Below are 41298 nucleotides of genomic sequence, written 5' to 3' on the forward strand. Positions count from 1 at the left end.
CCCGCTCACGCCGATGATGGTCACCCCCCAGAACGGCGCCCAGTAGTCGAACTTCTCCCAGTAGGTCCAGCGGTCGAACACGGGGCGCTCGCCCTTGCCGAAGAACCACTTCAGCATCGCGAGGAAATCCTTGCCGTCCTGCAAGCCTGGCACGAGCGAGGTCGGGCCGAAGATGCGGAACTCCTTCCAGTCGCGCGCGAGCCGCACGGCGACGTAGGCGAGGTGCCAGAGGAACACGCCGGCGAAGATCACCGCATTGACGCGGTGGATGGTTCCCGCGACCTGCGGGCCACCCAGCGCCTTCATCAGCGGCACGGCCCAGGGCGCGTCCGGATAGAAGAGCGGGATGCCCGTGAGCGTCAGGATCATCAGGCTGAGCGCGAAGACGAGATGCGCAGCGCGCCAGGTCGTCGTGAAGCGGCGGAAGTGCTTGCCCGCGTGCCCGCCGCCGGCCAGGCCCGGCGCGTCGGCGCGCACGTGCGGCCGCGTCCTGCCCTGCTGGCGGTCGCGCAGTTCGCGCCAGAACCACAGCAGCGTGTGCAGCCAGAAGAAGCCGAAGGTGCCGACCAGCAGCTGGATCATCAGCTGGTTCGCGAGCCACATCTGCGGATAGCGCTCGAAATCGCCGGTGTGGCCGTGGGGCTGGAAGCTGGAGAATCCCGCAGGCGCCTCGGGCAGATCCTTCTTGCCGTTGTGGCACTCCTTGCAGGTCTTCATCCGGTTATCCGGATGCACCCTGGAGTCCGGATTCTTCACCGCCAGCACGTCATGGCTGCCGTGGCAGTCGAAACACTTGGCGGTGTAAGCGTAGCCCAGGGTATTGATCTGGCCGTGGTAGGTGGCCTTGTAGGACTTGAAGTTTTCCTCGTGGCAGCTGCCGCACTCGGCCGTCACGGCGAGCTTGAACGGCGCGAGCGAGGTATTGCCGACGGCGTGGGCGCTGTGGCAGTCGCTGCACACGGCGGCCTTGGCGTCCTTCTTCCGGAAGATCGCCTCGCCGTGAATCGATTCCGTGAAGGTTTCGAGCGATTCCTCGTGACAGCTCTTGCCGCAGGTCTCGGGCACCCTCAGGCGCCACTCGGCATACTGCGGCGAGTCCTTGGGCGGGACATTGAAACTATGACTGCTGTGACATTCGTCACAGCTCGCGTTCGGCCGATTCGGGTCGTCGGCGTTCTTGCGCGCGTGGAAGGACTCCTTGTACGCGGCGATGTTGTCGGCGACCACGCCGAGGCGCGGTTTGTCCCTGGCGCTGCCTTGCTGCTTCGCGCGCTCCCACAACGCTTCGTGACAGGACGCACAGTCCCTGGCCTTCAGCGCCGGATCCTTCTTGTGCGCGTTTCCCGATTCGGCGTTATCGGTGATTTCCGTATGGCACTCGACGCAGTCCATCTTTGCATGGACACCCTTCGCGAACGCATCGGGCGGCACGGCATGCAGCGCGCGCGATTCACCGTCGGCCCCCGGCACCGCGATCGCATTCTTGCTGCCGTCATGGCAACTCAGGCACTTCGCGTTCTCCAGTCCGGGAGGGGCTGCCGCGGCCGGCACGGCGGCGGCGACACACAGGGATGCCAAGAGGGCGGCGGCGGCCGTGCGCAAGTCTACGCTCTTCAGGCTCATGCTCTTCATCGGCAGGTGTCCATGAAAACGCCGCGGCGAGCGCGGCGCGATCCATTGCAATCGGCCGACGCGCCTGTACGACGGAGCATCGGCCCTCGGTGCCGCATTACGGCAACTTCACCGCCTTGATGTCGGCCTTGGCCCCGAATCCGATCGTCCTCACGAACGAGACCTGGTGGCCGCGCGTGGTGATGTTGTCATCATGCACAGCGAAACCGACATTGTATACGCCTCCGGCTTTCAGGCTCTTGTCGTCGTCGTTCGCAAGTCCGAGCGGACGGATCATGACCACCGTCCACACCCCGTCCTTCCAGCTCGCAATCGCCTTGTTGTCGGCGGCCGACCCCTTGGCGTCCTCGCGGCTGACGACGTAGTCGGGAATCATGTCGCCTTCCTTCCAGCCGGCGGCGGGATCGAAGGGCACCGCGTTCTTCTCGCGGATCAGGTAGTGCTCGCCTTGGCGCAACTGATCCACGGTGATCGACTTGTAGCCGACCTTGCTCGCGTCCCACATGAACTTGGGCTGGTGCGTCTTGGCGTCGGCGTTGCCGCTGAACATATCCTTGCCGGCATCGCCGTTGCGGAATTCGAGCACGTAGCCGTCGTCGGTCATCCCTACCGCATTGCTGCGATGTGCGCGCCACTGGATCAGGTCGACGAAACCGCCTGCCGCCTTGATCTTGGCGATGTCCTCGACGCTCTTGCCGGTTTTCCAATCGGACGGATCGGTCCGCGTGTCGGGCAGGTATTTGCGCACGTCGCTCTTCTTGAGCGCCTTCAGTAGTGCGTTGTTGGCAACCTCATCCTTGGTGAATTGTTTGGGCATGTCGCGCTCACCGTCGTGGCAGGTGAGCCAACAGCCCTGGTTCACGAAGCCCGGCACCTTGCCATCGTCGATCATGACCGACATGCGGTCCTCATAGATGCCCATCTCGGTGCCATCCTGAACGGGCTTGTCGAGTTTGGGATAGCCGAAGACCTTCCATTCCTTGCCGTCGAAGCGCAGGTACTGGTGCTCGCTGCCCGGATATGCGTTGTCGGTCTGCCACTGGAAGCGCAGGTAGGCGTTCTTGCTGTCATAGGCCGCCTGCACCTTGAGCGCCTTGAAGCCGGACTTGCCTTTGACCGGGCGCGGTTCGAGCCTGCCGCCCTTGACCAGCTTCTCGCCGATGTCCTTCTCGGCGTCCTCCTCGTCGTGACAGGAGGTGCAGGAGTCGCCGCGCTTGACCTCCTTCGCTGCCCCCTTGTGCTCGTTGCTGCGCAACCATTCGTAGGACGACTGCCCCGGGAAGAACAGCGGTACCGTCACCGCAGGGACCTTGCCCCAGTTGATCTTTGCCGGATCCGCGGCCTGCGCCGCACCGATGCCGAGAGCCGCCAGGCTGACAAGCAATGCCGTTTTTTTCATTTGAGTTTCCCTATTTTCCTTGATGTATCGCGAACACCCGACGAATCGGGCCCCATGCTGCCGCGGGTCGACGCCCGCTCCATGCGAAGGACGACTCCTGCACCAACCTTTCCTTCAGAATCCGACCGCCCACAGCGCCCCGGCGGCGAGCAGGGTGCCCAGCGCCGCCGATCCGTAGCACGCCAGACGCGTCGCGGCTCCGGCATGCACGCCGAGGTCGTGCAGGCTGTGGCAGATGCGGTGCGCGGCATGCCAGAGAAACAGGGCGATGATGGCGAAGAGGAAGCCCTTGCCCGCCCAGTGCTGCGCGAAGGCCTGCATGCGCGGCCAACTCATCGCATCCGCGGGAAGGATCAGCCCCAGCGGCACGGCGATGCCGGTAATGAACACGAGCACCGGACCGAAGAGTGCCGCGAGCATGCCGCCCGCGCCGAAAAGTCCCCAGAAGATGGGGGCATTGGAACGTTTCATCGCCGCTTTCATCGCGTCAGCCCCCCTGCCAGCACCAGGACCAGCGCCAGCACGGCCAGGCTGCACACGCCCGCCGCCGCCAGCCCGCAAGCGGTGATCGTCGCCGGCGCCACGCGCTTTCCTCCGACCACAAGCGGCGGCATGGTCTTGGGCATGATGCGGAACCAGGTCCAGGCGTGGTAGGCGATCGCCGTCAGCAGCACGACGTGGAAGACAACCGACAAGGGGCTGCGCAGCGCCTCCAGCCATCCGCTCCATGCCGCTTCGCCCTGCGCCAGCCGCAGCAGGCCGACCAACAGCACCAGCGCATAGGCGGCGACGAACAGCGCGGTCGCCTCATGCACCATGTATTCGACGAAGAAGGGATTGCGGCGCCACCAGCCCGCCATCGGACGCACGTAGGGGCGGCGCGGATCGGACATATTCACTTGGCACCTCCCTTCGGGCGGACGAGCCGCAGGAAGTAGTCGCCCGCCGCGCGCGTCTTGTTCTGGTTGACCGCGTTGGCTGGATCGACGTGCTTCGGGCACACCTCGGAGCAGTAGCCGACCGCGGTGCAGTTGAAGGCGCCCGCTTCCGATCCGGCGACCTCCATACGTTCCGCGGCGGCGCCGTCGCGCGAATCAGCGTTGTAACGGTGCAGCAGGGCCATGATGCCCGGCCCGACGAAGTCGGGATTGAGCCCGTACTGCGGGCACGCGGCGTAGCACAGCAGGCAGTTGATGCAGGAGCTGAACTGCTCATACACGTCAAGTTGTGCGGGCGTCTGCAGGTACTCACCCTGCGCGAGGGTCCGTTCTTCCTTCGGGACGATCCAGGGCTTGATGCTTTCGAGCTTGGCGAGAAAGTCGTCCATGCGGATCACGAGGTCGCGCTCGATCGGGAAATGCGCCAATGCTTCGACGCGCACGGCTCCGGCAGGGAAGTCGCGCAGGAAGGTCTTGCACGCGAGGCACGGCTCGCCGTCTATCATCATCCCGCAGCTGCCGCAGATCGCCATGCGGCACGACCAGCGGAAGCTCAGCGTGCCGTCGAGCCGGTCCTTGATGTACTGCAGGCCCTGCAGCACCGACATGTCGTCGGTGAAGGGGACGTCGTAGCTCTGCAGGAAAGGCTCCCGGTCCTGCTCGGGACGGTAGCGCAGGACCTCGATGCGGATCACCTTGCCGTTCTTGCCCGTTTCAGACACGGTTCGGCCCTCCCTGCTGTACGGCCCGCTCCTGTTCGGCTTTCTCGCCAGCGGCGCCGTAGGCGCGGGTACCCGGCTGCGAGCGGGTGATCTTCACGTCGCCGTAGTCGATGCGCGGCGCGTCGGCGCCCGCGTAATGCGCGAGCGAGTGCCTGAGGAAGTTCGCGTCGTCGCGCTCGCCGAAGCCGTCGAGACGCTGGTGCGCACCGCGCGATTCGCGCCGCTCGAGGGCCGACCACGCCATCGCCTGCGCAACCTCGAGCTGGTAGCCGAGCTCGATCGCGAGCAGCCAGTCGGTATTCCACACGCAGGAGCTGTCCTCGACCTTCACCCTGCGATAGCGCTCGCGCAGTTCGGCGAGCTTGTCGCAGGTCGCCTGCATGCTGTCGGCCTGACGGTAGATGCCGCAGCCGTCTTCCATGCTCTGCGCCATGTCCTTGCGCAGCGTGGCGATGCGCTCGGTGCCGGCGGCGTTCGTCACGAGCCCGAGCGCGCGCTGCTGCGACGCCTCCGCCTGCTTCAGCAACACCTCCGTCGATCCGGGCGCGACCGATTTCGCGAAGGCTGCGGCCTCGACGCCGGCGGTCTTGCCGAACACGCACAGCTCCGCGAGCGAATTCGAGCCGAGGCGGTTGGCGCCGTGGATGCCGACGCTGGAGCATTCGCCCGCCGCATACAGGCCCGGCAGCGGCGCGGCGCAGCGCCCATCGACGAGGATGCCGCCCATCGTGTAATGCACCGCCGGGCGCACGGGGATCGGGGTCTTGGCCGGATCGACGCCGAGGAATTCCTCGGCCAGCTCGTAGATCTGCGGCAGGCGCTCGCGCAGCCTGGCTTCGCCGAGATGGCGCAGGTCAAGGTGCACGACCGGGCCGTGCGGGCCGTCGATGGTGCGCCCCTTCTGCTGCTCGTACCAGAAGGCCTGGCTCAGGCGGTCGCGCGGGCCGAGCTCCATCGCCTTGTTGCGCGGCGTCGGCTCGGCGGGCCCGAGGCCGTAGTCCTGCAGGTAACGGTAGCCGTCCCGGTTCAGCAGGAAGCCCCCTTCGCCACGGCAGGCCTCGGTGAACAGCAGGCCGGTGCCGGGCATGCAGGTCGGGTGGTACTGGACGAATTCCATGTCGCGCAGCGGCACGCCGTGGCGGTAGGCGAGCGCCATGCCGTCGCCGGTGACGATGCCGCCGTTGGTGTTCTCGCGGAAGACGCGCCCGGCGCCGCCAGTGGCGATGATCACGGCGTTGGCCTGGATCAGCGTGAAGCGGCGCGACGCGATGTCGACGACGACCACGCCCTGCACGCGCCCGTCCTCGACGACCAGGTCGAGGCAGAAGTTCTCGTCGAAGCGCCGGATGGACGGGTACTTGAGCGAGGTCTGGAACAGCGTGTGCAGCATGTGGAAGCCGGTTTTGTCGGCAGCGAACCACGTGCGCTCGATCTTCATGCCGCCGAAGGCACGCACGTTGATGTGGCCGTCCGTCTTGCGGCTCCAGGGACAGCCCCAGTGCTCGAGCTGGACCATTTCCTCCGTGCAGCGCGCGACGAAGTCCTCGACCACATCCTGCTCGCACAGCCAGTCGCCGCCGGCGACGGTGTCGTGAAAGTGGTGTTCGAGGCTGTCGTGGGCCTGCACGACGCCGGCGGCCCCGCCCTCGGCCGCCACGGTGTGGCTGCGCATCGGGTAGACCTTGGAAACCAGCGCGATCCTCAGCGAGGGGTCGGACTCGGCGGCCGCGATCGCGGCACGCAGGCCCGCTCCGCCCGCACCGACTATTGCGACGTCTGCCTTCCAGGCATCCATGACGCTTTTCCCCTTTCGGCAGGCCCGGCAATGCCGCGCCCCTGGAAGATCTGCTCGTGCGACGGACAGGAATCGACCCGCCTTCCGGATACGGAAACGAGCACGCTCTCCTTATATACCAACGTCACGAACAGCACTATGACGTTGTTGCAATCCAGTGTAACTCCCGAGCCGAATACCCACAACGAGGACAGGATTATACAAGCCCGAACATGCGGGAAAATTCATCAGCCGCGAGCGCACTTATGACACACACGCATCAACGTGCATGTAAGATGAACTTCCTCCGCCCTGCCGGGCCCGCACGACACGTTCCCGACACGCCATGGCCACTCTCCATCCCCGTCTGACTGCCGTAGCCCCCCTCCTCTTCGTCCTGCTGTGGAGCACCGGCTTCATCGGCGCGAAATTCGGCCTGCCCTTTGCGGAACCGCTTACCTTCCTGAGCACCCGCTACGTGCTGGTCATCACGCTGATGGGCGCACTGGCGCTCGCGATGCGCGCGCCCTGGCCGCGCGACTGGCGCATGGTCGTCCACATCGGGGTGGCTGGCCTGCTGGTGCAGGCGACCTACCTCGGCGGGGTGTTCATGTCGATCCACCGCGGTCTGCCTGCGGGCGTCTCCTCCCTGGTGGTCGGCATGCAGCCGCTGCTGACCGCCCTCGGCGCCGGCTGGTTGCTGGGCGAACGGGTCACGCCGCGCCAATGGACGGGGCTCGTGCTGGGTTTTCTCGGCGTGACGCTGGTTGTCAGCAACAAGGTCGCGGTCGGCGTCTCGGCCGCGGAGCTGGGCTGGAAGCTCGCACCGGCCCTTGCGGCATTGGCCGGAATCACTGTCGGCACGCTGTACCAGAAGCGTTTCTGCCCGAGCTTCGACCTGCGCACCGGTTCGGTCCTGCAGTTCATCCCCAGCCTGATCGTCACCGGCTTCATCGCCAGCCGCACCGAAACCCTGCACGTCGACTGGAGCGGGCAGTTCACCTTCGCATTGCTGTGGCTCGTACTCGTGCTCTCGCTCGGCGCGATCAGCCTGCTCAACCTGCTGATCCGCAGCGGCAGCGCCGTGAACGTGGCCAGCCTGTTCTATCTGACGCCGCCGACGACGGCGCTGATGGCCTGGCTGCTGTTCGGCGAGACGCTCACCGGCCTCGCGCTCGCCGGCATGGCCGTCGCCGTGCTGGGCGTGTGGCTCGCGCGCAAGGCCTGACGCCTCCGTCCGGCGGGCCCGGCCCGCGCCGACTCACCCGGAATCCGCCTTCGGCGGCATACCCTTGCTCCGCATAGGTGATAACCACAATGCGGAAGTTCACACTGCCCATGATTCTCCCCGGTCGAAATAATCGCGGCCACGCAGTCAATAACCGAGGAGATGGATTTGGTAAAGAAACCGTTTTACACGTCGCTGTATTTCCAGGTCATCGTCGCGATCGTGATTGGCGTGCTGCTGGGGCATTTCTACCCGCAGACCGGCGCTGCGATGAAACCGCTGGGTGACGGCTTCATCAAGCTGATCAAGATGATCATCGCCCCGATCATCTTCTGTACCGTCGTCGTCGGCATCGCCGGCATGGAGGACATGAAGAAGGTCGGCAAGACGGGTGGCCTGGCGCTGCTGTATTTCGAGGTCGTCAGCACGATCGCGCTGATGGTGGGACTGGTCATCGTCAATACCGTCAAGCCGGGCGCCGGCATGAACATCGACGTGACGACGCTGGATACGAAAGCGATCGCCGCCTATACCGACCCGTCGAAGATGCAGAGCACGACGGAGTTCCTGCTGCACGTGATCCCGACAACCGTCGTCGACGCCTTCGCGAAGGGCGAGATCCTGCAGGTGCTGCTGTTCTCGGTGCTGTTCGGCTTCGCGCTGCACAAGTTCGGCGGCCGTGGCACGCCGGTGTTCGACTTCATCGAGAAGTTCTCGCACGTGCTGTTCGGCATCGTCGGCTACATCATGAAGGTCGCGCCGATCGGCGCGTTCGGCGCGATGGCCTTCACGATCGGCAAGCACGGCGTCGGCGCCCTCGCCCAGCTCGGCATGCTGATGGGCACCTTCTACGCGACCTGCCTCGTGTTCATCTTCGGCGTGCTGGGCCTGATCGCACGCATCCACGGCTTCTCGGTCGTGAAGCTGATCGCCTACATCAAGGAAGAGCTGCTGATCGTGCTGGGCACCTCGTCGTCCGAGTCGGCGCTACCGCGCATCATGGCCAAGATGGAGAACCTGGGCTGCAAGAAGTCGACCGTCGGCCTCGTGATCCCGACCGGCTACTCGTTCAACCTCGACGGCACCTCGATCTACCTGACGATGGCGGCCGTGTTCATCGCGCAGGCGACCAACACCCCGCTGGACCTGACGCAACAGCTGACCCTGCTTGCGGTGTTGCTCCTGACCTCGAAGGGCGCGGCGGGCGTCACCGGCAGCGGCTTCATCGTACTCGCCGCGACGCTGTCGGCCGTCGGCGGCGTGCCGGTGGCGGGCCTTGCGCTGATCCTTGGCATCGACCGCTTCATGTCGGAAGCTCGTGCGCTGACCAACCTGATCGGCAACAGCGTCGCGACCGTGGTCGTCGCGAAATGGTGCAAGGACGTCGACATGAAGGTGCTCAACAGCCACCTCAACAACGAGACGATCGAGGAAGCCAACGATCCCGAGGCCGTGCTCGACCAGCAGGACGCGCACATGGACGTGCGCCAGGCCGTGGCGAAGGTGACAGAAGCGGCCGAAATGCCGCAGCTCGCAGTGCCTGCCCGCGCGTAAGCGCGCCGCTTGCGGCAGCGAAAAGCACATCGGCCCGCCAGCATCCGCTGGCGGGCCGATTTCTTTGCTGCGCGAGGCCGGAACTCCCCGGCCCCGGGTCTGCGTCAGCCGGGCAGCAACACACCCGCGTTGCGGATCGCCTTCTGGTACTCCGCCGTCGATTCGTCGATCGTCTTCAGCGCGTTGTCGAGTTCGTTGCGCTTGGTCTGGGCGTCGGCATCTGCGCGGAGCTTGACCGCGCGGTCGAGCGTTCCCTTGAGCTGCGCCTCGCGAGCGCTGCCGTTGGGCACCAGCATCGGGATCAGCATGCGGTAGGTCTCGTTGCGGTCCTGCTCGTAGCGGTACTCGTCGCCCTTGCTGTCGAACTGCAGCGTGCGCACGAGCGTCTCGCCGCCGCGCAGGCGCTCGATCTGGACCTTGGTGCGCAGGTAAGCGTGATCGAGGATCGCGCGGCCGCGACGCGCATCGGCCGCGCGCTCGGCGTCGGCGTCGCCCATCAGCTTGTCCACGATCTTCACCTCGGCCCGACCCTTGTCGTCGCTCTTTTCCTCGGCGATGCGCGCCAGCGCGTCGCGCAGGGACTTGGTCGATTCCTTGCGCGCCGTGTACTCCTTCTGCTCGCGCGGGTCCGCGGCGGAGGCCGGCGCTGCCGCCTTGGCTCCGTTCGCCGCGGGCTTCACGAGCTCGGCAATCGAGAGCTTGGCGCCGAGGTAGGCATCTTCGAGCAACAGGCGTGCATCGAGGATTCTGCCGTCGGCCGCCGCAGCCTCGGCCTGCTTGATCTTCGCTTCGTTGTCCTGCACGACACGCGAATTGTCCACCTTGCGCTGCTCTCCGACACGCTTGAGCGCCTTGTTGAGCTCCCTGGTGCTGTCGAGCACGCGCGCAAAGTCGCTTTTCATCCGCGCTTCCTCGGCGGCCACCACGCGGGCCGACTGCACGTCGGCAAACACGTCGGCCGTTCCGAGAAAGCCCGCGCCCGCAACCAGCGCGGCCCCGAGGGCGAATTTCGATCCGTTCTTCATGCTATTCCCCTTGTTTTGCATGTTCCGGTGCATAGCCTTCCCCGCTTCCGGCCTCCCGTGGCTTCGATATGGACACGGGACGGGACGGCAGTGCCGTCCATGACCAAAGTCTAGCTCATTAGCCACGTCACGATCATGGGTTTGGTCAAATCGGCCACAGATTCGCAGGCCCCGTGCCGCGGCCGGATCGACGCCCGGGGGTATGCGAAAGACATTGCACCGGGACTTTTCGGGCGAATAGGGAATATTGCGCCGCCAGCCGGCGTTTACCCGTTGTCGGCGCCGGAAGGCGCGGCGACTGGAAAGACCCCGACAAGGAGATGAAGATGAATCGACTGATATGGACGGGCATCTGCGCATTGGCCGCAGGCTGCATCGCGAGTACCGCAACGGCCGCAGGACGGGACGACAAGATCCTCGAGTTCGACACGATGGTCGGAGTGCCCTTGCCCTATACGGGCCCGACCAACGCGATCCGGGGCGTGAACGGTGGCGGCCTGCCTTGGACCATCGCGGGAGCGGAAGGAGATCTCACGGCGTCCGGCAAGCTCGAGATCCGCGTCACGGGCCTGGTCTTTGCCGACGACTCCATCGTCCCGGAAAACATTCGCGGCAAGAACACCGTCCCGAATTTCCGAGCGATCGTGAGTTGCCTGAGCAGGAGCTCGCCGACGAGCGCATCGACCGTAAATGTGGTGACGGCCCCCTTCCCGGCCAGCGCAACGGGCGACGCCTATATCGAGGCCCAGCTGGAGCTGCCCCAGCCGTGCATCGCGCCGATCATCTTCGTGACGAGTCCGACCGGCGCGTGGTTTGCGGCGACGGGCATGTGAGCTTCGCCCGCCGCGCGACCGTCAGAAGCCGAGGCTGAGCCCGCCCTGCAGCGCGTAGGCACGCACGTCGTCCTGCGCGATGCGGGTCGACAGCGCGAGGTTGCCGCTCAGGGTCGGCGAGAACTTCGCGCCGACGCCGACGACCGCCGTGCCCCAGGTGCGCTCGGGCGCAAAGGCCGGCAGGGCGAAGCCGTTGGCGGGCAGGCTGGCGAGGCTCGCATGCACCTTGCGGTCGTCGTCCTCGAAATCGCGGTTGAGGGCGACGCGCGCGTACGGCAGGTAGCGGCCCAGATCCCAGCTCGCCTGGTAGCCGATGCTGCCGAGCAGGGAATTGCGGTCCTGGCTGCGGAAGGCCATCGTGGTCGAGGACTGCCCCTTCTCGGTGAAGCCGTCGACCTCGACCTGCTGCAAGTGCATGCCTAGCGTCGGCCCGTGGCGCAGCGCGCCCGCACTGAAGTCGTAGCCGGCCAGCACGCCCAGGGAGAGGTTGGTGCCCGAGGTCGAGCCCTTCATGGTGCGCTGCGCCGCGCCCAGCGTGACGTCGCGGCGGGTGTCGTAGTCGATGCTGCCGAATGCTCCGACCGCCGTCGCGTGCAGGGGACCGCTGCGGTAGCCGGCATACAGCGCGAGGGTCTGCTCGCGCTGTTCGTAGTCGCCGGCATCGGCGGAGAAATCGGCGTCGAACATGGCCAGGCCAACCGCTGCGCCGACGCTGAGCGAAGGCGAGATCCAGGTGTCGACGCCCACGGCGAGGTCATAGGGGTTGCCGCTGGCGCCGGGCACCGCTTCGCTCGACGAATATTTGAGGCGCCCGCCGCCGAGACTTGCCCACAGGTTGCGCCCGCTCTGCCCGCGCGCCCAGGCGCCGAGGGCGAGCTGGTCCTGCACGGTGGAGAACAGCGCCTCGCGGGTGTAGAGCGGCGACTCGGCAAGCAGCGACACCGCACCCGGTGCACGCAGTACGCCCAGCGCGTAATCGGCGATCACGCGATGGCCGGCGGTCGTCGGATGCACACCGTCGGCGAAGAGGAAGGTCTGGTCGGCACCCGGGGCGACAAGGTCGGCGGCCGTACACACCAGCGAGGGCGTAAGTCCGCAGGCGGGAACGGTCACGTTGGCGAAGCCATAGGGTGCGGGATCGGCACCGACTTCGCGCAGCAAGGAAAAGGTGTCGAGCGGGATGACCTGGATGCGGGCGGTAGCCAGGCCGCCGTACAGCACCTGGTTATAGGCACTCGAGAGTGCCGTGACGGCGGCAGCATTGGCGGGGCCGAGGGAGGCGCCGAAGGGCGTGGCACCGACGTCGGGGAGCGTCGAGACGAGGATGTAGCGCGCGCCGGCGGCCTTCAGCGTCCCGACTGCCGCGACCTGACCGGTTGCCGCCGTGACGATGTCGCCAAGCGGGTTTGACGATGTCTCGAGTGCCAGGAAGAGGTCGTTGGCGCCACCCCACACCGAGTACAGCGCTCCCGGGTCGGCCCGGCCGCCGGTGGACGCGAGGTAGGCGGCAATCTGGCTCTGGATCGGCGTCGCGAAGCGGGTCGGATCGGCGTCGGGGTAGCCCGGCCGGGCAGTCACGCGCGCGCCTCCCATCGCGTAGTTGCTGCCACCGGCCACGGCGGGCGTGGCATCCGTCCCGAGCGCTGCGGCGAGGTTCTCGCTCCACACCGGGCCCGGATTGGTCGTGAAGCGCCCGGTTCCCGGGGGCAGGAAGGCGGAAAAGCTGCCGGCATCGCTGAGGCTGTCGCCGAAGAAGTAGGTGTTGCTGAAGTCGGCCGCAGCCGCACTCGCGCTGAATGCCGCCGCGACGGCCATGCCGAGCAGGGACGGTCTGATCATCGGAAATCTCCGGTTGGTTCATGCCGCGAGCCGGCTCGCGGCGGGGGGGAGGGCGAGTATCGTACCGGCATTATCCAGCGTCAATCCGGCTGTCATGCAAGGCACGGCATGTAACAGCGTGTGCGGTAAGGATAGGCTGCCTTCCTTTAGAATGCGCGGATGAAGGTCACATCCGCATCGCGCATCGTCGCGACCCGCATCCTGGGCCTGGATCCCGGACTGCGCATCACGGGATTCGGCGTCATCGACAAGCTCGGCAGCCAGCTGCGCTACGTCGCGAGCGGCTGCATCCGGACACGCGACGGGGAACTCCCCGGACGCCTGAAGACGCTGCTCGACGGCGTGCGCGAGGTCATTGCGACCTATACGCCGGATCAGGCCGCGGTCGAGAAGGTGTTCGTGAATGTGAACCCGCAATCCACGCTGTTGCTCGGGCAGGCACGCGGCGCGGTGATCTGCGGCGCGGTGGCCTGCGACCTGCCGGTGCATGAATACACGGCCCTGCAGGTCAAGCAGGCAGTGGTCGGCTACGGCAAGGCGAACAAGGAGCAGGTGCAGCACATGGTGCAGCGCCTGCTCGCGCTCGACGGCAGCCCCGGTCCGGACGCGGCCGACGCGCTCGCGTGCGCGATCTGCCACGCACATGGCGGCGAGGGCCTCGGCGGCGTGACGGGCGGGCGCCGGCGCGCCGGCCGCATCCTCGTCCTCCCGCAGTAAGCCGATGCCCGACGAGCACCGTTCGGGCTGGCCGGTTGGCCGTCAGCCCTTGGGCAGGCGCCCCATCAGGTAGAACTCTTCGTTCGGGCGCATGCTGGAGAGGTTGGCGAGGCGGTTGCTCAGCGCGAAGAAGGCGGCAATCGCACCGATGTCCCAGATGTCGGCCTCGCTGAAACCGTGTTCGCGCAGGACGGCGAAGTCGGCTTCGTCGACGGTCGCGGCCGCGAGTGCGACCTTCATCGCGAAATCCAGCATCGCACGCTGGCGCAGCGTGATCTCGGCCTTGCGGTAGTTGGTCGCGACCTGATCGGCGACGCGCGGGTTCTTCGCGCGGATGCGCAGGATCGCACCGTGCGCGACGACGCAGTAGAGGCAGTTGTTCGCGCCCGAGGTCGCGACGACGATCATCTCGCGCTCGGCCTTGGTGAGCCCTTCGTTCTTTTCCATCAGCGCGTCGTGGTACGCGAAGAAGGCGCGGAATTCGTCCGGGCGATGGGCGAGGGTGAGGAAGACGTTGGGCACGAAGCCCGCCTTTTCCTGCACCGCGAGGATCTTCTCGCGGATGTCGTCCGGCAGGTCCTTGAGCTCGGGAACCGGGAAACGGCTGATCGCTTGTTCGCTCATATCATCTCTCCTCTCACCATAAGTATCAGCATATTATTATTTTTTATACCTCAATCAAATCGTGCCCGAAGCCCGGCCGCGCATCAGCTTCGCGGCCACCAGGCCATTGACCAGGCCGAACAGTGTCGCGGCGAAGGCAAACACGGGCACGAGATAGAACACGCCGTCGTGCGGCACGAGCCACAGCCGCGCGAGCACGAGCTGGCCGCCGATGTGCGCAAAGGCCGCCAGCACGCTCAGGCTCACGGGGCCGAACCAGCGCCGCGGCAGATGCATCGCGAGACCGAGCGTCGCGAGGCTCGCGAGGGAGCCCGAGAGGCTGAGGAAGAAGCCGGGCGCAAAGAGCTGGCCGAGCAGCAGGCTGCCGGCGAACACCCGCAGCAGTGCGACCCACACGGAGTCACGCCAGCCCCAGCGCGCGAGCACGATCAGGGTGACGATGTTCGCGAGCCCCGGCTTCACCCCGGGCAGCGGCAGGGGGATCGCGGCCTCGGCAACGGTCAGCACGATCGCGGCGGCGGCCAGCCGCGCGATGCGCTGGTCGTCCGCGGTAGGGACGATCTCAATAGTTGAGGGAGTCATAGTCCGCGGCACCGCCGGCAAGGCTCAGGGAGACCTGGTTGGGCGCGCAGATGGCCACCGCGCCCGAGCGCGTCAGCCAGCCCTGGCGCACGCAGTACTGGCGTGGGCCGGGGTCGGATGCGACGCGTGCGCGACCGGGCTCGATCTCGATGCGCGTGACGCCCAGGGGGCCGGGGACTTCGACGGTCTGCGCACGCGCGAGTCCGAGTTCGGCAAACACCTTTCCGCCGGCGCGCACGACGGCCTTGTCCGGCGCCCCGCCGCGCCATAGAACGAGCGCCGAAAGCACGCACACCAGTAATCCGGCGGCGAGCACGAGCCAGTCGCCCGGCCGCAGCAGGACGATCCATTCGGCCAGGCGCGCCTTCACTGGTCCGCCGGCCGCGCCCCGTGGTCCACCGCACGGCGCACGGCCGAGCGATGGCGGACCTGCACGCGGACGGATCCGGCAAAGTGGCGCCCCAGTTTCTCGGCCAGATACACCGAGCGATGCTGACCGCCGGTGCAGCCGATCGCGACGGTGAGATAGCTGCGGTTGTCGCGTGCGTAGCTGGGCAACCAGTTGGCGACGAAGCTGCGGATGTCCTCGTACATGCGCGCAACGTCGGGCAGGTTATCGAGAAAGTCGATCACCGGCTGGTCCTTGCCGGTAAAGGGCCGCAGCAGCGGGTCGTAATGCGGATTGGGCAGGCAGCGCACGTCGAACACGTTGTCGGCGTCGAGCGGGATGCCGTACTTGAAACCGAAGGACTGGAACATGAGCGTGAGCCCCGCGGTCGGCTCGATGTGCATGAAGTCCTTGATCCAGGCGCGCAGCGTGTTCGCCTGCAGCTCGCTGGTGTCGATGCGGTGACCGAGCGCGGCGATCGACTCGAGGGCGTCGCGCTCCTTCTGGATCGCTTCCTCCAGCGACACCTCGTCGCTCGCGAGCGGATGGCGCCGGCGCGTTTCCGAGAAGCGCGCGAACAGGGTGTCGTCGCGCGCCTCGAGGAAGATCACCCGCAGGTCACCGACCGTTCTGCGCAGATCCTCGATTTTCTGCGGCAAGGCCGCGATGTTGGCACCGGAGCGCACATCCACCGCGACCGCGACACGCTCGTAGCCGAGCCGCCGCAGCTCCGCCGCAAGCTTGGGCAGCAGGCTCGCAGGCAGGTTGTCCACGGCGTAATAGCCCGCGTCTTCGAGCACCTTGAGCGCAACGCTCTTCCCCGAACCCGACAAGCCGCTAATCAGAACGATCTGCATGACCCGAAACTCCGCATGGAGCGTCGATTATCTCCAAAGCAAGGCTCCGCGGCCAGCGCGGGACGATGACATCTATGACTAAAGTCGGATCACGCAGCGACCAGCAGCTCGCCTTCGCGCCGGGCGACACCGGCCCGCGTGAGGTCACCGACCAGCCAGTCCGCGAGCGCTTCCGGCGCGAGGCCGAGGAAGCGCGCGTTGGCTTCGCGGTACAGCGGCACACTGGCCAGATGCTCTGCGAGCGCGTCGATCCGCATGCTGCGCGCGTCAAGCAGCGAGAAAGTCATGCAGGCGCGGATCGCATTGCGCGCCATGCGCGCGCCGTCTTCCTCGAAGGCGCGCAGGCGGGCGAAGGCGCGTGCGAGGGCGTCGTCGAACTCGACGAAGGGTGCGCCGTGACCGGGGATCACGATGTCCACCGGCAGGCGGGCAATGGACTCCAGCGTGCGCCGCGTCGCGCCGATGCCGTCGCCCTGCCCCAGCACCTCGGCGAAGAGGATGCCGAAGCCGTCGCGCCACAGCGCATCGCCCGAGATCAGGAGGCGGCGGTCCGCGCTGTGGAACACCAGCGCGTCCATGTCGTGACCGGGAGCGGCGATCGCTCGCCACGCGAGCTCACCCATCTCCAGCGTATCGCCCGGATGCAGCGCACGGTCGGCATGGAAGCGTTCTCCGGACTGCGCGGCGGTCCGCAGCAGCAGCGCATCCTCGTCCCAGGCCGCAACCGCCGGCAGCATCCCCGCCGGAACGCTGATCGAGCAGCCGAAGGTGCGCTGCAGCAGCGCGTTGCCGCCGATGTGGTCGGAATGCGAATGCGTGTTGACGAGCTCCGCGAGGCGCCGCCCCGCCAGCTCCTCGCGCAACAATGCGACGGTCTGGTCGCCGTGGCTCACATAGCCGCTGTCCACCACGGTCGCCCGCTCGCCGTCGAACAACACGACGTTGTTGGCCGACAGCCAGCCGCGTTCGAGCACGCGGATCGTGTCGGGCAGCACGGCCGGGGCGCTCACTCGGATCCCTCGCCGACCTGCGCGGCGACGTTGTCGGGCAGCGGCACTGCGGCCTTCGGCGGCTCGACCGGCGCGTGCGGCACCGGCACACCGTCGATTTCCTCGGGCGTGCGCCCGCAGCCGAGACACACGCCGGAGTCCCAGTCGATCATGCACACACCGACACAAAGCGCCTCGCTCACCGGACTACCCTCCTGTCGTTGCATGGCATTTTCCCCAGGGGAGATAGTTCGCCCCCTTCGGGCGGCCGGGCGGCGGCGCTCACGCCCCCTCCTGCAATGGAAAAGTCGGCGCCGCAGCGGCGCCCGGGGTCGCACGGCGCCGGGCGACGAGTTCGAGGATGCGCAGTTTGTCGGCCTCCTCGCTGCGGCTCCAGCGCGCGATTTCGTCGAGGCTGCGGAAACAGCCCTCGCACAAGCCGGTGGTCGCGCTCATGCGGCAGATGTTGATGCAGGGGGATGCGATGCTCATGTCGGGGTCGGGGGTCTTGTTGGGGTAACGGGTGCGGCTTGTTGTCGTATTTGGTCTGCCGCGGCCCGATCGAGTTCATTAATGCACAACGATATCAGCTGGAACAGGCCGCCTTCGCCCGCTTCGCGAGCACCGCCCGGGCCACGCGCGAGGCCGGCTCGCGCCCGAGGACGGTGCTGATCCACGCGGCGATGTCGACCAGGCGCTCGACGTCGATGCCGGTCTGGATTCCCAGGCCGTTCAACAGCCATACGACGTCCTCGGTCGCGACGTTGCCCGACGCGCCGGCCGCGTACGGGCAGCCCCCGAGGCCGCCGACCGACGCGTCGTACACCGAGACCCCCATCTGCAGCGAGGCGTAGATGTTCGCCGCGGCCATGCCGTAGGTGTCGTGGTAATGGCCGGCGAGACGCTCCACGGGCACGCGCTTCATGACCGCTTCGAGCATGCGCGCGATGTTCACCGGATTGCCCGTTCCGATCGTGTCGCCCAGCGAAACCTCGTAGCAGCCCATCTCCATCAGCGTCGCGGCGACCTCGGCGACCTTCTCCGGCGCGACCGGCCCCTCGTAGGGGCAACCGACGACGCAGGAGACGTAGCCGCGCACTTTCACGCCCGCGGCGTGCGCGGCCTCGGTGACCGGGCGGAAGCGCTCCAGCGACTCGGCAATCGAGCAGTTGATGTTCTTCTGGCTGAAGGATTCGGACGCGGCGCCGAACACCGCGACCTCCTCCGCCCCGGCGGCGAGCGCGGCCTCGAAGCCCTTCAGGTTGGGCGTCAGCACCGGGTAGGACACGCCCGGACGGCGCTCGATGGCCGCCATCACCGCGGCGTTGTCGCCCATCTGCGGCACCCATTTCGGCGACACGAAGGACGTCGCCTCGATTGCCGTCAGCCCGGCATCGGCCAGGCGCGCGATCAGTTCGACCTTGGTTTCGGTCGACACGATCTGTTTCTCGTTCTGCAGTCCGTCACGCGGACCGACGTCGACGATGCGCACGTTTTGCGGCAGTTGCATTATCTCTTCCTCCGACCTGAGCTTATTGCGCGGGAACCCACGCCGCCGGGCGCTTCGACAGGAAGGCGTCCAGCCCCTCCTTCGCCTCCGGCGTCGCACGCAGGCCGGAAATCCGGCGGGCGGTGTCCTCGACGAGCTCGTCCGACACCGGCCGGTTCGCGACCGCGCGGATCAGGTCTTTCGCCGCAGCCTGCGACTTCGGACCACCTTGCAGCAACGCGAGGACGACTTCATTGACCTTTGCGTCCAGCTCCTCGGCCGCGACGACTTCATGCGCGAGGCCGATCTCGCCTGCACGCTGCGCCGGGATGCGCTCGGCCGACTGGAAGTAGCGGTAGGACTGGCGCTCGCCGATCGCGCGGATCACGTAGGGGCTGATCGCCGACGGGATGATGCCGAACTTGATCTCGGAGGTCGCGAACACCGCCTTGTCGGACGCGACGCAGATGTCGCACGCCGACGCGAGGCCCATGCCGCCGCCCAGCGCGGCACCCTGCACGCGCGCGATCGTCGGCTTGCGCATTTCGGACAGCGTGCGCAGCATGCCGGCGAGCTTGCGTGCGTCGGCGAGGTTCTCCTCGACGCTCGCCTCGCCCGCGGCCTTCATCCAGTTGAGGTCGGCGCCGGCCGAGAAGCTCTTGCCGCGCCCGGCGAGCACGACGACGCGCACGGCATCGTCCTCGTCCAGTTGCCGGCAGGCGGCGGTGATATCCGCGATGAGCTGCGCGTTGAACGCGTTGTGCACATCCGGACGGTTCATCCAGATCGTCGCCACGCCCTGTTCGCGTGCGATTTCGAGGGTTTCGTAGGTCAAGATCGTCTCCTGTCTTCGGGCGCCGGCGCTCTGCATGGCGCCGGTCGATTACGCATAAAAGGATCCCGCGGGACGCCAGGGGCATCTAGAGGGAGGCTGCAGGGAGAACACCCCCGGCGCCTGCTCCCGCAGGATCGGGAAACACATGTTGCTTAACGGTGCCGGCGACCAGAGTGGTTCAACGACTCGAGTCCCCATCGTAGGGCGGGAGGAGCGGAGCGCATCCCGCCACCCCGAACGATGGCATGGCGGGATTCGCCTTCGGCTGCTCCCGCCCTACCGCAACTTGCTGCTCAAACCGCGAGCGAGCGACCGATCACGAGGCGCTGGATGTCGCTCGCGCCTTCGTAGATCTGGCACACCCGCACGTCGCGGTAGATGCGCTCGACCGGGAAGTCGCTGACGTAGCCGTAGCCGCCGTGGATCTGGATCGCGTCCGAGCACACCTTCTCGGCCATCTCGGAGGCGAAGAGCTTCGCCATCGACGCTTCCTTGAGGCAGGGCCGGCCGGCGTCCTTCAGGCTCGCCGCGTGCCATACGAGCTGGCGGGCGGCTTCCAGCTGGGTCGCCATGTCCGCGAGGCGGAAGTTCACCGCCTGGTGCTCGAAGATCGGCTTGCCGAAGGTCTCGCGCTCGTGCGCGTACTTCACCGCCGCTTCCAGCGCCGCGCGCGCCATGCCCAGGCACTGCGCGGCGATGCCGATACGGCCCGCTTCGAGGTTGGACAGCGCAATCTTGTAGCCCTCGCCTTCGGCGCCGAGCAGCGCACCGGCCGGCACGCGGCAGTTCTCGAAGAGGATCTGGGCGGTGTCCGAGGCCTTCTGGCCCATCTTCTCCTCGATGCGCGCGACGATGTAGCCCGGCGTGTTCGTCGGCACGAGGAAGCAGGAGATGCCCTTCTTGCCGGCGTTCTTGTCGGTCACGGCGAAGACGATCGCAACGTCCGCTTCACGGCCCGTCGTGATGAACTGCTTCACGCCGTTGATGACCCACGCGTCGCCGTCACGCGTGGCGGTCGTCTTCAGCGCCGAAGCGTCCGAGCCCACGTGCGGCTCGGTCAGGCAGAAGCAGCCCAGCTTCTCGCCGCGCGCGAGCGGCTTCAGCCACTGTTCCTTCTGCGCGTCGTTGCCGTAGCGGTTCGGAATGCCGCAAGCGAGCGAGTTCTGCACACTGACGATGGTCGAAGTCGCGCCGTCACCGGCGGCGATCTCCTCCAGCGCGAGCACGAGACTCATGTAGTCCATGCCCGCGCCGCCCCACTGCTCGGGCACGACCATGCCCAGGGCGCCGAGCTCGGCGAGCTCCTTCAGTGCCTCGCGCGGGAAGGTGTGCTTGCGGTCCCATTCGGCGGCGAAGGGGGCCAGGCGCTCCTGCGCGAAGGCGCGCAGGGAGTCGCGGATCATTTCCTGTTCTTGCGTGAGGATCATTTACGCGAGCTCCACCGCCACTGCCGTCGCTTCGCCGCCGCCGATGCACAGGCTCGCGACGCCGCGCTTCTTGCCGTACTTCTTCAGCGCGCCGAGCAGCGTGACCAGGATGCGCGCGCCCGAAGCGCCGATCGGGTGGCCGAGCGCGCAGGCGCCGCCGTGCACGTTCACCTTGTCGTGCGGCAGGTCGAGTTCCTTCATCGCCGCCATCGTGACCACTGCGAAAGCTTCGTTGATCTCCCACAGGTCGACCTGGTCCTTGGTCCAGCCGGCCTTCGCCAGCACCTTCTGCATCGCGCCGACCGGGGCGGTCGTGAACCAGGCGGGTTCCTGTGCGTGCGTCGCATGGCCGACGATGGTCGCCAGCGGCTTCAGGCCCAGCTTGTCGGCGGTCGAACGGCGCATCATCACCAGCGCCGCGGCACCGTCGGAGATCGACGAGGAGTTGGCGGCGGTGACCGTGCCGTCCTTCGAGAACGCGGGCTTCAGCCCGGCGATCTTGTCGATCTGCGCCTTCGGCGGCTGCTCGTCCTTGTCGATGACGACATCGCCCTTGCGGCCCGACACGGTCACCGGCGCGACTTCCCACGCGAAGGAACCGTCCTTGATCGCGTTCTGCGCGCGCGTCGTCGAGGCGATCGCGAACTCGTCCTGCGCCGCGCGGGTGAAGCTGAAGTGACCTGCGCAGTCTTCCGCGAAGGTGCCCATCAGGCGGCCCTTGTTCTCCTTCGAGTAGCTGTCTTCGAGGCCATCGAGGAACATGTGGTCGAGCACCTGGCCGTGGCCGAGGCGGTAGCCACCGCGCGCCTTGGGCAGCAGGTAGGGGGCGTTCGACATCGACTCCATGCCGCCCGCGACCATCACGTCGTTGGTGCCGGCGACCAGCAGGTCGTGCGCGAGCATCGTCGCCTTCATGCCCGAACCGCACACCTTGCTCACCGTGGTGCAGCCGGCCGACAGCGGGAGCCCCGCGCCCAGCGCCGCCTGACGGGCCGGCGCCTGGCCGACGCCCGCGGGCAGCACACAGCCCATCAGCACTTCCTGCACCTGCTCGGGAGAGATCCCGGCGCGTTCGACGGCGGCCTTGATGGCGACGGCGCCCAGCTGCGGGCCGGTCAGGCCGGACAGCTCGCCCTGGAAACCGCCCATCGGCGTGCGGGCGGCGGAAACGATAACGACGGGATCACTCATGCTTCTCTCCTGTAAAACGTCTTGGTTACCCGGCTCTCAGGCCAGTGATTCGAGCGCCGCGACGTAACGCGGCATCAGGTCTTCGGGACGGCGCACGTTGAGCCCCAGGTCGCGCACCAGTCCGTCCTTCAATCCATAGATCCACGCATGCACTGTCAGCGGCTGGCCGCGGCGCCATGCGTCCTGCACCACCACCGTCTGGCACACGTTCACGACCTGCTCCAGCGCATTGAGCTCGCACAGGCGGTCGTGCGCAAGCTCGGGCGCAAGCGCGTCAACGACCTTCTGGTGCTTCACATGCACGTCCTGCACGTGGCGCAGCCACAGGTCGACCAGCCCGATGCGCTCGCACATCAACGCCGATTTCACGCCGCCGCAGCCGTAGTGACCGACCACCATGATGTGCTTGACCTTCAGCACGTCGACCGCGAACTGGATCACCGACAGGCAATTGAGGTCGGTATGCACGACGACGTTCGCGACGTTGCGATGCACGAACACCTCGCCCGGCAGCAGGCCGATGATCTGGTTCGCCGGCACGCGCGAGTCCGAGCAGCCGATCCACAGGTATTCGGGCGACTGCAGCTTCGACAGCTTCTCGAAGAAAGTCGGATCGACCTGGTGCATCTGCTGCGCCCAGGCGCGGTTGTAGTCGAACAGGTGGAACAGGTTCTCGTTGGCGACCTCTTCCTCGGACCAGTTCTCGAGGTCGAGCGAAAGCAGGATCGCACCTTCGACGGGCGTCGGGTAATAGGCCGGCGCCTCCTTGAAACCCATCTCGCGGTACAGCTTCAGCGCGATGCGCATCGCCGGCATCGTGTCGAGCATGATGCGGCGGTAACCGAGATCCTTCGCGCTGCGGATTGCCGCAAGCACGAGGTCACGGCCGATGCCCAGCCCGCGGTGTGCGGGTTCGACGTACAGGCGCTTCATCTCGCACATGCCGCCGGTGGTCGGACGCAGGCCCACGCAACCGGCCGGCTGGCCGTCGATCTCGGCGTAGAACAGACGCCCCTCGGGCGCCGCATAGGAGCCGGGCAGCGACGCCATCTCGTCGCCGAAGCCCTGAAAGCACAGATCCACGCCCAGCCACGCCGCGTAATTGCGGAAGAACTGGCGTACGTGATCCAGTTCGGTCTTGTCGTCAGCACTCAGTATGCGAAGCTTCGTTGCCATCGTCACTCCCAGGAACAGTCGCAGGCGGAAGCCCCTGCCGGCTTCCGCGGGTTGTCGTTGCACGACGGGGCCATGCCCCGTCACCAACCCGCCATGCTGCCACAGTCCGGACCGGGCCCGCGCCACGCGGGCGGCGCTTTTCTTGCGGGAGCGGCTTCTTCCCGCCAGCCTCATGCCCTGCCGGACTTCGACCGTCCTTCCGGCCCTTGCGCTGTGCCTGTTGTCATTACGTTTACGTCAACGTAAACTAACCGTCAAAAAAATCAAGCCCCGGCGCGCATGCGACGCACGACTTCCGCGCGCTCCTCGACGGCACGGGACGCATCATGGCCCAGGAGTTCGGAACATTGTTTCTCGAGCGAATCGATCTCGCCCAGCACCGCCTCGATGTCCTCGCGCTGCTGCTCGAGCGCGGCACGCCGGTCGGCGAGCACGACCAGGAAGCGCAGCAGCTGGGGGGCCGCGTTGCGCACGCCGCCGTGCATCTCGATCAGCTCCTTGATCTCGGCGAGCGACAGGCCCAGGCGCTTGCCGCGCAGCGTCAGCTTGAGCCGGGTGCGGTCGGATTTCGTGTAAACCCGGGTGCGGCCGGCTCGCGACGGGTTCAGCAGACCCTGGTCTTCGTAGAAGCGGATCGCCCGTGGCGTCACGTCGAATTCCCGCGCGAGTTCGGTGATGGAGTAGGTTTGTTCGCTTGCCATTGGCCGACCGATCGAAGTAAAACCGGTCCGGAGAGGGCGCGTTGCGTGCCCACCAGCCCGGACAGGGCCGAAAAGTTAACCAGAATTCGAGAGGCAGGGCAATGTCCGCCTGCCCCCTCCAACGGAGACAGTGCAATGACGGCAACCGGAGAACTGCAGTACCCCTTCGATGACACCCCCGGTGCGGGCGAAGTGAAACAGGTCGCGCCCGGAGTGGGCTGGGTACGCATGCCGCTACCCTTCGCGCTCAATCACATCAATCTGTGGACGCTGGACGACGGCGACTCGCTCACCGTCGTCGACACCGGTTTCGGCCTCGACGCGGTGCGCGACAACTGGAACGCGATCCTCGACCGCGACCGGCGCCCGCTGTCGCGGATCGTCGTCACCCACAGCCACCCCGATCACCTCGGTCTCGCGAGCTGGCTCGCCGAACGCGACGGCGCGCCGGTGCAGATGACGCAGGGCGAATTCTTCAACGGCCACGCGATCTGGAACCAGGTCGCGGGCAACGCCATCGATGAGATGGTCGCGCACTTCGCCGCCCACGGGCTCGACGCCGAACGCCAGGCGGAACTGCGCGAGCGTGGCAATTCGTACCGCAAGGGGGTCCCGGCCCTGCCGAAATCCTACCAGCGCATCTTCGACGGCGACGTGCTGCGCATCGGCACGCACGACTGGCGTGTGATCGTCGGCTACGGTCACTCCCCCGAGCACGCGAGCCTGTATTGCGAGTCGCTCGGAGTGCTCATTTCGGGCGATATGCTGCTACCGCGCATCTCGACAAACATCAGCGTTTACGCCCTCACCCCGGAAGACGATCTGCTCGGCTGGTTTCTCGAATCATTAAATCGCTTCAAGGACTTGCCCGACGATACGCTCGTGCTACCATCACACGGGCATCCGTTCCGCGGCATCCGTGCGCGCATCGAACAACTCAATGCGCACCACCGTGAACGCTGCGATGCACTATTGGACGAAATCAAGACCCCCCGCAGCGCAGGGGAACTGCTATCGACGCTGTTCCCCCGTGAGTTGGACACCCATCAGGTCATGTTCGCCATGGGAGAGGCGATTGCACACCTCAACTATCTCGTCGCGCGCGGCGAGATCCGCAGGGTGAGCGACCGGACAGGCATCATCCGATTCGAAAAATCAGAGTGAAAACAGGAGCAAGACTAGAGATGGCCGCACCAACCCCCGAGACAGTATTCGCCGACCTGCCCGACCCCAAGGAAGTCGCGAAAACCTATGCCGAGGTGGCCCAGCGCGCCTCGCACCTCATCAGCGAACACGTCCAGCGCCAGCTGAAGAAAGGGGTTTCCACCCCCAGCGACGAACTGGGCATTGCGCAGGCCTTCATGGACATGATGGCCAAGCTGCTGGCCAATCCGTACAAGCTGGCGCAATCGCAGATGAACCTGGTGTGGGACTACTTCTCGCTGTGGCAGCACTCGATGCTGCGCGTGATGGGGATGCAGGGCACGCCGATCGCCCAGCCGGACAAGACCGACAAGCGCTTCAAGGACGAGCAGTGGGAAGAGCACTTCCTGTTCGACTTCATCAAGCAGTCCTACCTGATCGCCGCGCGCCACGTGCATGACACCGTGTGCTGCGTCGACGGCCTCGACGAGCAGACGCAGAAGAAGGTCAATTTCTACACGCGCCAGTACATCGACGCGCTGTCGCCGTCGAACTTCGCGCTGACCAACCCGGAAGTGTTCCGCGAGACGGTCAAGAACAACGGCCAGAACCTGATCAAGGGCCTCAACAACCTGCTGCGCGACATGGAAGACGGCGGCGGCCAGCTGCGCGTGCGCATGACCGACACCAGCGCCTTCGAGCTGGGCAAGAACGTCGGCACGACGCCGGGCAAGGTCGTGTTCCAGACCGACATGATGCAGCTGATCCAGTACACGCCGACGACGCAGAAGGCCTACAAGCGCCCGCTGCTGATCGTGCCGCCGTGGATCAACAAGTTCTACATCCTCGACCTGCGCGAGAAGAACTCGTACGTGAAGTGGTGCGTCGACCAGGGCCACACCGTGTTCGTGATCTCGTGGGTGAACCCGGACGAGCGCCTCGCAAACAAGACCTTCGAATCCTACGTGCTCGAAGGTATCGTCGCCGCGCTGGACGCGATCGAGAAGCAGACCGGCGAGAAGGAAGTGAACGCCTGCGGGTACTGCCTGGGCGGCACGCTGCTGGCGACCACGCTGGCCTATCTCGCGGCCAAGAAGCAGAAGCGCATCGCCGCGGCGACCTTCTTCACGACCATGACCGACTTCTCGGACCCGGGCGAGCTGGGCGTGTTCATCGACGAGCAGCAGGTGTCCAGCCTCGAGAAGAAGATGTTCGAGCGCGGCTACCTCGAAGGCGCCGAGATGGCGGGCACCTTCAACATGATGCGTGCCAACGACCTGATCTGGTCCTTCGTCGTCAATAACTACCTGATGGGCAAGGATCCCTTCCCCTTCGACCTGCTGTACTGGAACTCCGACTCGACGCGCATGCCGGCGAAGATGCACAGCTTCTACCTGCGCGCGATGTACATGGAAAACCGCCTGGTGCAGCCCGGCGGCATCGAGATCGACGGCGTGCCGATCGACCTCGGCAAGATCAAGACGCCGTGCTACTTCATCTCGACGCTGGAAGACCACATCGCGCCGTGGAAGAGCACCTTCACCGGCGCGACCAAGTTCGGCGGCCCGGTGCGCTTCGTGCTGGGCGGCTCGGGCCACATCGCGGGCATCGTCAACCCGCCGGTCGCGAACAAGTACGGCTACTGGCTGAACCCGGCCGCCAAGCTCGCCGAAGACGCCGACAAGTGGTTCGAGGGCGCCGAACACCAGCAAGGCTCGTGGTGGACCGACTGGCAGTCCTGGGTCACCGCACACGACGCGGAGCAGGTCGACGTGCGCGATCCGGCCAAGGGCAAGCTGAAGGCGCTGGAAGACGCCCCGGGCTCCTATGTCAAGATCCGTCTCGACGCTCAAGAGGCCGCTTGATCCCCGCCTGATCCGTATGCGGCGACAATGAACGCGAGGGGGCCCCGGCCCCCTCGTCGTCGTTTACCGCCACCCCCGACGCCAATCCGCCCTTCGGCCTCCGCGATGACCGCCACCCCACTTCCACCCTCACCTGCCCCTGCCCCATCAGCCCTGCGTCTCGTGCTCGACACGAACACCGTGATGGCACTGTGGGCGTTCGAGGATCCGAAGCTCGCGCACCTGCGTGCGCTGATCGACGGCGGCGCGCCGCGACTGCTCGTCAATGACTTGACGCTGGAAGAACTGCGGCGCGTGCTCGCCTACCGCCAGTTCGGGATCCCTGCGGAACGGCAGGCCGCGATCCTCGCCGCCTATGCGGCCCGCGCCACCGTACTACCCGCGCGGGAGGATGCGAACGCCCCAGCCCTGCCCGCGTGCCGCGACGCCGACGACCAGAAATTCCTCGAACTCGCGCGCGACGGCGGCGCAACGCATCTCGTGAGCCGCGACAAGCTGCTGCTCAAGCTCAACCGCCACCGGCTGGTGAAGCCGCTGTTCGCGATCCTGAGCCCGGAAGCCCTGCAGGACACGCTGCGGCTCGCCACGCTGTAGGGCGGGAGGAGCCGAAGGCGTATCCCGCCGTGCGGCGGTCGGGGCGAGCAGGATGGCGGGATACGCTACGCTGCTCCCGCCCTACGTGTCGACGGACCAAATCCCGCCGGCCGCCGAAACGGCGGATTCCATGCGTTACGCGCAGCCAGCAAGCGCGCGGCGCAACGCGGCGAGGTGGCGCAGGCCAGAGGGCGCGCGACTGCCGTACCAGGATGTCATTTCGCCATCGATCAGCGACACGGGACGACCGGAAAGGGCCGCAACTTCGGCGAGGTGCATTTCGCGGAAGCGGTAGGGCTCGGTCGACAGGAACACGCGGGCGACCTCCGCCATCCACGGCGCCTGCCAGTCGATCGAGGGGTAGCGGTCGGAGGTCCCGACGGGAAGCGTGTCCCACCCCACCTCGGCCAGCGTCGCGGAGATGTAGGTGTCGCGCGCGACACTCATCCACGGCTCGCGCCAGATCAGGTAGAGCGCCGCCTCACGCGGCAACGCACCCGCGACGGCGCGCGCTTCGGCGAGCGCGGCCTCGAGCTCCGCGGCGAGGCGATCCGCCTGCTCGGTGCAGCCGAAAATGCCGCCGAAGAGGCGATACAGGCCGAGATTGTCCGCCGGCGTGCAGGGATGGGTCACGATCACGTTCGGCACGAAGGCAGCGAGCTCCTCCACCGTCTCGCGCCGGTTCTCGTCGATATTGACGATCAGATGGGTCGGCGCGAGCGCACGCACGACATCCATCTTCACGTCCTTCGTGCCACCGACCTTGGGCACGGCCTTCAGGACATCGCGCGGATGCACGCAGAAGCCCGTGCGCCCCACCAGACGGTCGGCCTGCCCGAGCTCGCACACGAGTTCAGTCAGCGAGGGCACGAGCGACACGATGCGCACGTCGCCGCCGGCGGGCCGGTGTTCGGCGCCGAGTGCGTCGCGGAGGATCGGGGCGGCGTTGGCCACGGGAGGCATTTTCATCGACATGAGACCTGAACGGGAATCGCTCGCAATTGTAGGGCAGGCGCAGCACACGTGCGCATTGGGGCCGATGCCCTCGTCCTAGACGACGTTCCCACCGAGGGAATGCACCAATTTTTTCCCTGTTTCGGGATGTTGCGTTGCAGTATGCTTAGCCCCCCAAACAGAACGTCCAGGGGTTGTCGTGCACACTGCCGACCGTGCGGAACACCCGACCGATGCACCCGCCACCCACACGCAAACCGGCCTCGCCGGACTCGCCGTTGCCGCGATTGGCGTCGTCTACGGCGACATCGGCACCAGCCCGCTCTACACGCTGAAGGAAGTATTCAACGGCCCGCACGCCGTGCCGGTGACGCCGGAAAACGTGTACGGGATCCTGTCGCTGGTGTTCTGGGCGCTGATGCTGGTGGTGTCGGCGAAATACGTCGTGTTCATCACGCGTGCCGACAACCGCGGCGAGGGCGGCATCATGGCGCTGACCTCGCTGGCGCTGCGCGTGGTCCCGGACGGCCGCAAGGCTTGGGTGCTATCGTCACTGGGCGTATTCGGCGCAGCGCTGTTCTACGGCGACGGCATGATCACGCCGGCGATCTCGGTGCTGTCGGCGGTCGAAGGCCTTGAAGTCGCGACACCGGCCTTCGCGCCCTATGTGCTGCCGATCGCGCTCGTGGTCCTCGTCGGCCTGTTCATGATGCAGCGCCACGGCACCAACCGCGTCGGCGCGGTCTTCGGGCCGGTAATGGTGTGCTGGTTCCTCCTGTTGGCGGCACTGGGCATCTCCGGCATCCGCCTGCACCCGGAAATCCTCGGCGCGCTGAACCCCATGTGGGCGCTGGGCTTTCTCGCCGACAACCCGCTACTGGGCTGGCTCGGCCTGGGCGCCGTGGTGCTCGCGATCACCGGCGGCGAGGCGCTGTACGCGGACATGGGCCACTTCGGCCGCAAGCCGATCAAGCTCGCGTGGTTCACGGTCGTGTTCCCGGCCCTGTACCTGAACTACCTCGGCCAGGGTGCGCTGATCCTCGAGCACCCCGACAACGTGCGCAACCCTTTCTACCTGCTGGTGCCGGACGAACTGGTCTATCCGATGGTCGGCATGGCGACGCTCGCGACCATCATCGCGAGCCAGGCAGTGATTTCGGGCGCCTATTCGCTGACGCGCCAGGCGATGCAGCTCGGCTACGCGCCGCGCATGCGCACAATCTTCACGTCGGCGCGCGAGATGGGCCAGATCTACGTGCCGAGCATCAACTGGATGCTCCTCGGCGCGGTGATCGCGCTGGTCGTCGGCTTCCGCTCGTCGAGCGCGCTGGCCTCGGCCTACGGCATCGCCGTGACGATGACGATGATGATCGACACGGTGCTTGCCTTCGTCGTCGTACGCGCGCTGTGGGGCTGGGGAAAAGTTCAGGCAGGCATATTCCTGGCCGTGTTCCTCGCCGTCGATGTCGCCTTCTTCTCCGCAACCACGGTGAAGATCATCGCCGGCGGCTGGTTCCCGCTGTTGATCGGCGCGGTGATCTTCACCTTCCTGACGACCTGGAAGCGCGGGCGCGCGATGCTCAACAGCCGCATCCGCACCGATACCATCCCGCTCGACCTGTTCATCCATTCGATGTTCACCAGCCCTCCGCCGCGCGTCGCGGGCACCGCGGTGTTCCTGACGACCTGGCTCGACGGCGTGCCGCGCGCGCTGCTGCACAACCTGCTGCACAACAAGGTGCTGCACGAGCGCGTGGTGCTGCTGAAGGTGCACACCGCGGATGTCTCCCACGTCGAGGAAAAGGACCGCATCGAGGTCGAGGAGATCGACTACGGCTTCTACCGCCTGGGCCTGACCTTCGGCTTCATGGACGATCCGGACATCCCCGCCGAGCTGGTGCGCTGCGCCGAGCACGGGCTGGCCTTCGAGACCATGGAGACTTCGTTCTTCCTCGGCCGCGAAACCATCGTCCGGCGCATGGGCTCGGGCATGGCACGCTGGCGCGAGCGCCTCTTCATCGTCATGTTCCGCAATGCAGGCAGCGCGGCCGACTACTTTCACCTGCCGCCGAACCGCGTTGTGGAACTGGGTACCCAAGTCGAGCTATGATCTAAGGTAATCGGCCTTCCGGCCAGGGAGGGTACGTCCGCATGAATTGGATCGTCTCGGCAGTACCCGGCCGCATCCGGATCCGCGACACCCGGTTGCGCGACGCGGCGCGACAGGAGCGATTGGGCGCCATCCTCGCGGAAATCGACGGAGTCGTCGAAGTCGAGGGCAATCCGCGCACCGGCAGCATGCTTTTGCGCTATACCCCGGAACACACGACGCGCGTAGAGATGGAAGCCCGCGTGTCGGCCGCCGTCGGCACCGAGCTTGCGCCGCAGCCTGTCGCACAGGAGCCAGCCCCCGCCCGCACGCCGCGACGCTGGCAGCGCGACCGGAAGCTCAACACCTGGGCGAAATACGGCATGCTCGGTAGCCTGGGCGTCTCGCTCGCGCTGGCCGCGGCCGGCAGCAAGAAGGCCCACGCGGCCACGGGGGGGCTGTTCCTCGGCCTGCTCGGCATCCATATGGCGGTACACCGCCGTCATCTGTTCAAATAGCCGGCGCAATTCCGCCGCCACTCCCGGATCGATCCACACCATTCCATGGACGCCTTCGAGCAACTGCAACGCTTCTCGCGCAAGCTGCGCATCGCCCACCACATCCCGGGGCGCATCCGCCTCAAGCTCGAGGCCGATCTCGACCAGGGCCAGATGGACGCGATCGGCGATGCGAAACGCTTCGGCCAGGCGCTCGACGACATCCCCGGAATCCGCTCGGTCAAGCTGAACCTGCTCGCCCGCTCATGCACCGTCGAGTACGACACCGGGGCGATCCCCGCCACGGCGTGGCCGGACCTGCTCGGCGGCGTGCGCTCGCCTGCGGCCGAGGTCCTGCTCGACATCCTCGTCGCCAAACACCGCGAGGTGACGGATGCGTAACTACGACGAGGCGATCCTGCGCGGCCGGCGCATCCTGCGCAAGGCGCCGTTCCCGACGGCGCACCAGGCGCTGCGCATCGCCCTGTACGACGAGTTCGCCGCCCGCGCCTTCTTCGGCAAGGCGGTCGAAGCCTACGGGCCGCGGGAACCCTTCGCCGCCAGCCTCAAGGCCGCCGAGGCGCGCATTGCGACGCTCGCGCGGCAGTGCCGGCGCCACGGCGTGGCGAGCCCGCTCGATCCATTCCCGCAGGAGACCAGCCTCGCCCCGGGCTGGCGCGCGAACTGCGAACGCGCGCTTGCCGGGACGCTCGGCCGCCTGCAGCTGTACGAATCGCTGATTTCGCGCACCGACGCCGGCCTGCGCAAGAGCCTGCGCCGCCTGCAGGCCGAGGATGCGCGGCAGCTGCAGGTTTGGCACGACGCGGTGGCGGAGGCGCTGCGCCTCGAAGAGCTGCACGCGCAGGGCGGCGTCGCGCCCGATGAGGCCCACATGGAACACGGCGTGCTCGGCGACTTTCTCGAAAGGACTTTCTCGGTGCTCAGTGGCCAGCACGCCGCCATCGGCGTCGTCGGCCCGCTGCTGGGCAAGCTCAATCCCGCACTGCTGGCCGGCATCGCGGCCGGTGGCGCGGGCGTCCTGCTTGCCCGCGGCAAGCGCAATTTCACTCAAGACGGCAAGGAGGGATGAGATGTATCCCGTGCTTCCATTCGCAATCGGCGCCATGGTCGGCGCCGCGGCCGTGCGGCTGCTGAAGACAGTCAGCCTGCGCGGCAGCCTCGACAAGGCGCAGGAGAGACTGCGCGACGCGACGATCACCAGCCTCGACGCGATCGAACACTCGTCGGCAGGACTGAAGGCGAAGCTGGTGACGCCCGCCCCCGCAAAACCTGCGGCACGGAAGAAGGCGGCTGCATCGGCGCCGGCAAAGGCTGCAGCGGAAACTGCCGCCAAAACTGCCGCCGAGACCGCGCCGGAAGCAGCTCCCGCTCCGAAGGGCAGGCGCCGCAGCAGCAGCCCGGCAGCCGGCACCGCCAAGGCGGCCGCTGCGGCCAAGGCGAGCGAGGCCGCCGCGCCGCGCGCGCGTACGCGCAAGAAGGCCGCGCCGCCGGTTCCGCCTGCAGACACCGGAGACTCGGCCTGATGCGAGCGATGCGCAAGCTGCCGGTCAAGGTGAAGGCCGGCGAGATGCCGGCGAATTTCGTCCGCGGCTTCGTCGCCACGGGCCTGCTCGCGGCACTGCAGGAGCCGGCCGGGCGCGCCACGCCCGCCGCCGGCCGGGCCGTGCTGAAGCAGGCGCTGCAGGGCGGCACGGCGCTGGCGGCCGGATGCGCCGCGGCCGACGCCTGGCAGCGGCAGGACCTTCGCGGCATGCTGGTGGCCGTCGCGGGCGGCGCCGCAGGCCTGGTCGCGATCGATTATCTGGCGCGCAAGTCCGCGCGCGGCAGCAACGGAAAAAGGGAGAAGCATCTTGGGCAAGAAGAAACACAAGAAAGCGCGGCATGAGGACTACGCCGCCGGCTACGCGCCGGGCGGCTGGGGCGCCGGCTACGGCATGCCGGGCAGCGGCCCGGCCGGTCATGGCTTCGACGCAGGACTGCTGCACGCGATGCCCGGCCTGCTGAAATCGCGCCAGTACGACCAGTTCCTGCTCGGAGCCGCGATCGGCGCGGCCGCCGCCTACGTGCTGAGCGACGAGGAACTGCGCGGCAAGCTGCTGAAGACCGGCATGAAACTGTATGCGGGCATGGTCGGCGGCGTCGAGGAGTTCAAGGAACAGATGGCCGACCTGAAGGCCGAAGTCGAGGCGGAGCAGCACGGCGGCGCATGAGCGGCGGGTCGTGGTTCCGCTCGCTGAGCGTCGCGCACCGCACGCGCGGACGGGTGCGCTTCCGCTTCGCGTGCGTGCCCGGCACGCCCGCGGCAGCGCTCGCGATCGAGCGCGCGGCGGAGAACATCCCGGGCGTGAATGAGGCGCGGGTCAATCCCCGCGCGCATTCGCTGGTGCTGACTTTCGACCCCGCGGCGACCGGCGTCGAGGCCCTGCATCAGGCCGTCGCGGCACTGCACCCGCCGGGCGCGCGCGCGGCGCGCGCAAAGGCCGCCGCCGTCGAGGGCGGTGCGGGGCCGCTGGTGGCGAGCCTCGCGACCCTGCTGGGCACCCCCTACCTGCCCGCATCCGTGCAACTGCCGGTGACGCTCGGCGCCGCGGCGCCGCTCATCAAGCACGCCCTCGACGACTACCGCGACAACGGCATCTCCTCGCATGTGCTCGAGGCGCTGGCGGTGTCGATCTCGCTCGCGCGCGGCGATTTCAGCGCGGCCAACACCACGACCTTCATGTTGGCGCTCGGGGAATACCTCGAGGACTCGATCGCGCGGCGCTCCGACGACCTGCTCAAGCACCTGCTGCGCCCGTCCAGCGACGAGATCTGGGTCGTGCGCGACGGGCAGGAGGTGCTCGTCCCCGCGAGCGAGGTGAGCGTCGGCGATACGGTCGTCGTCGGCACCGGCGCCGTGGTCCCGGTCGATGGCACCGTGCTCGGCGGCGAAGGGACGGTGAACGAGGCGGCGATGACCGGCGAGAGCGTCGCGGTCGTTAAAGGGCGCGGCGACTCGGTGCTCTCGGGCACGCTGATCGAGGAAGGCCGGCTGCAGATCTACGCCGAGCAGGTCGGCACACGCACCGCCGCGGCGCGTATCGCCGACTACGTCGAGCAGTCGCTCACGGCAAAGAGCGAGGCGCAGCTGGGCGCGGCACGCCTCGCCGACCGCCTGGTTCCCATCGTACTCGGGCTGGCCGGCTCGACCTACCTGTTGTCGCGGGACTGGCGCCGTGCGGCCGCGGTGCTGCAGGCCGACTATTCCTGCGCACTGAAACTGGCGACGCCGGTCGCGTTCAAGTCGGCGATGTACCGCGCCGGGCGCACCGGCATCCTCGTGAAGGGCGCGAGCGCGCTGGAGCGCCTGGCCGAAGCCGACACCTTCGTCTTCGACAAGACCGGCACGCTCACGGCCGGCCGGCTCGCGGTCACCGATTCGGTGACGTTCGACCACAGCTTTTCCGCCGACGACCTGATCTGCCTCGCCGCGTCGGTCGAGGAGCATTACTTCCACCCCCTCGCGCTGGCGGTCGTCGCGGCGGCGAAGGAGATCTCCGGCAAGCACTTCGATCACCAGGAGGTGCAGTTCATCGTCGCGCACGGCGTCGCCAGCGTGGTCGACGGCCGGCGCATCGTCGTCGGCTCGCGCCACTTCATCGAGGACGACGAGAAGATCGACGTATCGGCGCACGTCGACACGATCGACCGCCTGTACCGCGAGGGCAAGACGCTGCTGTACATCGGCTTCGGCGGCACGCTGCTGGGCGTGCTGGCGCTGAAGGACGAAGTGCGGGCCAACACCGCCGCGACCATCGCGCGGCTGCGCGGACTGGGCGTCGAGCGAATCCTGATGCTCACCGGCGACCACCAGGAACGCGCCGCCGAACTCGCCGCGGAGCTGGGCCTCGACGCCTTCCATGCCGAACTGCTGCCCGAGCAGAAGGCGCACATCGTCGAAGAGCTGGGCCGGCAGGGCGCGCGCATCGCCTTCATTGGCGACGGCATCAACGACGCCCCCGCGCTGGCCGGCGCCCATGTCGGCGTCGCGATGCAGAAGGGTGCCGACATCGCCCGCCTGACCGCCGACGTCGCGCTGCTGGAAGACGACATCGGCTGTGTTGCCGACGCCAAGGCGCTCGCGCAGGCGACGATGAAGCGCATCCGCAACAACTACCGCCTGACGGTCGGGCTCAACACCGCGATCCTCGGCGCCGCGGCGGTCGGCCTGCTGTCGCCGGTGACGACGGCGATGCTGCATAACGGCAGCACGATCGCGATCCTGCTCAATGCGCTGCGCGGCCGGTCGGGCTGATACGCCTGCCGGCGCGAACACGACGATACGGCGCGGTCCGGCATTGCGGCCGTTCGCGCGCTGGATGACTCGCGCCCTGCTCGCCTGCGCGCTCGCGCTGTCGTGTTTCGTCACACTGCAGGCCGGCGCGGAGACTATGCCGGAGCAATGGCAGGGGGCCGCGTTCGCCGGCGACCGGGCGGCCCTCGAGAAACTCGCCGCTGCCGGGGCCGGCGTCGTCCGTGTGTATGGCGAGTCCGACGCGTGGGTGCTCGACGCGGCACGACGCCACGGCTTGCGGGTGGTGATGGGTGTGTCGGTCGCCTATCCGCTCGACGCCGGCGCGCTACACGCGCAGGAGCAGGCCGTCCGCAACTTCGTCGAGCGCCACCGCAAGCATCCTGCGCTGCTTGCATGGGGAGTCGGCAACGAGGTCGAAGCCGGCGCGACCGACCCCTTGCCCGCGTGGCGCGAGATCGACCGCCTCGCAGGCATCATCAAGGCCATCGACCCGGCGCACCCGACCCTGATGGTCGCCGTCGATGGTGAGCTCGAACGCCTGAAGCAGCTCGCCGCGTGCTGCGCCAATATCGACCTGCTGGGCATCAACGCCTATGCGGGCGCGGCGTTCACGCTGCCCCAGCGCCTGCGCGACGCCGGCATCACGAAACCGGTCATCGTCAGCGAACTCGGCCCGCTCGGCCAGTGGCAGGCGGGGACGAAGCCGTGGGGCGCGCCGCTCGAGCCGACGAGCAGCGAGAAGGCCGCCTTCTTTCGCGACGTGCTCGCCTTCCTGCGCACCCAGCCGCAGATCGCCGGCGCCTTCCCCTTCCTGTGGGGGGCGAAGCAGGAGCAGACGGAGACGTGGCACGGCCTGCTGCTCGCGGACGGCAGCCTCACCGCGATGAGCGACGCACTGACGCTGGCGTGGGGCAAGCCGGTCGCGGAGCCTGCGCCGGCCATCCGCGGCATCGGCATCGCGGCGGACGAGTTCGCACCGGGCCAGGAAGTCTCGGCCGGGGTGGATGCCGCGTCTTTCGACGGAACGGCCCTGCGCACCGAGTGGAAAGTGCTGGCCGAAGCGACCGACCTGCGCGGCGGCAGCGGCATCGAAACGCCCCCGGCGCGCATTGCGGTACCGGTGCTGCACGCCGACGCGGCCAGCGTGCGCTTCCGCGCCCCGCAGCAGCCGGGCGCCTATCGCCTCTTCATCACCGTCCGCGACCACAAGGGCAAGGCTGCGACCGCAAACCTGCCCTTCCTCGTGCGCTGACGCGGGTCGGTGGATCGGCGGGAGGAGCCGAAGGCGTATCCCGCCATAGGCCGATCGCCGGGCCAATAACCGCGCGCCCCCTCAATCCGAAAGTTGCGGCCGGGAGCCCTTGCCGCCGACGCGCCGGCCGACCACATGCATCTCGCACTGCTTGCAGTCGAAGCGCAGCGTCAGCGGCTCGCGCACGACGCGCCCGTCCTCGCCGCGCTCCTGCCACAGCGTCATCGGCTCGGGGCGGATGCCCTTCACCTGCTTGGGGCACAGGTTGAAGCTGTAACGCAGGCAGTGCTTGGTGATCATCAGCGACACGAGCCCGTCCTCGTGGTTCGCCTCGAAAGCGTCGGCGATCAGTTCGACGCCGTGCTTGCGGTAGAACTCGCGCGCGCGGGCGTTGAAGACGTTGCCGAGGTAGTTCAGCGAAGTGTCCGGATAGCGCGCAGGCGGCTCGACCGGAACCGCACGCGGCGGGCGCTGCCACGCCGCTTCCCGCGCCGCAAGCAGCGCCTCCGCTGCCGCGCGGCGCAACGCGTTGAGCTGCCCGACCGGCACGAACCAGGGCCGTGCCGTGTCGATCGCCACATCATCCGGCGCGGCGGCGAACATCGTGCCGCCGAGCTTCGAGAGGCTGTCGCGCAGCGTCGCCTGCGCGCGCAGCGGGTCGCGCGCCTCGGCCCTGTCGCAGGCGAGCGTTGCTGTCGCGGCGATACCGGTTTCGTCGGTGATCGTCAGCGCCAGCCCGTCCGCCGCATCGGCCAGCCGCAGCCCGACCTGCACGCGACGTTCGGCCGACTTGCCGGCGAGCTGCTTCTCGAACGCGTGATCGACGTTGCGGTACAGCGTCGCGCCGCTCACGAGCCCCTGCGGCAGGTCGACGAGCTGGAGCCGGTCGCCATCGACGCGATTGACGCGCGCCCCCTGCAGCTCGCCCGCGGCGTTGAACCATGCCAGTCCGTCGCCGTTCGCGAGCGGCTCCCCAGCCTCGACGGTGACGAAGCGCCCGCTCACCCCCAGCACGCGGCCGATCGGGGCACCGACGAACTTGGGCGACTCGAAGGATTCGATGTCGCCGTGGCGGCCATTCACGAAATAGTCCGTGCTGCCGCGGTTGAAGGTCTTTTCGGGGCGCGGCGCGAAGGCAAAGGTCGAACGCCCCGCCGAACTGCGCGCGAGTTCGGGCCGCGCCTCGCGGATGCGGTCGAGCTCCTGGCGGTAATGCGCGGTCACGTTCTTCACGTAGGCCAGATCCTTGAGCCTGCCCTCGATCTTGAACGAGCGGACACCGGCGTCGATCAGCGCCGCGAGGTTCGCCGTCTGGTCGTTGTCCTTGAGCGACAGCAGGTGGCGGCGCTCGGCCACCGGCGTCCCGTCCGCATCCTTCAACGACCACGGCAGGCGGCACATCTGCGCGCATTCGCCGCGGTTCGCGCTGCGTCCGGTGAAGGCGTGGCTGATCGTGCACTGGCCCGAATAGCTCACGCACAGCGCGCCGTGGATGAAGAACTCCAGCGCACAGCGCTCGCGCTCGGTGGCGTCGGCAATCGCGCGGATCTGCCGCAGGTCGAGCTCGCGCGCCAGCACGATCTGCGAGAAGCCCACGTCCTGCAGGAAGCGCGCCTTGGCCGGCGTGCGGATGTCGCATTGCGTGCTCGCGTGCAGCTGGATCGGCGGCAGGTCCAGTTCCAGCAGGCCCATGTCCTGCACGATCAGCGCATCGACGCCCGCCTCGTAAGCCTGGACGACCACCTTGCGCGCCTGTTCGAGTTCGTCGTCGCGCAGGATGGTGTTGAGGGCGAGCAGCACGCGCGCTGAATAGCGGTGCGCGTGCGCGGCGAGCGCCGCGATGTCCGCCATGCTGTTCCCGGCCGAGGCGCGCGCGCCGAACGAGGGTCCGCCGATATACACGGCGTCAGCCCCGTGCTCGATCGCGGCGATGCCGGATTCGAGGTTGCGGGCGGGGGCGAGGAGTTCCAGGGCGAAGGCGTGCGGCATCGGGAGAACCGGCAAATCGAAGGAGGCCCGGCAGCGCGCCGGCAGTGCCGAATGATAGGACTTTTCGTGCCACACCGCAGACCGCTGCGGGAATGCCCTTTCCGTGGTCGCAGGGCCTTATCCGCCATCGGCCCCCGGCTGCAATGGCGAGCCGTTCATTGCGCGCCCAACCTGTAACAAGAGTTTTCGGAATTCCGTGAAGCAGATCACGGGAACGCCCACCGGGTTGTACCTGGGTCCAATACCCCACTTCATTCGCGAATCCTAAACTGTCACCAAGTGTAAGAGGATTCGTGCGCGGCTGCCCGGCAGCCTCGCTTAACGGTTAGAGGAGCAGGGAAAATGGCACAAGCGATTGCGGTAGTCGTGGCGGTCACGGGCAGGGCTTTTGCGCGCGACGTGAAAGGCAACCTGCGTCCGCTCAAGGCGGGTGACACGCTGCAGGAAGGCGAAGTGGTCATCACGATGTCCGGTGGCCACGTCGAACTGGCAATGTCCGATGGCGCGCCGATGGTCGTCTCGGCCGACCAGGTCGTGACCCTGACCTCCGAGGTGTCCGCAACGACCCGTCCGGGCCGCGAGGACGCCCAGGTCTCGCAAGGGACCGTCGACCAGGTGATCCAGGCCCTTGAACAGGGCGGCAACCTCGACGACCTCGAAGCCCCTGCGGCCGGCCTGGCCGGCGGCGGTGGCGGCGGCGAAGGCAACAACTTCGTGCGCCTGCTGCGGATCACCGAAGGGGTGGGGCCGCTCGAGTTCCGCTTTGCCCAGGAACCGTCGGCCCAGCTCCAGCCGGAAGAGCCGGCACCGATCACCCAGGAGGCGCAGCTTCCGGGCGCGACGGTCACGCTCGGCGACATCTCGGTGTTCGAAGGCACCGGCACGGCGACCATCACCGCGACCATCAGCAGCCCGGTCACCGGCAGTGACCTCGTCATCACGCTGAGCAACGGCGCCATCATCGTCATCCCGGTAGGCTCCACCACCGGTACCTCGACGCCCTTCCCGATCCAGGGCGATGATCCCTACATCGACGCCGAAACCTTCCCGGTCTCCGTCGTCGACACCACGGGCAGCGGCTTCAGCACCGTGACGCCCACCGGCCCGGCCACCGTCGAGGTGCGCGACACCATCGACCCGACCAACTCCTCGCTCAACGTCACCCTCGAAGCGGCCCCGTCGCTCACCGAGGACGGCGCCACGCTCACCTACGTCGTCACGCTGAACGCTGCAGTGCGTCCGGGCGACGATCCGGTCACGATCACCTTCACCGACCTGGCAGGCAACACCCAGACCATTACGATCAGCGAAGGCACGAGCGGCTCCCTCGCGGTCCCGATTCCCGAATCGCTGTTCGAGGACGTCTATAAGGAAGCGGACGCAGTCCTGCCTGTCGCGACCAATGTCACGCTCGCTGGTGGCTCCAACTTCGAAGCGCTCAACCCGCCGACGGTCGGCAACGTGACGCTCGTCGACACCATCGACACAACCACGGTCACGCTCAATGCGTCGAGCGAGGTATCGGAACTGGGTGGCACGATCACCTACACCGCCTCCGTGGCGAGCGCTCCGCTGGGCACGCCGCTTGAGCTCACGCTATCGAATGGCGCCGTGATCGTGATCCCGGTCGGCAGCCTGACCGGCTCGACCGCGGTCACGCTCACAGAGGCCCAACTCGCCGCGATCACCGGCGACAACGTCACGGTAACGATCACCAGTGCCACCGGCGGCACCTATGAAGCGCTGAACACGTCCGACGACGCGATCACCCGCATCGACCGGATCATCAATGTCGACGGCGATACGATCACGGTGAACGAAGCTGGTCTCGTCGGCGAAGGCGGCACCGTCACGCCCGTCACGGCCTCCGGCAGCTTTGTCATCACCGCGCCCGACGGCGTCGGGTCGCTCACGATCCAGAACCTCACGATCGGTGACATGCAAGTGATCGTCAACGGCGTCTTCACACCGACTTCGGCCACAACTCCGCTTGGCAATACGCTGTCGGTGACTGCATTCGACCCGGCAACCGGTACGATCACCTACAGTTACACGCTCAACGCCGCCGAGACGCACACCCAGCCCGCCAACGACACCACCTTGGTCGAGCAATTCGGCGTCGTGGCGACGGATGGCGATCCGGTCGATCCGAATGTCGCGTCGTCGCAACTTACGGTGACGATTGTCGATGATGTGCCGAGCGTGACCGTCACCGCCACCGGCGAAGGCAGCGTCACCACCGACGAGACCACCGACCTGGGCAGCACGATCACGGCCAGCGCCGCGGTCGCCAACATCAGCGCCCTCACCGGCGCCGACGGCGGCACCACCAACGTCAAGCTCGTCGTCGACGTCGCCGACTCCGGCCTCACCACCGTCGATGGCAAGGCCATCACCCTCGTCGCCGACACCAACGACAACACCGTCCTCGGCCGCTACGACAGCGACGGCAATGGTTCACTCGACGCCACCGCATTCACCGTCACGATCAGCGACGCCGGCGTACTCAGCGTCACCCAGAACGTCGCCCTGCACCATCCCGACGACACCAACCCCGATGACCCGGTCACCCTCGCCGGCAAGCTCTCGCTCTCCGTCACCACCACCGACGGCGACGGCGATCAGGCCTCCGACACCCTCGCCATCGGCAACCTCGTTACCTTCGAGGACGACGGACCGA

40 protein-coding genes (1 of these 40 cut by a window edge) are annotated in these 41298 nt (G+C 67.3%); 17 read left to right on the plus strand and 23 right to left on the minus strand.

Going from position 1 to position 41298, the window contains the following annotated elements:
• The 6 genes from F464_RS0121315 to frdA all read right to left on the minus strand — a co-directional run.
• Nucleotides 1-1632: the 5' portion of a hypothetical protein gene (locus tag F464_RS0121315; RefSeq protein ID WP_018991889.1), read on the minus strand. Its footprint begins 381 nt before the window's first position; 1632 of the gene's 2013 nt are visible here — the first part of the coding sequence; it begins with the start codon at nt 1630-1632; the stop codon falls past the left edge of the window.
• Between the two features lie 97 nt (nt 1633-1729).
• Nucleotides 1730-3031: an ethylbenzene dehydrogenase-related protein gene (locus F464_RS0121320; RefSeq protein ID WP_018991890.1), complete on the minus strand. Its 1302-nt coding sequence runs from the start codon at nt 3029-3031 to the stop codon at nt 1730-1732.
• Between the two features lie 114 nt (nt 3032-3145).
• Nucleotides 3146-3502 carry a fumarate reductase subunit FrdD gene (gene frdD, locus F464_RS0121325; protein ID WP_018991891.1) on the minus strand — a complete coding sequence of 119 codons (357 nt, stop codon included), beginning with the start codon at nt 3500-3502 and terminating at the stop codon, nt 3146-3148.
• 8 nt (nt 3503-3510) lie between these two features.
• A complete protein-coding gene (locus F464_RS0121330) occupies nt 3511-3924 on the minus strand; it encodes a fumarate reductase (protein WP_040395660.1) in 414 nt (137 codons plus the stop codon).
• A gap of 2 nt (nt 3925-3926) precedes the next feature.
• Complete coding sequence (locus F464_RS0121335) at nt 3927-4691, minus strand: succinate dehydrogenase/fumarate reductase iron-sulfur subunit (RefSeq protein ID WP_018991893.1); 765 nt, start codon at nt 4689-4691, stop codon at nt 3927-3929.
• On the minus strand, nt 4684-6486 hold the full coding sequence (gene frdA, locus F464_RS0121340; RefSeq protein WP_018991894.1) for a fumarate reductase (quinol) flavoprotein subunit: 1803 nt from the start codon (nt 6484-6486) through the stop codon (nt 4684-4686). The genes F464_RS0121335 and frdA overlap by 8 nt, the downstream gene beginning before the upstream one ends.
• A 325-nt stretch (nt 6487-6811) precedes the next feature.
• Between frdA and F464_RS0121345 the strand changes: the two genes are divergently transcribed.
• Together F464_RS0121345 and F464_RS29235 are read left to right on the plus strand one after the other, a co-directional pair.
• A complete protein-coding gene (locus tag F464_RS0121345) occupies nt 6812-7693 on the plus strand; it encodes a DMT family transporter (protein ID WP_018991895.1) in 882 nt (293 codons plus the stop codon).
• Nucleotides 7694-7855: 162 nt separating this feature from the next.
• Nucleotides 7856-9247 (plus strand): dicarboxylate/amino acid:cation symporter, encoded by a 1392-nt coding sequence (locus tag F464_RS29235; RefSeq protein WP_018991896.1) that lies wholly within the window; start codon nt 7856-7858, stop codon nt 9245-9247.
• A 104-nt stretch (nt 9248-9351) separates the two neighbouring features.
• On the opposite strand, the gene F464_RS0121355 is transcribed toward F464_RS29235, so the two are convergent.
• On the minus strand, nt 9352-10272 hold the full coding sequence (locus F464_RS0121355; RefSeq protein ID WP_018991897.1) for a hypothetical protein: 921 nt from the start codon (nt 10270-10272) through the stop codon (nt 9352-9354).
• A 326-nt stretch (nt 10273-10598) separates the two neighbouring features.
• Between F464_RS0121355 and F464_RS0121360 the strand changes: the two genes are divergently transcribed.
• A complete protein-coding gene (locus tag F464_RS0121360) occupies nt 10599-11105 on the plus strand; it encodes a hypothetical protein (protein WP_157354042.1) in 507 nt (168 codons plus the stop codon).
• Between the two features lie 21 nt (nt 11106-11126).
• Here F464_RS0121360 and F464_RS0121365 read toward each other — a convergent pair whose 3' ends face one another.
• Nucleotides 11127-12944, minus strand: coding sequence for an autotransporter domain-containing protein (locus F464_RS0121365; RefSeq protein WP_018991899.1), 1818 nt, complete (start codon nt 12942-12944; stop codon nt 11127-11129).
• Nucleotides 12945-13103: 159 nt separating this feature from the next.
• On the opposite strand from F464_RS0121365, the gene ruvC reads away from it, so the two are divergent.
• A complete protein-coding gene (gene ruvC / locus F464_RS0121370; protein ID WP_018991900.1) occupies nt 13104-13661 on the plus strand; it encodes a crossover junction endodeoxyribonuclease RuvC in 558 nt (185 codons plus the stop codon).
• A gap of 42 nt (nt 13662-13703) precedes the next feature.
• Here ruvC and F464_RS0121375 read toward each other — a convergent pair whose 3' ends face one another.
• The 13 genes from F464_RS0121375 to F464_RS0121435 form a co-directional block, all read right to left on the minus strand.
• Entirely contained in the window at nt 13704-14285 is a 582-nt protein-coding gene (locus tag F464_RS0121375; RefSeq protein ID WP_018991901.1) for a peroxidase-related enzyme, read from the minus strand.
• Nucleotides 14286-14339: 54 nt separating this feature from the next.
• Nucleotides 14340-14867, minus strand: a complete 528-nt coding sequence (locus tag F464_RS0121380) for a Gx transporter family protein (protein ID WP_018991902.1) — start codon at nt 14865-14867, stop codon at nt 14340-14342.
• The gene (locus tag F464_RS0121385) at nt 14848-15237 is read right to left on the minus strand and encodes a NusG domain II-containing protein (RefSeq protein ID WP_018991903.1); all 390 of its coding nucleotides are present in this window, start codon (nt 15235-15237) and stop codon (nt 14848-14850) included. Before F464_RS0121385 ends, F464_RS0121380 begins: the two co-directional genes overlap by 20 nt.
• On the minus strand, nt 15234-16112 hold the full coding sequence (gene rapZ / locus F464_RS0121390; protein ID WP_018991904.1) for an RNase adapter RapZ: 879 nt from the start codon (nt 16110-16112) through the stop codon (nt 15234-15236). Before rapZ ends, F464_RS0121385 begins: the two co-directional genes overlap by 4 nt.
• An 89-nt stretch (nt 16113-16201) precedes the next feature.
• Nucleotides 16202-17122 (minus strand): MBL fold metallo-hydrolase, encoded by a 921-nt coding sequence (locus F464_RS0121395; protein ID WP_018991905.1) that lies wholly within the window; start codon nt 17120-17122, stop codon nt 16202-16204.
• Entirely contained in the window at nt 17119-17328 is a 210-nt protein-coding gene (locus F464_RS0121400; protein WP_018991906.1) for a DUF1289 domain-containing protein, read from the minus strand. Before F464_RS0121400 ends, F464_RS0121395 begins: the two co-directional genes overlap by 4 nt.
• Nucleotides 17329-17383: 55 nt before the next feature.
• On the minus strand, nt 17384-17593 hold the full coding sequence (locus F464_RS0121405; protein WP_018991907.1) for a DUF1289 domain-containing protein: 210 nt from the start codon (nt 17591-17593) through the stop codon (nt 17384-17386).
• A 94-nt stretch (nt 17594-17687) separates the two neighbouring features.
• Nucleotides 17688-18611 carry a hydroxymethylglutaryl-CoA lyase gene (locus F464_RS0121410; RefSeq protein WP_018991908.1) on the minus strand — a complete coding sequence of 308 codons (924 nt, stop codon included), beginning with the start codon at nt 18609-18611 and terminating at the stop codon, nt 17688-17690.
• Between the two features lie 22 nt (nt 18612-18633).
• Complete coding sequence (locus tag F464_RS0121415) at nt 18634-19425, minus strand: enoyl-CoA hydratase/isomerase family protein (RefSeq protein WP_018991909.1); 792 nt, start codon at nt 19423-19425, stop codon at nt 18634-18636.
• A 293-nt stretch (nt 19426-19718) separates the two neighbouring features.
• Complete coding sequence (locus F464_RS0121420; protein WP_018991910.1) at nt 19719-20852, minus strand: acyl-CoA dehydrogenase; 1134 nt, start codon at nt 20850-20852, stop codon at nt 19719-19721.
• Nucleotides 20853-22043: an acetyl-CoA C-acetyltransferase gene (locus F464_RS0121425; RefSeq protein ID WP_018991911.1), complete on the minus strand. Its 1191-nt coding sequence runs from the start codon at nt 22041-22043 to the stop codon at nt 20853-20855.
• A 36-nt stretch (nt 22044-22079) separates the two neighbouring features.
• Complete coding sequence (gene can, locus F464_RS0121430) at nt 22080-23219, minus strand: carbonate dehydratase (protein WP_018991912.1); 1140 nt, start codon at nt 23217-23219, stop codon at nt 22080-22082.
• A 263-nt stretch (nt 23220-23482) separates the two neighbouring features.
• Nucleotides 23483-23920: a MerR family transcriptional regulator gene (locus tag F464_RS0121435; protein WP_018991913.1), complete on the minus strand. Its 438-nt coding sequence runs from the start codon at nt 23918-23920 to the stop codon at nt 23483-23485.
• A gap of 135 nt (nt 23921-24055) precedes the next feature.
• Between F464_RS0121435 and F464_RS0121440 the strand changes: the two genes are divergently transcribed.
• The 3 genes from F464_RS0121440 to F464_RS0121450 all read left to right on the plus strand — a co-directional run bounded on the left by F464_RS0121440 (nt 24056) and on the right by F464_RS0121450 (nt 27522).
• Nucleotides 24056-25084: an MBL fold metallo-hydrolase gene (locus F464_RS0121440; RefSeq protein WP_018991914.1), complete on the plus strand. Its 1029-nt coding sequence runs from the start codon at nt 24056-24058 to the stop codon at nt 25082-25084.
• A 20-nt stretch (nt 25085-25104) separates the two neighbouring features.
• On the plus strand, nt 25105-26928 hold the full coding sequence (locus F464_RS0121445) for a PHA/PHB synthase family protein (protein WP_018991915.1): 1824 nt from the start codon (nt 25105-25107) through the stop codon (nt 26926-26928).
• A gap of 105 nt (nt 26929-27033) precedes the next feature.
• Nucleotides 27034-27522 (plus strand): putative toxin-antitoxin system toxin component, PIN family, encoded by a 489-nt coding sequence (locus tag F464_RS0121450; protein WP_040395662.1) that lies wholly within the window; start codon nt 27034-27036, stop codon nt 27520-27522.
• A 135-nt stretch (nt 27523-27657) separates the two neighbouring features.
• Here F464_RS0121450 and F464_RS0121455 read toward each other — a convergent pair whose 3' ends face one another.
• Entirely contained in the window at nt 27658-28491 is an 834-nt protein-coding gene (locus F464_RS0121455; protein WP_051092335.1) for a helical backbone metal receptor, read from the minus strand.
• 184 nt (nt 28492-28675) lie between these two features.
• Between F464_RS0121455 and F464_RS0121460 the strand changes: the two genes are divergently transcribed.
• From F464_RS0121460 to F464_RS0121500, 9 genes are all read left to right on the plus strand, one after another.
• A complete protein-coding gene (locus F464_RS0121460) occupies nt 28676-30586 on the plus strand; it encodes a potassium transporter Kup (RefSeq protein ID WP_018991918.1) in 1911 nt (636 codons plus the stop codon).
• A gap of 41 nt (nt 30587-30627) precedes the next feature.
• A complete protein-coding gene (locus F464_RS0121465) occupies nt 30628-31083 on the plus strand; it encodes an HMA2 domain-containing protein (RefSeq protein ID WP_018991919.1) in 456 nt (151 codons plus the stop codon).
• Nucleotides 31084-31128: 45 nt separating this feature from the next.
• Entirely contained in the window at nt 31129-31464 is a 336-nt protein-coding gene (locus F464_RS0121470) for an HMA2 domain-containing protein (RefSeq protein ID WP_018991920.1), read from the plus strand.
• On the plus strand, nt 31457-32152 hold the full coding sequence (locus tag F464_RS0121475) for a ferritin family protein (RefSeq protein WP_018991921.1): 696 nt from the start codon (nt 31457-31459) through the stop codon (nt 32150-32152). The genes F464_RS0121470 and F464_RS0121475 overlap by 8 nt, the downstream gene beginning before the upstream one ends.
• A gap of 10 nt (nt 32153-32162) precedes the next feature.
• Nucleotides 32163-32606, plus strand: a complete 444-nt coding sequence (locus tag F464_RS30055; RefSeq protein WP_157354044.1) for a hypothetical protein — start codon at nt 32163-32165, stop codon at nt 32604-32606.
• On the plus strand, nt 32606-32968 hold the full coding sequence (locus F464_RS29250; protein WP_018991923.1) for a hypothetical protein: 363 nt from the start codon (nt 32606-32608) through the stop codon (nt 32966-32968). Before F464_RS30055 ends, F464_RS29250 begins: the two co-directional genes overlap by 1 nt.
• The gene (locus F464_RS31425; RefSeq protein ID WP_018991924.1) at nt 32934-33293 is read left to right on the plus strand and encodes a hypothetical protein; all 360 of its coding nucleotides are present in this window, start codon (nt 32934-32936) and stop codon (nt 33291-33293) included. Before F464_RS29250 ends, F464_RS31425 begins: the two co-directional genes overlap by 35 nt.
• The gene (locus tag F464_RS0121495) at nt 33290-35377 is read left to right on the plus strand and encodes a heavy metal translocating P-type ATPase (protein WP_018991925.1); all 2088 of its coding nucleotides are present in this window, start codon (nt 33290-33292) and stop codon (nt 35375-35377) included. Before F464_RS31425 ends, F464_RS0121495 begins: the two co-directional genes overlap by 4 nt.
• A 64-nt stretch (nt 35378-35441) precedes the next feature.
• Nucleotides 35442-36629, plus strand: coding sequence for a glycoside hydrolase family 2 TIM barrel-domain containing protein (locus tag F464_RS0121500; RefSeq protein WP_040395686.1), 1188 nt, complete (start codon nt 35442-35444; stop codon nt 36627-36629).
• An 81-nt stretch (nt 36630-36710) separates the two neighbouring features.
• Here F464_RS0121500 and F464_RS0121505 read toward each other — a convergent pair whose 3' ends face one another.
• Nucleotides 36711-38618, minus strand: a complete 1908-nt coding sequence (locus F464_RS0121505) for a peptidase U32 family protein (RefSeq protein ID WP_040395687.1) — start codon at nt 38616-38618, stop codon at nt 36711-36713.
• Between the two features lie 342 nt (nt 38619-38960).
• Between F464_RS0121505 and F464_RS0121515 the strand changes: the two genes are divergently transcribed.
• On the plus strand, nt 38961-41298 hold a 2338-nt coding region (locus F464_RS0121515), incomplete at its 3' end, for a retention module-containing protein (RefSeq protein ID WP_018991928.1).

The sequence above is a fragment of the Aromatoleum toluclasticum ATCC 700605 genome (assembly GCF_000378245.1).
Lineage (GTDB): Bacteria > Pseudomonadota > Gammaproteobacteria > Burkholderiales > Rhodocyclaceae > Aromatoleum > Aromatoleum toluclasticum.

Bases quoted from the DNA above. Each gene is read 5' to 3' on its own strand.
- F464_RS0121320 (WP_018991890.1), bottom strand. From the start codon at position 3,031: ATGAAAAAAACGGCATTGCTTGTCAGCCTGGCGGCTCTCGGCATCGGT.
- frdD (WP_018991891.1), bottom strand. From the start codon at position 3,502: ATGAAACGTTCCAATGCCCCCATCTTCTGGGGACTTTTCGGCGCGGGC.
- F464_RS0121330 (WP_040395660.1), bottom strand. From the start codon at position 3,924: ATGTCCGATCCGCGCCGCCCCTACGTGCGTCCGATGGCGGGCTGGTGG.
- frdA (WP_018991894.1), bottom strand. From the start codon at position 6,486: ATGGATGCCTGGAAGGCAGACGTCGCAATAGTCGGTGCGGGCGGAGCG.
- F464_RS0121345 (WP_018991895.1), top strand. From the start codon at position 6,812: ATGGCCACTCTCCATCCCCGTCTGACTGCCGTAGCCCCCCTCCTCTTC.
- F464_RS29235 (WP_018991896.1), top strand. From the start codon at position 7,856: ATGGATTTGGTAAAGAAACCGTTTTACACGTCGCTGTATTTCCAGGTC.
- F464_RS0121355 (WP_018991897.1), bottom strand. From the start codon at position 10,272: ATGAAGAACGGATCGAAATTCGCCCTCGGGGCCGCGCTGGTTGCGGGC.
- F464_RS0121360 (WP_157354042.1), top strand. From the start codon at position 10,599: ATGAATCGACTGATATGGACGGGCATCTGCGCATTGGCCGCAGGCTGC.
- F464_RS0121365 (WP_018991899.1), bottom strand. From the start codon at position 12,944: ATGATCAGACCGTCCCTGCTCGGCATGGCCGTCGCGGCGGCATTCAGC.
- ruvC (WP_018991900.1), top strand. From the start codon at position 13,104: ATGAAGGTCACATCCGCATCGCGCATCGTCGCGACCCGCATCCTGGGC.
- F464_RS0121375 (WP_018991901.1), bottom strand. From the start codon at position 14,285: ATGAGCGAACAAGCGATCAGCCGTTTCCCGGTTCCCGAGCTCAAGGAC.
- F464_RS0121380 (WP_018991902.1), bottom strand. From the start codon at position 14,867: ATGACTCCCTCAACTATTGAGATCGTCCCTACCGCGGACGACCAGCGC.
- rapZ (WP_018991904.1), bottom strand. From the start codon at position 16,112: ATGCAGATCGTTCTGATTAGCGGCTTGTCGGGTTCGGGGAAGAGCGTT.
- F464_RS0121400 (WP_018991906.1), bottom strand. From the start codon at position 17,328: ATGCAACGACAGGAGGGTAGTCCGGTGAGCGAGGCGCTTTGTGTCGGT.
- F464_RS0121405 (WP_018991907.1), bottom strand. From the start codon at position 17,593: ATGAGCATCGCATCCCCCTGCATCAACATCTGCCGCATGAGCGCGACC.
- F464_RS0121410 (WP_018991908.1), bottom strand. From the start codon at position 18,611: ATGCAACTGCCGCAAAACGTGCGCATCGTCGACGTCGGTCCGCGTGAC.
- F464_RS0121420 (WP_018991910.1), bottom strand. From the start codon at position 20,852: ATGATCCTCACGCAAGAACAGGAAATGATCCGCGACTCCCTGCGCGCC.
- F464_RS0121425 (WP_018991911.1), bottom strand. From the start codon at position 22,043: ATGAGTGATCCCGTCGTTATCGTTTCCGCCGCCCGCACGCCGATGGGC.
- can (WP_018991912.1), bottom strand. From the start codon at position 23,219: ATGGCAACGAAGCTTCGCATACTGAGTGCTGACGACAAGACCGAACTG.
- F464_RS0121435 (WP_018991913.1), bottom strand. From the start codon at position 23,920: ATGGCAAGCGAACAAACCTACTCCATCACCGAACTCGCGCGGGAATTC.
- F464_RS0121440 (WP_018991914.1), top strand. From the start codon at position 24,056: ATGACGGCAACCGGAGAACTGCAGTACCCCTTCGATGACACCCCCGGT.
- F464_RS0121445 (WP_018991915.1), top strand. From the start codon at position 25,105: ATGGCCGCACCAACCCCCGAGACAGTATTCGCCGACCTGCCCGACCCC.
- F464_RS0121450 (WP_040395662.1), top strand. From the start codon at position 27,034: ATGACCGCCACCCCACTTCCACCCTCACCTGCCCCTGCCCCATCAGCC.
- F464_RS0121455 (WP_051092335.1), bottom strand. From the start codon at position 28,491: ATGAAAATGCCTCCCGTGGCCAACGCCGCCCCGATCCTCCGCGACGCA.
- F464_RS0121465 (WP_018991919.1), top strand. From the start codon at position 30,628: ATGAATTGGATCGTCTCGGCAGTACCCGGCCGCATCCGGATCCGCGAC.
- F464_RS0121470 (WP_018991920.1), top strand. From the start codon at position 31,129: ATGGACGCCTTCGAGCAACTGCAACGCTTCTCGCGCAAGCTGCGCATC.
- F464_RS0121475 (WP_018991921.1), top strand. From the start codon at position 31,457: ATGCGTAACTACGACGAGGCGATCCTGCGCGGCCGGCGCATCCTGCGC.
- F464_RS29250 (WP_018991923.1), top strand. From the start codon at position 32,606: ATGCGAGCGATGCGCAAGCTGCCGGTCAAGGTGAAGGCCGGCGAGATG.
- F464_RS0121495 (WP_018991925.1), top strand. From the start codon at position 33,290: ATGAGCGGCGGGTCGTGGTTCCGCTCGCTGAGCGTCGCGCACCGCACG.
- F464_RS0121500 (WP_040395686.1), top strand. From the start codon at position 35,442: ATGACTCGCGCCCTGCTCGCCTGCGCGCTCGCGCTGTCGTGTTTCGTC.
- F464_RS0121505 (WP_040395687.1), bottom strand. From the start codon at position 38,618: ATGCCGCACGCCTTCGCCCTGGAACTCCTCGCCCCCGCCCGCAACCTC.